Raw genomic sequence first — 56,535 nt, 5'->3', positions numbered from 1 at the left:
CGGGGACGTGCCTCCGGGAGGAGGCGTTGTCCGGCCGCAGGGGAAGATGTCCGGGTGCTCCAGCAACTCTTCAGCCCGTCCGTCCAGCACACGCTCGACCTGATCGGCATCTTCGTCTTCGCGATCTCCGGCGCCCTGCTGGCCGTGCGCAAGAACTTCGACGTGTTCGGCATGGCCGTCCTCGCCGAGGTCACCGCGCTGGGCGGGGGGCTGTTCCGCGACCTGGTCATCGGGGCCGTACCGCCGGCCGCCTTCACGGACCTGGGGTACTTCCTCACCCCGCTGCTCGCCACCCTCCTCGTCTTCTTCCTGCACCCCGAGGTGGAGCGCATCCAGACCGCGGTGAACGTCTTCGACGCGGCCGGCCTCGGACTGTTCTGCGTCGCCGGCACGATCAAGGCGTACGAGTACGGGCTGGGCCTGACCGCGTCCGCCGGTCTGGGGCTGACCACCGCCGTGGGCGGTGGTGTGCTGCGCGACGTCCTCGCCAACGAGGTCCCCTCCCTGCTGCGCTGGGACCGCGACCTGTACGCGGTCCCGGCGATCGTCGGCTCCGCCCTGGCCGCCCTGTGCATCCGCTACGACGCCCTGAACCCCGTCACCAGCGGTGTCGCGGTGATCACCGCCTTCGTACTGCGCCTGCTCGCGATGCGGTACCACTGGCGAGCTCCGCGGGCGTGGCACCGGCGGTCGACGGTGAGCGAGGAGGAGCAGCCCGTCCTGCCGTGACCCGCCCGATGCCCATCTGCTGGGCCGGCCAGCGGAACACCGGGACCATCTGCGGCCGCCACAGCGCCATGTTGTGACCGCCCGCGCTCTTCGGGATGTACACGACGTGCACGGTCGTCGGGGCCTTCGCGGCCTGCCGCATGGCCACGGCGTCCTCGTGGCCGTCGTGCGGCCGACCGGAGAGGTACAGCGCGATCCGCGGCGGGACGGACGCCCTGCGCAGCATCAGGAGCGGATTGTTCTCGGAGCGCAGGGCGGGGCTCTGCGCGGTGAGCGAGTCGCGTTCGCCGCTCGGGTCGTTGTAGCCGGACATGCTGACGGCGGCCCGGTAGCGGTCGGGATGGGTGTGCCGGTAGGCCGGTTCGCCGTACTGCGCGGCAGTCAGACGTAGACCTCGGCGTTCACCCCCGACACCCGGCCCGCGAGCTTGGGGGAAGAATTGCCCGTGTCTCACCAAGGCGTGGCCCGGGACGGCGCGGCAGGTGTATGACCCAGGTCGCCAGTAGAAAGCTACCGCTTAGTAGTAAGATCTTGTACTGTTCAGCCATGCCAGAAGCAGCCACCGCCCCGGCCGCCCGGGCCACGATCGGCGACAGCGAGTTCGACCGCGACACCGCGCTCACCCGCCGCGCGCCGGGCGTCTACGACATCGACCTCTCCGCCGGCTGGACGATCATCAGCGCCGTCAACGGCGGCTACCTGCTGGCCGTCCTGGGCCGCGCCCTCGCGGACGCCCTGCCGCATGCCGACCCCTTCACGATCTCGGCGCACTACCTGACCGCGTCCCAGCCCGGCCCCGCGGTCGTCCGCACGGACGTCGTCCGCACCGGCCGCACCCTGTCGACCGGCCAGGCCTCCCTCTTCCAGTACGACGACGAGGGCCGCGAGGTCGAACGCATCCGGGTCCTCGCCTCCTACGGCGACCTGGACACCCTGCCCGACGACGTCCGCACCACGGCCCGGCCGCCCGCGATCCCGCCGCTGGAGCACTGCTTCGGCCCGGAGGACGGGCCCGCCCCCGTCGACGGCAGCTCGGCGATCACCGAGCGCCTGATGCTCAAGCTCGACCCGTCCACCCTCGGCTGGGCCCTCGGGCAGCCGTCCGGCAAGGGTGAGATGCGGGCCTGGTTCGGGCTCAAGGACGGGCGCGATCACGACCCGCTCTCCTTGCTGCTCGCGGTCGACGCCCTGCCGCCCACCGCCTTCGAGCTCGGCCTGAAGGGCTGGGTGCCGACCGTCGAGCTGACCGTGCACGTCCGGTGCCGCCCGGCGCCGGGCCCGCTGCGGGTGTCGATCACCACGCGCAACCTCGCCGGCGGCTTCCTCGAGGAGGACGCCGAGGTGTGGGACAGCGCGGACCGGCTGGTCGCGCAGTCCCGGCAGCTGGCGCGGGTCCGGCTGGGCTGAACTCCGCCTCGCCGACGGGAGGAGGACGCCGAGGTGTGGGGCAGCGCGGGCCGGCTGGTCGCGCAGTCCCGGCAGCTGGCGCGGGTCCGGCTGGGCTGAACTCCGCCTCGCCGACGGGAGGAGGATCGCCGAGGTGTGGGGCAGCGCGGACCGGCTGGTCGCGCAGTCCCGGCAGCTGGCGCGGGTCCGGCTGGCTGAACTCCGCCTCGCCGACAGGCAGATCACAGGGTGCTCCCAAGACAGGCCCAGACGGCGTTGGTTGAGTTCGCCGCCTCGGAACTCCCTTCCTCCTGTCTGGAGCTGTCTCTCATGAAGCGTGCGCGTCTCGTTCCCGCCGTGACCCTGCTGGTGCTGTCCCCTCTGGCTCTGGCGGCCTGCGGGTCTGGTGGCTCCTCGTCGTCCTCGAACAGCGGGGGCGGGTCGGGGCGACAGGCCTGCGTGGCGCCGTCGGGGGCGGCTTCGGGGGCTCCCTCCGGGGCGCCTGCCGGCGCCCCCTCGGGTGCCCCGTCGGGTGCCGCCTCCGCGGGCGCCAGGCCCTCGGGTACGCCGTCCGGGGCCCCTTCGGGGATGCCCGGCGGCGCGTCGGGAGGCGGCCAGGGCGGCCCCGGTGGGGGCCCCGGCGGCGGCTGCGGCGGCCCGGGTGGCGGCGGACAGGCCGCGGACGGGCAGGGCGAGAGTCCGCAGCCTCAGCAGTCGCAGAAGGCGGAAAAGGAGCAGTAGGCGCTCCGAGGCGGCACGGACGGGCCGGCCCGGGCCCACCCGGGCCGCGGCGGGGGCGACGCGTCCGGCGAACGGGCGCGCCGCCCCCGTGTGTCGTACGGGGTGTCAGTCCAGCCAGTGATGGCGGCCGAGGCCGATCAGCCGCATCTGGCGGGTCGCCAGCTGTGCGACCTGCCGGGTCCGGTCCGGGCGCTCCTCCTCCGGCCCTTCAAGGGCCTCCAGGAACAACGACGCCGTGCTCAGCATCTGGTCGACGTAGAGATGCGCGAGCATCAGCAGGTCGTCCTCACTCCAGCCCTCAGAGACCGGGTCCTTGGCCAGCTCGTCCTTGACCTCCTGGGCGAACCGGGCCAATTGGCTCCTTATCGCCTCCCGAACCGGCTGAACTCCGCCATGTCGTTCACGAGCGATGAAACGGACATGGGCCGGGTACCCGTCGACGTGACGGGCGATCAAGTCGATGGTGCGCACGACGCGTTCCTCGCGGTCGCCTGTCGTGGACACCGTCGTCCGAATCATCGGGTGCAGGCTGCCCAGCGCCTCCTCGACCAGGGCCACGCCCAGATCCGCGATGGAGCGGAAGTGGCGGTAGAAGGCGGTCGGGGCGACACCGACGGCGCGGGTGACCTCGCGCAGTCCCAGGCTGCTCAGGCTCTGTTCCTCCAGCAGTCCGAGGGCCGCGTCGAGGAGTGCCTGCCGGGTCTTCTGCTTCTGGGCCTGCCGGATGCCGAGGGTGTGACTCATACCATGCAGTTAACAACTGTTCTCTGGAATTGGAAAGTCATGGAAGGCGTTAGACTGGGAAGTCAGTGAACAAGTGTAACCACAAGCGTTCACCGAAACCCTGGGGGTTGTTTCCCGTGCTGTTCATCGTCGCCGCACTCCTGCTGCTGGGCGTCGTCCTGGGCACCGTGGCCCACGCACCGCTCACCTTCTCCGTCGCAGTCGGCGCCGTCATCGCCGTCTGGCTCGGCATCTTCGCGCTCCGCGAGCGCGGCCGCCGGCGCCACACGCAGGCCCACTGACACCGCCCACCACCCCTGCGATCCGACTTCGGGAGTCGTTCATCATGCAGCTCACCGCTCCGGCCTCGCGCCGCACCGGTATCCGCGACACCGACGGCATGGCCGTCGCGTCCTTCATCCTCGGCCTGCTCGGCCTGCTCGTGCTCAACCTCTTCCTCGGCCCCATCGCCATCGTGCTGGCGAGTGTCGCCCTGTGGCGCGGCACCGAGCGCCGCGGCCGCGCGTTGCTGGGTCTGGGCCTGGGCGTGGCCGACCTGCTGGTCCTCGCGGCCTTCATGGAGTTCGACAGCACGATCTCGTGGAGCTTCTGAGCCGCCGTCGGACAGCCGTCCGCCGGTACGCCGCGGCCGGGCCCGGGGACGACGGGCCGTCGCCGCGCCGGAAAGCGGTTCACGTTCGGCCAGCCTTGCTCTGAGGGCGGTCGAAGGGGAGCCGTAGAATCGGGCTCACCATGGCTTACCTCGACCACGCCGCGACCACCCCGATGCTCCCGGAGGCGGCAGAGGCGCTCACCGCCCAGCTGGGTGCCACCGGCAACGCGTCCTCCCTCCACGCGTCCGGCAGGCAGGCCCGCCGCACCGTCGAGGAGGCCCGCGAGACCCTCGCCGAAGCCCTCGGCGCCCGCCCCAGCGAGGTCGTCTTCACCTCGGGCGGCACGGAGGCCGACAACCTCGCCGTCAAGGGCCTCTACTGGTCACGCCGTGACGCCGACCCGGCGCGCACCCGCGTCCTCGCCAGCCCGGTCGAGCACCACGCGGTCCTCGACGCCGTGCACTGGCTCGGCGAACACGAAGGCGCCACCGTCGAGTACCTGCCGGTCGACCCCCACGGCCGCGTCCACCCCGACGCCCTGCGCGAGGCGATCGCCCGCAACCCCGAGGACGTGGCCCTCGCCACCGTCATGTGGGCGAACAACGAGATCGGGACGATCCTGCCCGTCCGGGAACTCGCCGACGCGGCAGCCGAGTTCGGGGTCCCGCTGCACTCGGACGCCGTCCAGGCCTTCGGCCAGATCCCCGTCGACTTCGCCGCTTCCGGCCTCGCCGCGATGACGGTCTCGGGCCACAAGATCGGCGGCCCGTACGGCATCGGCGCGCTGATCCTCGGCCGCGAACACACCCCCGTACCCGTTCTGCACGGCGGCGGTCAGGAGCGGCATGTGCGCTCCGGCACCCTCGACGTGCCCGCCGTCGCCTCCTTCGCCGTCGCCGGACGGCTCGCCGCCGAGCAGCGCGAGTGGTTCGCCCGCGAGATCGGCGCCCTGCGCGACAGCCTCGTCACCGCGGTCCGCTCGGCCGTGCCGGACGCGATCCTCGGCGGCGACCCGGACCCGCAGGGCCGCCTCCCGGCCAACGCGCACTTCACCTTCCCCGGCTGCGAGGGCGACTCCCTGCTGCTCCTGCTCGACGCCCAGGGCATCGAGTGCTCCACCGGATCCGCCTGCACCGCCGGCGTCGCCCAGCCCAGCCACGTGCTGCTCGCCACCGGCACCGACCCCGACCTGGCCCGCGGCACCCTGCGCTTCTCCCTCGGCCACACCTCCACCGAGGCCGACGTCGAGGCCCTGGCGAAGGCCATCGGCCCGGCGGTGGAACGGGCGAGGGCGGCGGGACTGACCTAGGACCTGTCGTTCGGATCAGGCCACAGGAGACTCACGGTACTGGTCGATGCAGGTGAGCGGGGTCTGGTGCGAGCGGCTGCAAGGCGAGGGAGGGCGTCGAGACGATGGGGCCTCTCCCGCGTGAGCGCGGCCGAGCGTGGGGGAGTCGGCAACCGACGACAACGCGGCAGATGCGCGTGCCGCGCGTCTGTGGCGTGATCCGAACGACAGGTCCCAGGACCCGGTGCCGGCAAGCCCCGGAGCTCAGGCCGGGCTCGTACGCGCCCGGCGGATCAGGCGCATGTACTTCTCCCAGTCCCAGTGCCGCCCCGGGTCCGTGTGGTCCGTGCCCGGGACCTCCACGTGGCCGATGATGTGCTCGCGGTCGACGGGTATGTCGTAGCGGGCGCAGATCCGGGCCGTGAGCCGGGCCGAGGCCTCGTACATCTCGTCCGTGAAGTCCTGCGGGCGGTCCACGAAACCCTCGTGCTCGATGCCGACACTGCGTTCGTTGTAGTCCCGGTTGCCCGCGTGGTACGCCACGTCCAGCTCGCGGATCATCTGCGCCACATGCCCGTCCTGCCGGACGATGTAGTGCGCGGCCGCCCTGTGCCCCGGGTCCTGGAAGGCCTTCACCGCGCTGTCGAAGCTGCCCTGCGTGACATGGACCACCACCATGTCTATGCCGTAGTCGTCGGGCCGGTCCGCACGGCGCCAGTTGGCGTCCGACGCCGCCACCCACCGCGCCCCCGCGTAGTCGACCTCGCCCTCCTTGCGCGGCTTCTCGACGCCCGGAGTCCGCCACCACAGGCGCGCCAACTCGTCCCGGGCGAGCACGGCGGAGCCCGCCGCGGCCACCGTGCCGCCGATCAGCAGCGCGCGGCGGCCGACCTTCCGGTCGCCGTCCCTCGAAGCCTTCCGCTGTCCCATGTGATCGTCAACGGATACCCGGCGGTCCTGGTTCCCGCGCCCCCGTACCCTGGAGGGGTTATGACTGAGACCCCGCAGCGCCCCCGTCCCCTCCGCGTCCTGGCCGCCATGTCCGGCGGAGTCGACTCCGCCGTCGCCGCCGCCCGCGCGGCCGAAGCGGGCCACGACGTGACCGGCGTCCACCTCGCGCTCTCCGCCAACCCCCAATCCTTCCGGACCGGCGCGCGGGGCTGCTGCACCATCGAGGATTCACGCGACGCCCGCCGCGCCGCGGACGTCATCGGCATCCCGTTCTACGTGTGGGACCTCGCCGACCGCTTCCGCGAGGACGTCGTCGAGGACTTCGTCGCCGAGTACGAGGCCGGGCGCACTCCCAACCCCTGCCTGCGCTGCAACGAGAAGATCAAGTTCGCCGCCCTCCTCGACAAGGCGCTCGCGCTGGGCTTCGACGCGGTCTGCACCGGCCACTACGCGCAGGTGATCGTGCGCGAGGACGGCACCCGCGAGCTGCACCGCGCCTCCGACGTGGCCAAGGACCAGTCCTACGTCCTCGGGGTGCTGGACGACCGGCAGCTCGCCCACGCGATGTTCCCGCTCGGCGACACCGTCACCACCAAGGACGAGATCCGCGCGGAGGCCGAGCGCAGGGGCCTGGCCGTGGCCAAGAAGCCCGACTCGCACGACATCTGCTTCATCGCCGACGGCGACACCCAGGGCTTCCTCGCGAACCGGCTCGGCCGCTCCGAGGGCGACATCGTCGACGAGTCCGGCACCAAGGTCGGCACGCACGAGGGCGCGTACGGCTTCACCATCGGCCAGCGCAAGGGCCTGCGCATCGGCACCCCGGCCCCCGACGGCAAACCGCGCTACGTTCTGGACATCTCGCCGGTCGACAACACGGTGACCGTCGGTCCGGCGTCCGCCCTGGACGTCAGCGCCCTCACCGCCGTCAGGCCCCGCTGGTGCGGCGCCGCCCCCGCCGGTCCCGGCACCTACACGGCCCAGCTGCGCGCCCACGGCGGCGAGACCGAGGTGACCGCCGAAGTCGTGGACGGCTCCCTGACGGTCACCTTCACCGAGCCCGTCCGCGGCGTCGCTCCAGGCCAGGCGATCGTGCTGTACGACGGCACGCGCGTGGTGGGCTCGGCGACCATCGCGTCGACGACCCGGGTGACGGCGGGCGTGGCCTGATCCGGCTCGCGGGGCCCGGGGGCGTGCTCCACGCGCGCGTGCCCCCGTGCCGCCCGTCTCAGTCCCGGCTGAAGAACTCCGTGAGCACCGGCGTCAGGACGTTCGGCTCGACCATGTGTGTCTGCCCCTGGAGCGTGCGGTAGGTGCCCTCGGGCACGGAGTCCGCGATCGCCCGGGCCGCCTCGCGCAGCCACTCGGGGCTCGCGTCGCCCGCCACCGCCAGGACGGGGACGCGGACCGAGCCCAGCCGCGAGCGGGGGACCGTGCCGTCGCCCATCACGGCGTCGTCGTAGGCGAGGCTCGGGGCCATCGCCTCCATCCCGGGCCACATGGGGGACCGGCGGGCGCCCTGGATCATGCCCTCGGCGAGACCCGTCAGCCGCAGGAACAGTTCGACCGCGTCCCCGCGCCGCCCCTCGCCGAGCGCCTCCGTCAGCCGCCCGGTGTACTCGGCGCGCTCCCTTGCGCCCTCCTCCGACATGGCGAACGGCGTCTCGTAGACGGCCACGCGCCGCACCGGCAGCCCGCTCGCCGCCGCCTCCAGTGCCAGGGCCCCGCCCGAGGAGATGCCGTACAGCAGCGCCTCGCCGCCCACCGCCTCGATCACCGCGGCCAGGTCCTCGATCTCACGCTCCACGGCGTAGGGCGCGGTGTCACCGCTGGCGCCGCGGCCCCGCCGGTCGTACACCACCGCCTGGAAACGCTCCGAGAGCGACACCGCCAGCGGCGCCAGAGTGCCGCCCGTCGACATCGCGCCGCTCACCAGGACGACCGCGGGGCCCCGTCCGGTGCTCTCGTAGGCGATGCGGGTGCCGTCGCGCGAAAGGATCTTCTTGTCCATGCTCATGCAGACTGCCGCACGGCGCGGTGTTCATCGGTGAAGCGGGCGGCGCGTCAGCCGATCAGAACACTTCCACTTCGTAGAAGCACAGGTGGTCCTTGATCTCGGCGACGTCCGGCTTGGGGTCCGGATACGCCCAGACGAGGTCCGCCGCGTCCGGCAGCGACCAGTAGGAAGCGGTGCCCTTGAACGGGCAGTACGTCTGTGTGCCGGACGGTGTCAGCAGGTCCAGGCGCACGTCCTCGGCCGGGATGTAGTAGCGCTCGGGGCAGCCCGTCTCGCGCAGCACCAGCGACCGGTCGCTCTCGGCCAGCACCCGCCCGTCGTGCACCACGCGCACGTGCCTGCCGCTGCGCTCGACGGTGATGCGATGCCCTCTGGGTCCTCTGGTCACGATCGCCCCTCCTCGGGTAGCCGGTTCCACCGGTACAGCGCAGGCTGAAGCGGAGTTCTTCCCTCGCCGCAGGAGGCCCCCATGCGTGCCACGCAACCGGCCGGAAACCGCTCCCGCCTGCTCCACCAGGTCCGGTACGCCGTGCGCCACCCGGAGCGCGTACCCGCGCACGCCCGGCGCGCGGTGCGGGACGCCTGGCTGCGGCTGCGTCACCCCGACCACATCGCGTACTACCGGGCCGTCATGGCCTCGGACGCGGCCCGCAGCACCGAGGCGGCGGTGGGGCACAACCCCTCGCGCGAACAGTGGGCGCGGATCGGCCGCATGCAGTTCGACTACCTGGTGGGCCACGGCCTCCGGCCGCACCACCGGATGCTGGAGATCGGCTGCGGCAACCTGCGCGCCGGGCGGCTGTTCATCGACCACCTCGACACCGGGCACTACTACGGCATCGACATCTCGCCGCACATCCTGCTCGCCGCCCAGGAGACCCTCGTGGCCGAGAAGCTCCAGCCCAAACTGCCCTACCTGGCGCTCGCCGGCGACCTCACCTTCGCCTTCCTGCCGGACGCCCACTTCGACGTCGTGCACGCGCACAGCGTCTTCTCGCACTCGCCGCTGCACGTCATCGAGGAGTGCTTCGCCCACGTCGGCCGGATCCTCGCACCCGGCGGGTTCTTCGACTTCACCTTCGACCGCACCGAGGGCGAGGAGCACCAAGTCCTGCACGAGGACTTCTACTACCGCACCCGCACCCTCACCGACCTCGCCGCGAAGCACGGCCTGGACGCCCGGTTCATGGACGACTGGGAGCGTCTGCCGCACCGGCAGTCCAAAATGCGGGTCACCGCCACGGGGGACCGGGCCCGTACGGTGGGTTCATGAACATCTGTGTCTTCCTGTCCGCCGCCGACCTCGACGAGCGCTACACCCGCCCGGCGCGGGAGTTCGCCACGCTGCTGGGCAAGGGCGGCCACACGCTCGTCTGGGGCGGCTCCGACGTCGGCCTCATGAAGGTGGTCGCCGACGGGGTGCAGGAGGCGGGCGGCCGGCTGGCCGGCGTCTCCGTGCAGTTCCTCGCGGCCAAGGCCCGCCCGGGCGTCGACGAGATGGTCGTCGCCAAGGACCTCGCCGAGCGCAAGAAGCTGCTCCTGGAGAGGGCCGACGCCGTGGTGATCATGGTCGGTGGCACGGGCACGCTCGACGAGGCGACCGAGATCCTGGAGCTGAAGAAGCACGGGCACACCGACAAGCCGGTGGTCCTGCTCAACACCGCGGGCTTCTACGACGGCCTGAAGGAGCAGTTCCGCCGCATGGACGCCGAGGGCTTCCTGCCCCGGCCGCTGACCGACCTGGTGTTCTTCGCCGAGGAGCCGGTCGGGGCGCTGGCGTACCTGGAGGAGAGCCGGGGCATCGAGTGACCCGGCTCTGATGCGAGCATGGCGGGCATGGCTACTCATGTGATCACCGGAGCCGGCTCCGGCATCGGCGCGGCCGTGGCCCGCCGCCTGCACGCGCGCGGGGACGAGCTCGTGCTGCACGCGCGCGACGCGGGCCGCGCCAAGGAGCTGGCGGCCGAGTTCCCCGGGGCGGGGACCCTGGTCGGAGACCTCGACGACCCGGACCGGCTCTCCTGGGCCTTCTCCCACCAGTCACTGCCGGACCGCGTGGACTCGCTGCTGCACATCGCCGGCGTCGTCGACCTCGGCCCGGTCGGCGAGCTCACCCCGAAGACCTGGCGCCACCAGCTCAACGTCAACCTGATCGCCCCCGCCGAGCTGACCCGCCACTTCCTGCCCCAACTGCGCGCCGCCCGCGGCCATGTCCTCTTCGTCAACTCCGGCGCCGGTCTCAACGCCCACGCCGGCTGGTCCGCGTACGCCGCCTCCAAGCACGGCCTGAAGGCCCTCGCCGACTCCCTGCGCCACGAGGAACACGGCAACGGGATCCGCGTCACCTCGGTCTACCCCGGCCGCACGGCCAGCCCCATGCAGGCCAAGGTCCACCAGCAGGAGGGCAAGGAGTACGACGCCTCGAGGTGGATCGACCCGGAGTCGGTCGCCACGACGATCGTCATGGCCCTGGACCTGCCGCGCGACGCGGAGGTCAACGATCTGACGGTGCGCCCGGGAGGCTGACCCAGGTGCAGGCGCTGCGTAGGCTTCTCCGGTGAGTGAAAACAGCCAGTTCAGGTTCGGCGCCGCCACCGGTGTGGGTTCCATGCCGGGCGGCGACGCCCGTGAGGCCGCCAAGACCGTCACCGGCACCTTCGAGGACTTCCCCTTCCTGCCCGAACTGCCCGCGCGGGGGCCCGGCGCGGACATGATCGGACGGACCGCCGGCCTGCTCGTCGAGCTGTACGCGCGCGTGGAGCCCAGCGGATGGCGGCTGGGGGACCGGCCGGGGCGCGACACCAAACGGGCTCGCTCCTGGCTCGGCGAGGACCTCGACGCTCTGGAGGAGTTCACGCAGGAGTACGAGGGGCCGCTGAAGGTGCAGGCCGTCGGCCCCTGGACCCTCGCGGCCGGTCTGGAGCTGCGCAACGGGGAGGCCGTCCTCTCCGACGCCGGTGCCTGCCGCGACCTCGCCGCCTCCCTCGCCGAGGGGCTGCGACTGCATCTCGACGAGGTGCGGCGGCGGATCCCGGGCGCGCAGCTCGTCCTCCAGCTCGACGAGCCGTCCCTCACCGCCGTCCTGCGCGGACAGGTGAGGACCGCCAGCGGCTACCGCACCCACCGGGCCGTCGACCGGCAGCTCGTCGAGCAGACGCTGCGCGACCTCGTCGGGGTGCACGGGCCGGGGCCGGTCGTGGTCCACTCCTGCGCCCCGGACGTGCCGTTCGCCCTGCTCCGTCGCGCCGGAGCGGCCGCCGTCTCCTTCGACTTCTCCCTGCTCACCGAGCGTGACGACGACGCGATCGGGGAGGCCGTGGAGGCCGGGACCCGGCTCTTCACCGGTGTCGTCCCGGGCACCGACGGTCCGTTGTCAGACCCTGCCGGTAGCGTCATGGGTGTCAGGACGCTGTGGCGCAGGCTGGGGCTGTCACCGGGGCTTCTCGCGGAGGCGGTCACGGTCACCCCGGCGTGCGGACTCGCGGGGGCCTCCCCGGGGTACGCGCGCACGGCTCTCGCGCACTGCGCCCGGGCGGCGAGATCCCTCGCGGACAACCCAGAGTAACGGGAGGACGACACGGTGGCCGGCGACAAGCAAGCGGAGACGACGACGGTGCCCGCCGAGGCACGGGAGAAGCACGCGCGCCTCGCGGAGCAGATCGAGGAGCACCGCTTCCGCTACTACGTGAAGGACGCTCCCGTCGTCAGCGACGCGGAGTTCGACCAGCTGCTGCGTTCCCTGGAGGCACTGGAGGAGGAGCACCCCGAGCTGCGCACGCCGGACTCGCCGACCCAGAAGGTCTCCGGGTCCTACGAGACGGAGTTCACGGCGGTCGAGCACCGCCAGCGCATGCTCTCCCTCGACAACACGTTCAACGACGAGGAGATGGCCGCCTGGACGGAGCGCATCGCCAGGGAACTGGGCGAGCAGGAGTACCACTTCCTGTGCGAGCTGAAGGTCGACGGCCTCGCCGTGAACCTCACCTACGAGCACGGCCGCCTCACCCGCGCGGCCACCCGCGGTGACGGCCGCACCGGCGAGGACATCACCCCGAACGTGCGGACGATCGCGGAGATCCCCGACCGCCTCAAGGGCGACGCCGTCCCCGACCTGGTGGAGATCCGCGGCGAGGTCTACTTCCCGATGGAGAAGTTCCAGGAGCTCAACGCCCGCCTGGTCGAGGCCGGCGACAAGCCCTTCGCCAACCCGCGCAACGCGGCGGCCGGTTCACTGCGCCAGAAGGACCCGCGCGTCACCGCCACCCGGCCCCTGCACATGGTGGTACACGGCATCGGCGCCCTGGAGGGCTTCACCGGCCTGACCCGCCTCTCCCAGGCCTACGACCTGCTGGAAACCTGGGGTCTGCCCACCTCCCGGCACAACAAGGTGGTCGACGGACTGGAGGGCATCCGCGAGTTCATCGCCTACTTCGGCGAGAACCGCCACTCGGTCGAGCACGAGATCGACGGCGTGGTCGTCAAGCTCGACCAGATCCCCCTCCAGGGCCGCCTCGGCTCCACCTCGCGCGCCCCCCGCTGGGCGATCGCGTACAAGTACGCGCCGGAGGAGGTCAACACCAAGCTCGTCAACATCCGCGTGGGCGTGGGCCGCACCGGCCGCGTCACCCCCTACGCCCAGGTCGAACCGGTCACGGTCGCGGGCTCCGAGGTGGAGTTCGCCACGCTGCACAACCAGGACGTGGTCAAGGCCAAGGGCGTCCTCATCGGGGACACGGTCGTGCTGCGCAAGGCCGGTGACGTCATCCCGGAGATCCTCGGCCCCGTCGCCGACCTGCGCGACGGCAGCGAACGCGAGTTCGTGATGCCGAGCGAGTGCCCCGAGTGCGGCACGGCGCTGCGGCCCATGAAGGAGGGCGACGTCGACCTGCGCTGCCCCAACGCCCGCACCTGCCCGGCCCAGTTGCGCGAGCGCCTGTTCTACCTCGCCGGCCGCAAGGCTCTGGACATCGAGCACTTCGGCTACGTCGCCGCGGCCGCCCTCACCGCCCCGCTGGAGCCGGAGACCCCGCCCCTGGTCGACGAGGGCGACCTCTTCGACCTCACCATCGAGCAGCTGCTGCCCATCAAGGCGTACGTCCTCGATCCGGACAGCGGCCTGCCCAAGCGCGACCCGAAGACCGGCGAGGAGAAGATCGCCACGATCTTCGCGAACCAGCAGGGCGAGCCCCGCAAGAACGCCGTCGCCATGCTGGAGAACATCGCGGCGGCCAAGGAGCGCCCCTTGGCCCGCGTCATCACCAGCCTGTCGATCCGTCATGTCGGGCCCGTCGCCGCCGAGGCACTGGCCCGCGAGTTCCGCTCGATCGAGCGCATCGACCAGGCCACGGAGGAGGAGCTGGCGGTCACCGAGGGCGTCGGCCCGACCATCGCCGCCTCCCTCAAGCAGTGGTTCGCCGAGGACTGGCACCGCGACATCATCCGCAAGTGGAAGGCCGCAGGCGTCCGCATGGAGGCCGAGAGCACCGGCGAGGACGAGGGGCCGCGCCCGCTCGAAGGCCTCACCGTCGTCGTCACCGGCACGCTCGAACACTTCACGCGGGACGGCGCCAAGGAGGCGCTGCAGAGCCGCGGAGCGAAGGTGACCGGCTCGGTCTCGAAGAAGACGTCGTTCGTCGTGGTCGGTGACAGCCCCGGATCGAAGTACGACAAGGCGATGCAGCTGAAGGTTCCGGTTCTGAACGAAGTCGGGTTCGGCGTCCTGCTGGAGCAGGGACCGGACGCGGCGGCCGAAGTCGCCCTTTCGGCCGAGGAGTAGCGGTTGAAGGCCACCCGTTCGGCGCATACCAGATGCATACGGGTGGCCGGGGCGCATTCGGGCAACCGTCCGCGACCGCTGCCCCTGGAAGCCTTCAGCGGCCTACTGTTGAGATGTGCGCCTGCCGTGCCCAGATGCGGTCGGGGCATCTTCGTGCTCGGGCAGGGCGCGGGGAAGGGTTTTCGGGCGCGGGCCGTTGAGGGTTGTCGGGCACCGGGCCGCGGGGCGTGGGCACCGCCGGCTGTGAGAGGGACGGGAATGAAACCGACCGAGAGCGCCGTGCCGGGCTCACGGCTGCACTTGCGCCGCATGGCGGTCGCATGGCGTGCGGTCCGTGATGCCGTGCGGCCGGCGGGGCGTCCGGGCGCGGAGGTGCGCGCCGTCGGACAGTACACCCCGGACGGGCGCGGCGGTGGAGGGCGCGCCGCGGACGGCCCCGGGGCACAACCGACCATCGAACACACCACCGGGCCGGCCGGCGCGCATCCGGACGAGGACGGCGAACGGCACCAGTCCTGGCCCGCGTTGCCCGCGGCCGTCGTCGCGGCGGCCGGGTTCGTCCTGGGCGCGGGTTTCTACCGCGCCTTCACCGACGGCCACGCGCTCTTCCCGGCGGGCACGGCCGGCTGGTCGCTGGCCGTGCTGACCGGCATCATCGTCGGTCACCTCGTCATGCTGGGCCGCTCCCGCTGGTGGGGCGGCACCGGCTCGGGCGCCGCCCTCACCCTCGCCGTGCTGCTGCTCTACGGCTGGGTTCCGGCCGGCATGGTCAGCCTCACGGTCGTCGTGCTGGTCGGCACGGCCCGCCGCAACCGCTGGCGCCAGGGCGTGCTGCACGGAGCTGTCGACCTCCTCGGCATCGGCGCCGGCGCGCTCGTGCTGGCCGTCTTCGGCACCGTGCCCTCCGTCGAGTCCCCGGCGGAGCCCGCAGCCTGGACACTCGCGACCGCGCCCCAGGTGGTCCTCGTCGCCGTCGCCTACCTGATGGTCACCCGCGTCCTGCTCTGGTACCTGCACGCCCCGCGTCCCGGCTTGCCCACCGTCGCCCGCACCGCCCTGGTCAGACAAGGCCTGGTCGCGGTCGCGCTGCTGGGGATCGCGCCGCTGGTCTGCGTGGTCGCCGTGGCCAAGCCCATCCTGCTGCCGCTGTTCTCCATCCCCCTGATCGCCCTGGACTCCACCCTGTGGATAGCCCGGGCCCGGGCGGAGGAGCAGCTGCGCGACCCGCTGACCGGGCTGCCCAACCGTCAGTGGTTGCTGGAGCGCATCTGGACCGCGCTGGACGACGCGGAGCGGATCGACGCCCGAGCCGCCCTGATGCTGATCGACCTCGACCGGTTCCGGTCGGTCAACGACACGCTCGGTCATCTCGCCGGTGACCGGCTGCTGCTGCAGATCGCCGACCGGCTGCGGGTGGCACTGCCGCGCGGGGCGGAGGCCGCCCGGCTCGGCGGGGACGAGTTCGCCGTCTTACTGCCCGTCGCCGACTCCACGACCTCCGCGACCCGCATCGCCCGCAACCTCGTGGCCGCCCTCAGCTCCCCCCTCGACCTCGACGGCCTCACGCTCGTCCTGGAGGCCAGCGCCGGGGTAGCCGTCTTCCCCGACCACGCCCTGGACGCCGAAGGGCTGCTGCGACGGGCGGACGTGGCGATGTACCAGGCGAAGCGGGACCGCACCGGCGTCGAGGTCTACGAGTCCAAGCGCGACTCCAACACCCCCGACCGCCTCGGTCTGCTGGGCGATCTGCGCCGCGCCCTCGACGCGCACGAGGTACATCTGCACTATCAGCCCAAGGTCCGCTTCGACGGGCAGGTCGCGGGCCTGGAGGCGCTGGTCCGCTGGGTGCATCCCGAGCGGGGCAAGGTGCCGCCGGACGAGTTCATAGCGATCGCCGAGTCCTCGGGTCTGATGCCCCACCTCACCGAGTACGTGCTGGAGACCGCGCTCGGCCAGGTGGCCCGCTGGCGGGACCAGGGTCTGTTCGTCCCGGTCGCGGTGAACGTCTCCCCGCGTGATGTGCACACCCCCGGCTTCGCCGGCTCCGTCGCCGCCCGGCTGGCCCGGCACGGCGTCCCTGCGGGAGCGCTCCAACTGGAGATCACGGAGCACGTGCTCCTGGAGGACCCGCAGCGTGCCGCCGACACCCTCAACCAGCTGACCGCGCACGGCGTGAAGATGTCGCTCGACGACTTCGGCACGGGCTACTCCTCGCTCGTGCACCTGCGCCGGCTGCCGGTGAGCGAGCTGAAGATCGACCGTTCGTTCGTGGCCCGGCTGGCGGTCGACGCCGAGGACGCGGAGATCGTGCGCTGCACGGTCGACCTCGCCCACTCCCTCGGCCTGCTCGTCGTCGCCGAGGGCGTCGAGGACGACGAGACCTGGGAGCGCCTGCGCGACCTCGGCTGCGACGCCGTCCAGGGCTGGCTGGTCGCTGCGGCGATGCCCCCGGAGGAGACCACGGCGTGGCTGCGGGCGCGGGGCCCCCGGGGGTGGCAGCGGCCGCGCGCCGCACTGCCCGCGGCGACGGCCGACGAATGACGAACAGGGACGAATAGGGCCGTACTCCCGCTGTTCCGCTCGCCCGCTGCGCCACTGCTGGGGTCACACGGACGGCGGGCCCGCCGGAGCACGGCCGCCGACCTGCCGGCCCGGTTCCCCTCGGGCGAGGGCTCAGCTCGTGCCGGGCGGCACGAAGTGGCCGATCAGCGGCGCCGGCCGTTGCTCGTGTGCCTCCTCCGGCAGCCGCCCGCTGCGCATCAGGGTCACCAGCCCGTGCAGCCCGGCCCAGTACGTCTCCGTCAGCGTCCCGGCACTCGTACCGCTCGCGACACGTGATCGTGCCGCGCCACGGCGGTACGAAGGCGGTGGCCTTCGGGATCCACTTCGACCACCACGGACGTCGTCCTGATCAGCGCCGTACTGCTCTTCGCGGTCTGAGTGCGCCCCGAGCACGCGGGCACGGCCAGGGTGAGGGCGGCGGTCTCGCAGCGGATGCGGACGGTCAGCAGCTCCCCCGGGACGCCAAACCGTTTCACGGGCACGGCCCCGCGCCCCATAGGATTGGGCCAAACCACATTCACTCACCCCAGAGGATCGCTGCATGCCTGGCATCACGCGCGAGGAGGTCGCCCACCTCGCCCGGCTGGCGCGTCTGGAGCTGAAGCCCGAAGAGCTCGAGCACTTCGCGGGACAGCTGGACGACATCATCGGCGCGGTCGCACGCGTCAGTGAGGTCGCCGACCAAGACGTACCGCCGACCTCGCACCCGCTCCCGCTGACGAACGTCATGCGCAAGGACGAGGTCCGTCCGTCGCTCACCCCCGAGCAGGCGCTCTCCGGCGCCCCGGCCCAGGAGCAGCAGCGTTTCAAGGTGCCGCAGATCCTGGGGGAGGACTAACAGCCATGACGGACATCATCAAGCTCACGGCCGCCGAGACCGCCGCGAAGATCGCCTCCGGCGAGCTCACCGCGGTGCAGGTCACCGAGGCCCACCTCGCCCGCATCGAGGCCGTCGACGAGAAGGTGCACGCCTTCCTGCACGTCGACCGAGAGGGCGCCCTGGCCCAGGCCCGCGCCGTCGACGAGAAGCGCGAACGCGGTGAGAAGCTCGGCCCGCTGGCCGGCGTCCCCCTCGCGCTGAAGGACATCTTCACCACCGAGGGCATCCCGACCACCGTCGGCTCCAAGATCCTCGAGGGCTGGATCCCGCCGTACGACGCGACCGTCACCCAGCGCCTGAAGGCCGCCGACGTCGTGATCCTCGGCAAGACCAACATGGACGAGTTCGCCATGGGGTCCTCCACCGAGAACAGCGCGTACGGCCCGACCGGCAACCCCTGGGACCTGACCAAGATCCCCGGCGGCTCCGGAGGCGGCTCGTCCGCCGCGCTGGCCTCCTTCCAGGCGCCGCTGGCCATCGGTACCGACACCGGCGGCTCCATCCGCCAGCCGGCCGCCGTCACCGGCACGGTCGGTGTGAAGCCGACGTACGGCGCGGTCTCCCGCTACGGCATGGTCGCCTTCTCCTCCTCCCTCGACCAGGGCGGCCCCTGTGCCCGCACGGTCCTGGACGCGGCCCTGCTGCACGAGGTCATCGCCGGGCACGACCCGCTCGACTCGACCTCCATCGACGAGCCCGTCCCGGCGGTCGTCGAGGCCGCCCGCAACGGCAGCGTCGAAGGCATGCGCGTCGGCGTCGTCAAGCAGTTCCGCGGCGAGGGCTACCAGGCCGGCGTCATCCAGCGGTTCGACGAGTCCGTCGCGCTGCTCAAGGAACTGGGCGCCGAGATCGTCGAGCTGGACTGCCCGTCCTTCGACCTGGCGCTGTCGGCGTACTACCTGATCGCCCCCTCGGAGTGCTCCTCCAACCTCGCCCGCTTCGACGGCCTGCGCTACGGCCTGCGGACCGGCGACGACGGCACGCACTCCGCCGAGGAGGTCACCTCCCTCACCCGCGAGGCGGGCTTCGGCCCCGAGGTCAAGCGCCGCATCATGCTCGGCACGTACGCCCTGTCGAGCGGCTACTACGACGCCTACTACGGCAGCGCCCAGAAGGTCCGCACGCTCATCAAGCGGGACTTCGACACGGCGTTCGAGCAGGTCGACGTGATCGTCTCCCCGACCACCCCGACCACCGCCTTCGCGATCGGCGAGCGCGCCGACGACCCGATGGCGATGTACCTCGCCGACCTGTGCACCATCCCGACCAACCTGGCGGGCAACGCGGCCATGTCGCTGCCGTGCGGCCTCGCCCCGGAGGACAACCTCCCGGTCGGCCTGCAGATCATCGCCCCCGTCATGAAGGACGACCGCCTGTACAAGGTGGGTGCCGCCGTCGAGGCCGCCTTCGTGGAAAAGTGGGGCCACCCGCTGATCGAGGAGGCTCCGTCGCTGTGAGCGCACTGTCCAAGGCCAAGGGCTTCAAGAAGTCCAAGTCCGGGCTGTACATCTCGATGGCCACGTCGGCGTTCGGCGCCGTCGGGGTCTACAAGCAGATCAAGAAGGCCCGCGGAGACAACGACACGCTGCGGCTGCTCGACGCCGTCGTGACCGGAGCCGCGGTCGTCACCAACCTGGCCATTCTCTATCGCGAGCTCAAGCAGCTGGGCGACGACGACGTTCTGCTGGGCTGAGAGGGAAGTACTCACCGTGACCACCACGACCGACCTGGTGTCGTACGAGGACGCACTCGCGTCGTACGACCCCGTCATGGGCCTCGAGGTCCATGTCGAACTCGGCACCAAGACCAAGATGTTCTGCGGCTGTTCGACCGCCCTCGGCCAGGACGCCAACACGCAGACCTGCCCGGTCTGCCTCGGCCTGCCCGGCGCGCTCCCGGTCGTCAACGCGACCGGCGTCGAATCCGCGATCAAGATCGGCCTCGCTCTCAACTGCGAGATCGCCGAGTGGTGCCGCTTCGCCCGGAAGAACTACTTCTATCCGGACATGCCGAAGAACTTCCAGACCTCCCAGTACGACGAGCCGATCGCCTTCAACGGCTACCTCGACGTGCAGCTGGAGGACGGCGAGACCTTCCGCGTGGAGATCGAGCGCGCCCACATGGAGGAGGACACCGGCAAGTCGACGCACGTCGGCGGTGCCACCGGCCGCATCCACGGCGCCTCGCACTCGCTGCTGGACTACAACCGCGCCGGCATCCCGCTCATCGAGATCGTCACCAAGCCGATCGAGGGCGCCGGCGAGCGTGCCCCCGAGGTCGCCCGGGCCTACGTCCGTGAGCTGCGCGAGCTCATCAAGGCGCTCGGCGTCTCCGAGGCCCGGATGGAGATGGGCCAGATGCGCTGCGACGTGAACCTGTCGCTGCGCCCGCACGGCACCGAGAAGTTCGGCACCCGCTCGGAGACGAAGAACGTCAACTCGCTGCGGTCCGTCGAGCGCGCGGCCCGCTTCGAGATCCAGCGGCACGCGGCCGTGCTGTCGTCCGGCGGCACGATCATCCAGGAGACCCGCCACTTCCACGAGGACACGGGGTCCACGACCTCGGGCCGGGTGAAGGAGGAGGCCGAGGACTACCGGTACTTCCCGGAGCCCGACCTCGTCCCGGTGGCCCCGTCCCGTGAGTGGGTCGAGGAGATCCGGGCCTCCCTGCCCGAGCTGCCGCTGGTCCGCCGCAACCGGCTCCGCGAGGAGTGGGGCGTCTCGGCCGTCGACATGCAGGCCATCCTCAACGCCGGTGCGCTGGAGCCCATCGTCGCCACGATCGAGGCCGGGGCCGACGCCGCCTCCGCCCGCAAGTGGTGGATGGGCGAGCTGGCCCGCAGCGCCAACGAGTCGGGCAAGGCGCTCGACGAGCTGGCGATCACGCCGGCGCAGGTCGCCCGGGTCACCGAGCTCGTCGCGAAGGGCGACCTGAACGACAAGCTGGCCCGGCAGGTCATCGAGGGCGTCCTCGCGGGCGAGGGCACCCCGGACGAGGTCGTCGACAAGCGCGGTCTGAAGGTCGTCTCCGACGAGGGCGCCCTGACCGCCGCCGTCGAAGAGGCCATCGCCGGCAACCCGGGCGTCGCGGACAAGATCCGTGGCGGCAAGGTGGCTGCGGCCGGTGCCCTGGTCGGCGCGGTCATGAAGGCCACGCGCGGACAGGCCGACGCGGCGCGCGTCAAGGAGCTCATCCTGGAGAAGCTGGGCGTCAGCGAGGGCTGAGCACCGCGGACCCGACAGAGGGGGATGCACCGTACCCGGTGCATCCCCCTCGTCATTCACTCAACGGCTGCGTCCCACCACCCGGACGAAGCCCAGCGTCTCGCCGCGGTCGAGGCGCAGCATCTCGGCGCACCGTCCGGCCATCCGGACGTGCCACTCGTCGGTGTGTTCCTCGGCCACGACCTCGCACCAGCGCAGCCAGTCGCGCCAGCCGTCCTGAAGCCAGTCGGCCGTCTCGACCTCCACGGCACCGCTGCGCGTCCAGTGGCGCCGCCACCAGGCCGCCGTGTGGAAGCACCAGAACCCGGGCTCCCAGTACGGCTTGAGGTGCTCCGGGGGCTCGGCGCCGTCGATCTCCTCCCGCAGCGCCGGCATCACGACTCCGATCCGCCCGCCCGGCTTCAGCAGCCGGGTCAGAGTGGGCAGGTAGAGGTCGTCGGTGCCGAAGTACTGGTACGCGTCGATGCTCACGATCGCGTCGAAGGTGCCCTCGCCGAACGGCAGGTCGTGCGCCTCGGCGAACACGGGCAGGACGCGGTCGGCGACGCCCGCCTCGGCGATGCGCCCGGCGTTCTCGTCGGGCTTGATCCACAGGTCGGCGGCGACGACCTGGGCGCCGTACTCCCTGGCGAGGAAGACCGACGTCATGGCACGGCCGCAGCCCAGGTCGAGCACGCGGGAGCCGGGGCTCAGGGTGTCGAGCCCGAGGGCGGGGGCCAGCCACTCCAGCAGCCACAGCGCGTGCGGGCCCATCTGGTTGTCGATGGTCCAGCGGGCGTCGTAGCCGTTGCTGCGGGGGTAGCGGGGGTGGCTCACACGGTCAGTGAGGGGGGCGTTCGAGGTCCGGGAAGTGATGTCCGGCATCGGTGAACGGGCTCCTTGAGTCCTTGAGGAAGAACGGGGATGCGGAGGAGCTCGGTCGGACCGTCAAACAACGCACCTGCTTCGGCCGGGCGGCGAGCGGCCGCGGGCGTTTCCTCGGACCGGCCGACGCTAACAGCCCGCCCGTCGGCCCCGCATCCGGGTTTCCCGCCCGGCGCGCTACCGTCTCGGCCATGAGTGGACGTCCTGATTCCGACACCGATCCCGAGAGCGCGGACTCGGAGGCGGCCGCCGGGCAGGACGGGACCGACGACCCGGCCGAGGCCGAGGAGGCCGCGCGCCGGGCCCGCTGGACGGCGGCGGGCACCGGCGTCGCACTGACCCTGGCCGGTCTCGCCGCGGCGCTGCTCCGCCTCACCCGCTCCGCTCCGGCGCTCGTCCCGGCCGCCTACGCCGGCGGGGCCGCCGTATGTGCCGCCGCCGCCGTGCTGGGCTCCCGCGGCCGCACCCGGCGCGCCCTGTGGTTGCTGATCGCGGGCGTGATGGCGATGGCGCTGGGGGATCAGTTCGACTGAGCCCGGCCGCTGTGAATAACCCCACGAAACCGACAAATGATCTCGTCGGTTTGTCAGAGTGGCAGCGCATTGCTCATGCGTTCTTTGCTGGCCGTTCAGTTCATCTACGACTGTTCCCGGTCAAAGATCCACACAAGGCAACCCCGGGAGCACGTTTCGTGGCAGCCCTCGCACGCTGGTGTGTCCAGCGCCGTCTGCTCAGCGTCCTGCTGTGGCTCCTCGCGTTCGCGGGGGTCGCCGCGGGCGCCGCGGTCGCCGGCACCACGTACTCGAACGACTACCAGGTCCCCGGCACCGAGTCGGGCCGCGCCACCGAACTGCTGCACGAGGGCTTCCCGCGGCTCGGTGGCGACAGCGACACCGTCGTCTGGCACGCCACGTCCGGCAGCGTCCGCGCCGCCGACGTCGAGCAGACGATGACCCGCACCCTGGACCGGATCGAGAACCTCCCCGGCGTGGCCTCGGTCACCAGCCCCTACGACGGGCCGGGCACGGGCCGCATCAGCGAGGACGGCCGCACGGCGTACGCCTCGGTCACCTTCGACGACCAGGCCGAGGACATCGCCAAGGGCGAGGCACAGGCCGTCGTCGACACCGCGAAGAGCGCCGAGACCGACGGGCTCCGGGTGGAGCTGGGCGGCAGCGCCGTCGCGCTCACCGAGTCCTCCGGCGGGCACGTCGCCGAGATCGTCGGCGTGATCGTCGCCGCGGTGGTGCTGTTCCTCGCCTTCGGCTCGCTCGCCGCGTCCCTGCTGCCCATCGCCACCGCCCTGGTCGGCGTCGGCACCGCCTACGCCGGGATCGTGCTGCTCGGGCACGCCATGACCGTCGCCGACTTCGCCCCCATGCTGGGCATGCTCGTCGGGCTCGGCGTGGGCATCGACTACGCGCTGTTCATCGTCACCCGGCACCGGCGCGGGCTGAAACGCGGGCTGTCCGTCACCGAGGCCGCCACGAACGCCGTCGCGACCACGGGACGGGCGGTCGTCTTCGCGGGTGCCACCGTTTGCATCGCCCTGCTGGGCATGCTGATCCTCCGGCTGAGCTTCCTCAACGGCGTCGCCGTCGCGGCCAGCCTCACCGTGATCCTCACCGTCGCCGCCTCCGTGACCCTGCTGCCCGCACTCCTGTCCTTCATAGGCATGCGCGCGCTCAGCCGCCGTGAGCGCCGCCGCCTCGCGGAGCACGGCCCCGAACCCGAGGTGCCCACCGGCTTCGCGGCCCGCTGGTCGGCCTTCGTGGAACGCCACCCCAAGGTGCTCGGCGCGGTCGCCCTGGTCGTCATGGCCGTTCTCGCGCTGCCCACCTTCTCCCTGCACCTGGGCACCTCCGACCAGGGCAACGGCCCGAAGACGGCGACCACCCGCCAGGCCTACGACCTTCTCGCCGACGGCTTCGGCCCCGGCGTGAACGGCCCGCTCACCCTCGTCACGAAGGTCGGCGGCGCCGACGACAAGCTCGCCCTGGACAATCTCGACGGCACCCTGCGCGCCACCGACGGCGTCGCCTCGGTGACCCCGGTGACGTTCGACTCCGGCGGCCGGACCGCGTACCTGACCGTCGTACCGGAGTCCTCCCCGCAGTCGGAGCAGACCAGCGACCTCGTCGACCGGCTGCGCGGCGAGGTGCTGCCGCGCGCCGAGTCGGGTACGGCACTCGATGTCCAGGTGGGCGGCATGACGGCCGGTTACGACGACTTCGCCGACGTCATCGTCTCCAAGCTGCCCGTCTTCGTCGGGGTCGTCATCGGCCTGGGCTGCCTGCTGCTCCTGCTCGCCTTCCGGTCGATCGGCATCCCGCTGAAGGCCGCCGCGATGAACGTCGCCGCCGTGGCCTCCGCCTTCGGGGTGGTGGTCGCGATCTTCCAGTGGGGCTGGGGCAGCGAACTGCTCGGCCTGGGCAGCGCGGGGCCTATCGAGCCCTTCCTGCCCGTGATCATGGTGTCGGTGCTCTTCGGCCTCTCCATGGACTACCAGGTCTTCCTGGTCAGCCGGATGTACGAGGAGTGGCTGGAGACCGGTGACAACCGGCGGGCCGTGCGCGTCGGCCTCGCCGAGACCAGCCGGGTGATCAACTCGGCAGCGGTCATCATGATCTCCGTCTTCCTGGCCTTCGTGCTCAGCGGCGACCGGGTGATCGCCATGTTCGGCATCGCCCTGGCCGCAGCCGTCGCCCTGGACGCCTTCGTCCTGCGCACGCTCCTCGTCCCGGCCCTGATGCACCTGCTCGGCGGCGCCAACTGGTGGCTGCCCCGCTGGCTGGACAAGCGCATGCCGCGCCTCAGCATCGAGCCGCCCGAGAGCCGCGCCGCCCATGAGAGGCTGGCCGCCGCGACGGACGCCGAGGTGGCGGACGTCCTGGCGGAGGAGGAGCGGCAGCGGGATGTACGCGATATCCCTGGGTGACGACGCCGAGCTGAAGCCCCTGGAGCCCTGGCACGCCGGGGAGTTCCTGGCGCACCTGGAGCGGGGACGGGAGTTCATCGGGCAGTACATCCCGTTCGGGACGACCGAGACGGACCTGCCCTCGGCCCGCGCGAAGCTCCAGCGCTACGCGGACATGCGCGCCGCCGACACGGGCTCCCTGCACGGCATGTGGCTGGAGGGGACCCTGGTGGGCGGGGTGCTGTTCCTGAACTTCGACGCGTCGACCGGCAACTGCGAGGTCGGCTGCTGGCTGGAGCCCGCCGCGACGGGCAGGGGTCTGGTCACGCGCGCGATGCGGGTCCTCATCGACTGGGCCGTCGAGGAACGCGGCATCCACCGCGTCGAGTGGGTCGCCGCCTCCCTCAATCGGCCGAGCCTGAACGTGGCGCGCCGACTCGGTATGACCCGCGACGGTGTGCGACGCGAGGCCCACCCCTATGGTGGCGTACGGCACGATCTCGAAGTCTGGTCCGTGCTGGCGCCCGAGTGGCGCGCCGCACGCGCGCGTGCGGTTCACAACGATCATTAAGAGACTTCTCAGACAGCGACCCTACGGTGCGAGACATGGCAACGAAGACAGTGGACGAGACCGAGGCCACCAAGGCCACGACCGATGAGAAGGCGGTGGACACCACCGGGTCCGACGAGGTGCCCCAGACCGAGGTCCCGGCCGCGGCCGACGACGTGCCGGCCAAGGAGGAGAACCCCTCCGGCGTCGGCCAGGGCGCCGCCGCCGTGGTCTCGGCCGCGCTGGGCGTCGTCTCGCTCACCGGCAGCTGGATCGGCACCGTCGCCTCCGCGCGCCAGAACCTCGTCGGCCAGCTGGAGACCGCGCAGAACGCGGGCGTGGCCCAGCAGATCCAGGCGGTCTACGGCGACGCCTGGCAGACCACCGCCCTGTGGGGCGGCCTGTTCGCGCTGATCGCGCTGGTCGTCGGCGTCGTGACGCTGGCCCGGCCCGCGTTCGGCACGCCGGGCAGGGTCCAGGCCCCCTGGATCAAGTCCGTCGCCTGGGCGGGAGTCGCGCTCGGCGTCATCGGCCTGTTCCTGGCCGTCCTCAAGTACACCGGCATCCTGCTCGGACTGCCGTCCGCGAGCTGAGCGCCCGAGAGCCGAGAGCCCGCAGGCCCTGAGGGGTCTTAGGCGGTTCCGTGAGCACCTTACGGAGTCCCTGAGGCCCCTCAGCCGCGTCTAAGGCACCGAGCGCCGCCGAAGATGCGGAACTCTCCCGATGTGGCGGCCCCGCCTGGGAGACGAGAGTGAGGTCATCGCGGAAAACCTTCCGTGACCCGCCTCTCCTCGAAGGACACACCATGTACGAGTACGAGCTCCAGCAGATACGCACCTCCGACCTCATCCGCCGGGCCGACCACGCACGTCTGGTCCGCGAGGCCGCCCGGGCCCGCCGCGCGGCCCGCCAGGAAGGAGGCGGGGACTCCGCCGAGCACGAGAGCCATAGCCGCCGTTTCCGCCGGCTCCGGTCTGCCCGGGCGGCGTGAACGCCGGGGCGGGACCGGCCGCCGCGGTGGCCGTCCGGGGAGCAGCGGTCGTCGTTCGCAGAGGAACGGCGGCCGCTGCTCCGGCCGTTCGGCGGAAAACCGGTCCCACGCCGTCGGACCCGCATGCGATGCTCGGACCTGTGGAGACCCAGTCCGTCAGCCCCGTGTTCGTCGGCCGTGCCGAGGAACTGGGCACGCTGTACGACGCCCTCGCACGCGCCTGCGAGGGCGAGCCGCAGGCGCTGCTCATCGGCGGGGAGGCCGGGGTCGGCAAGACCCGCCTCGTCGAGGAGTTCGCCGCCGCCGCCCGCCACCGCGGGGCGGTGGTCGCACTCGGCGGGTGCGTGGAGATCGGCGCCGACGGGCTGCCCTTCGCCCCCTTCTCCACCGCGCTGCGCGCCCTGCGCCGCGAACTCCCCGGCGAGCTGGCCGCCGCTTCCGCCGGCCAGGAGGAGGAGCTGGCCCGTCTGCTGCCCGAACTGGGCGAGTCGCGGGCCGGGCGGCACGACGAGGACGGCATGGCCCGCCTCTTCGAACTCACCGCACGCCTGCTGGAGCGCGTCGCCGCCGAGCACACCGTCGTCCTCGCCCTGGAGGACCTGCACTGGGCCGACGCCTCCACCCGCCATCTGCTCTCCTACCTCGTCCGCACCCTGCGCACCGGCCGCCTCCTCGTCCTCGCCACCTACCGCTCCGACGACATCCACCGCCGCCACCCGCTCAGGCCCCTGCTCGCCGAACTCGACCGGCTCCGCACGATCCGCCGCCTCGAACTCGCCCGCTTCAATCGCGACGAGGTGGGCCGCCAGGTCGCCGGCATCCTCGCCCACGAACCCCGGCCGGACCAGGTCGACGCGATCTTCCAGCGCTCCGACGGCAACGCCTTCTTCGTCGAGGAACTCGCCGTCGCCGACCACGAGGGCTGCCGGACGGGCCTGACCGACTCCCTGCGCGATCTGCTGCTCGTCCGTGTCGAGGGGCTGCCGGAATCCGCCCAGCAGGTCGCCCGGATCGTCGCCGAGGGCGGCTCCACCGTCGAGTACCGGCTGCTGGCCGCCGTCGCCCGGCTCGCCGAGGACGATCTCATCGAGGCACTGCGGGCCGCCGTGAACGCGAGCATCCTCGCCCCCGCCCCCGGCGGCGACGGCTACCGCTTCCGCCACTCCCTGGTCCGCGAGGCCGTCAGCGACGACCTGCTCCCCGGCGAACGCTCCCGCCTCAACCGCCGCTACGCCGAAGCCCTGGAGACCGACCCGTCCCTCGTCCCCGCCGACCAGCGGGCGACCCGCCTGGCCAGCTACTGGTACCACGCCCACGACGCCGCCAAGGCCCTGCCCGTCGTCCTCGAAGCCTCCGTCGAGGCCCGCCGCCGCCACGCCTACTCCGAGCAACTCCGGCTGCTGGAGAGGGCGATGGAACTGTGGGACTCCGCTCCCGAGGCCGTACGCGCCACCCTGCGCCCCGTCGACTACACCGAGGTCTATCCCCCCTGCGGCTGCGACCCCGCCACCACCGCGCTGCGCTACCTGGACCTGCTGGCCGAGGCGGCCGTGGCGGGACGGCTCTGCGGAGAACGCGAACGCGCCCTGAAGATCACCAAGCGCGCACTGCGCCTGCTGGAGGAAGAGGACGATCCTCGCCCAAGCTCTCAACTGCGTTCGAGCAGGGGAGACCCCCAGCGCGCCGCCTGGTTCTGGATCCAGCGCTCCCGGCTGGTCCAGCGGCTCGCCCGGGGCGACGGCTGGCAGGAGATCGCCACCGCGCGGGAGCTGGTCCGCGGCCTGCCGCCGTCCGAGGTGCACGCCGAGGTGCTGGCCACCGCCGCCCACTGGTCGATGCTCCGTGAACCCGGCCCGGAGGCACTGACGGCCGCCGAGCGGGCCGTCGAGTACGCGCGCATGGTGGGCGCCGACGAGATCGAGTCCAACGCCCGCCTCACCCTCGGCGGTCTCATGGTCGAGGCCGGGCAGATCGAAGCCGGGCTGGCCCACATGTACGAGGTCCGGGACGAAGTGGTGGCCCGTGGTCTCGCGGTCGTCGTGGGCCGCAGCCATGTGAACCTGCCCTCCACACTGGAGGGCATCGGGCGCTCCGAGGAGGCCGTGACCATCCTGCGCGAGGGCCTGCGGCTCACCTCCAGGATGGGACTGACCGAGTCCGAGGGCTGGGTCCGGGGCAACCTCGCCGAGTCGCTCATCTCCCTCGGCCGCTGGGACGAGGCCGCCGAGGCGGCCGTCAGCGCCCAGCGGCTGGGGCAGACGGCCGGGCCGTACGGGTCGGGTGCCGGCAGCCTGGCGTTCCTCGCCCTGGCCCGCGGTCAGGTGTCCGAGGCCGCCCGCCACCTCGCCGAGGCCCGCGCCTCCTACGGCCCGCACGACCCGATGCCGCAGTACGACCTGCCGATCTCCTGCCTCACCATTGCCGTCGCCGCCGCCGAGGGCCGCCTGGCCGACGCCCGGACCGAACTGGCCCGCACGCTCACCTCCGGCTTCCCGCTCGGCACCCAGCGCTACGCCTGGCCGCTGCTGCTCCAGGCGGCCACCGCCGAGGCCGACGCCCGGGCACTGCCCGCCGCCCGCGACGGCCGCGAGCAGGTCCTGGACGCCATCTTCTCCGCCGTCAAGCGCCTCACCACCCACGCCCCCGTCTGGCTCGCCCACGACCGGTGGGTCCGCGCCGAACTCCATCGCGCCGAGGGCCGGAGCACCCCGGCGACCTGGTCGGACGTGGTCACCGCCTTCGAACCCCTGGGCCGGCCCTACGACCTTGCCCGCGTCCGGTACCGCCTGGCCGAGTCCCTGCTGAAGGGCGGTGGCGAGGACGAGCGCGACCGTGCCACGGAACTGCTGCGGCTCGCCCACACCGTCGCCCGCCACCTCGGCGCCCGGCCGCTCGAGGACGCCGCCACCGCGCTCGCCCGGCGCGCCCGCCTCCCGCTCACGCCCGCCACGGAGCCCGGCCCCGCGCCGGCCGACCCCGCCGAGGCCCTCGGCCTCACCACCCGGGAACGGGACGTCCTGCGTCTGGTCGCCGCGGGCCACACCAACCGCCGCATAGCGGAGGAGCTGTTCATCTCACCCAAGACCGCGAGCGTGCACGTCTCGAACATCCTGGCAAAGCTCGGCGTCTCCGGGCGGGGCGAGGCGGCGGCGGTGGCGCACCGGATGGGGCTCTTCCCGGCCGAGATGGTCATGCCCGGTCCCACGGGGTGAGGCATACGCTGTGAGGGACGTCGCGGAACCCGCGGCCCAGGGAGGCACCGTTGTTCAACGCGTTCGAGGAACTGTTCTCGCCCGGGCGCAAGCACACCCGCGACGAGCAGAACCGCCTGGAACTGACCCGTGAGGACGTCGGGGACGGCGATCCCGGACGCGGACCGATAGATCTCTCGTCCGGGAAGGTCGTCGTACGCCCGCCTCAGGAGCACGAGGACGACGAGGACGGCGAGGGGGAGTAGCCCCCACGGTTCCCGGGGCTAGCGCACCCGCAGTTCCAGGATCCGGTCGTCGCCGTCCTTCGGGCTGCCCCGGCCGTCCGTGTTGCTGGTGACGAGCCAGAGCCGGTCGCCGCCCGCCGCGACGACCGTGCGCAGCCGCCCGTACTCGCCCTCCAGGAACGCCTGCGGCTCCGCCGAGGCCGCCGTGCCGTTCAGCGGGATGCGCCACAGCCGCTTGCCGCGCAGGCCGGCCATCCAGATCGACCCCTCGGCGTGGGCGATGCCGCTGGGGGAGGCCTCCGCCGTTGTCCACTGGTCGACCGGGTTGCGGTACCGCTCGTCGTCGGACCGGCCCTCGGCCTCCGGCCAGCCGTAGTTGTCGCCCGGCTTGATCGCGTTCAGCTCGTCCCAGGTGTCCTGCCCGAACTCCGAGGCGAACAGCCGCTGCTTGCCGTCCCAGGCCAGGCCCTGCACATTGCGGTGGCCGTAGGAGTACACCGGCGAGTCCGGGAACGGATTGCCCGGCGCCGGCTCGCCCTCCGGGGTCAGACGCAGGATCTTGCCGCCCACGGAGTCCTTGTCCTGGGACAGGCCCGTGTCGCCGCTCTCGCCGGTACCCACGTACAGCATCTTGTCCGGGCCGAACGCGATACGCCCGCCGTTGTGGATGAAGCCCTTGGGGATGCCCTTGAAGACCGTGTCGGGAGCGCCGAGCTGTTCGCCGGAGGGCTTCTGCCCGTCGTAGATCATGCGGACGATGCGGTTGTCGGACGCCGAGGTGAAGTACGCGTAGACCATGCGGTCCGAGGCGTAGTCGGGGGACAGGGCGATGCCGAGCAGGCCGCCCTCGCCGGCCGCCGAGACCCCCGGCACCTCGCCCAGTTCGGTCTTCTTGCCGGTCTTCTCGTCGACCCGGACGATCGTCCCGTCGTCCCGGGAGGCGACGAGGAGGCCGCCGCCCGGCAGCGGAGCGAGACCCCAGGGGGAGTTCAGGCCCTCGGCGACGGTGCGCACCACCTTCACCGAGCCCTGGGCGGGAGGTGTCTCCTCGGCGGCCTGCCGCGGCGGTGCGGACGACCCCGGCGCCGTACGGCTCGGGGAGGCGCTGTCGTCCTTGCCGGACGGGCCTCCTTCGTCGGAGGAGCAACCGGCCGTCAGCAGGAGCGCGGCGGCGGCCAGCACGGCCGGGACGGCTCGACGTTGCACGATCATGGTCCCTTCGACGGGGCGGGTCCTTCTCCCTGTCATACACCGCTCGAGGCTCGAGGGTTCCCGATCGCGGAATGCCGTGGCGGGAACACGGGGTTTGCCCGAAACGCGCCGGGGTGCAGGCCCGTTCTCAGTCCCACGAGCCCTGGGCCGGCGGCAGCGCGGCTATCTCCCTGAGATCGTCCGGGGTCAGGCGCACGTCCGTCGCCGCCGTGTTCTCCGTGACCCAGCGCTCCTGCTTCGTGCCGGGGACCGGGACCACGTGCGGGCCCTGGGCCAGCACCCACGCGAGGGCGACCTGGGCGGGCGTGACGCCCGTGCCGTGCCGGCGGGCCACGCGGCGCAGGCCCGCGACGAACGGCTGGTTCGCGGCCATCATCTCGGCCGTGAAACGGGGGTGCCGGGCGCGCGGGTCGTCCGCCTCGAAGCCCGCGCCGGGGCGCAGCCTGCCGGTCAGGAAGCCGTTGCCCAGCGGCATCGCGGCGAGGAGACCGACGCCCCGCGTCCGGCACCACGGCAGCAGGGCCTCCAGCGCCTCCGGTGACCACACCGACAGCTCCGCCTCCACCGCGCTCACCGGGAAGACCTGCTGCACGCGCTCCAGCTGCCGGATCGTTCCGTCGTGCAGCCGGGCCCCGGCACGGCGACCGGCCCGCGCGCCCACCGCACACAGGCCCAACGCCCGTACCTTCCCGGCCTGGACGAGCTCCGCCATGGCGCCCCAGGTCTCCTCGACCGGCACCTCGGGGTCGGCCCGGTGCAGCTGGTAGAGGTCGATGACGTCCGTCTGCAGCCGCCGCAGCGACGCGTCGCAGGCCCGCTTCACATACCCGGGGCGGCCGTTGGCGACGATGTGCTGGTCGCCCACGAGCAGCCCGACCTTCGTCGACACGAACGCGTCGGACCGTCGCTCCTTCAACACCCGCCCCAGCAGCAGCTCGTTGGTGAAGGGGCCGTACATGTCGGCCGTGTCCAGCAGGGACGCGCCCAGGTCGAGCGCCCGGTGCACCGCCCTGAGCGACTCGTCGCCGCGCCGCCGCGAGGCGCTGTAGGCCCAGCTCATCGGCATGCACCCGAGTCCGACGGCCCCCACCGCGAGCGCCGCCGCGCCGATCGTCCTGCGCTCCACCTGGTCGTGACCCTCCCTGTTCGAGCCACCCCAACCTAACCTCTGCCGTCACACCCTCCTGACATAGCCTCCAGAGCATGACTGCTGACGTGTGGCTGCCCATCCCGCCGGACGAGATCGACGGACTCCCCGAGGGCCCGGACTACCGTTTCTGGAACGGCGAGGAGGAGTTCCCCGCGGACCCGGCCGACTGCGCCTTCTACGTCGTCCCCTACATGAGGCCCAGCCCGCTGTGCGTACGTCCCATGGGGCGGATGAGCAACATCCGGGTCGTGCAGACCCTCTCCGCCGGGATCGACCACGTGGAGCCGGGGCTCGCGCAGCTGCCCGCGGGTGTGCGGCTGTGCAATGCGCGGGGGGTGCACGAGGCCAGCACCGGCGAGCTCACCCTCGCGCTGATCCTGGCCTCGCTGCGCGGGATTCCCGACTTCGTCCGCGCGCAGGACCGGGGGGAGTGGCTCGGCGGGTTCCGGCCCGCGCTCGCCGACAAGAACGTCCTCATCGTGGGATACGGCTCGATCGGCGAGGCCATCGAGGACCGGCTCGTTCCGTTCGAGGTGGCGCGGGTGGCGCGCGTCGCGCGCTCCGAGCGCACCACGGCGCGCGGTCCGGTGCATCCGCTCACCGACCTTCCCGCGCTGCTGCCGGAAGCGGACGTCGTGATCCTTTCCACCCCGCTCACCGAAGCCACCCGAGGCCTGGCCGGCGCCGACTTCCTGTCCCGGATGAAGGACGGCGCGCTCCTCGTCAACGTCGCCCGCGGCCCCGTCGTCGACACCAAGGCCCTGCTGGCCGAGCTGGAGACCGGCCGCATCACCGCAGCCCTCGACGTCACCGACCCGGAGCCGCTGGCGCGCGAACATCCGCTGTGGCGTGCGCCGGGGGTACTCATCAGCCCCCATGTCGGCGGCCCCACCTCCGCGTTCCTTCCGCGCGCCAAGCGGCTCCTGGTGGACCAGTTGAACCGCTATGTGAACCGGGAGCCGCTCCGCAACGTGATCCTCACGACGGGTGCATCAACCGACTGAGAGACCTTCGAGTACCGTCCGCAACCCCTCGGGTGCGGTGGGTACTCATATACCTATTGATCGTCACGGAGCGTAGAGAACCTATGTCCCTGAGTGACGAGACTGGTGTATCGTCCCGACAGGGGCTGCGCCGGGGACCGTTCGGCGCCGGGGACGGACACTTCAGACTGTGAGGGGGGCGACAGGCGATGCACGGCCTTTGGGCGAGCGATCCGACGGGGCGGGGCGGCCGGCGGCGACCCTGGCGGACGGCCGCGTGCAGACGCGGTCAGCACGCCGATCACGTCGGCCACCACACCCACCACAGCGAACACCACAGCGACCACCACGCCGATCACGGTCACCATCACCGCACGTCCGGCAGGAGCAGAAGGCATGCCCAGCCGGTCCACCGGGGCCCGCGGGACCCGGGAGCGACGCTCACCGGGAGGGCCCGGTGAGCGCGCCCCCCACCCCCACGCTGGACGGAGCGCTGCGGGCACAGCCTCCCTCCACGGGCGCGCTGCTGCCTCGCACGCCGGTCACCGGCCACCGGCCGGGCCTGGCCCTCCAACTCGTCCTCGCCCTGGCCTGCGCGGGATACGCCGTCGGTGCCGCGTTCGGCTGGGGTTCCTACGAAGTGGCCCTGTTCATGGGCGACTTCGGGCTGAGCGCCGCGGCCGCCACCGCCGCCGTCTCGTGCTTCCTCTACGCCCGCAGCCGCCGCACCCGCTTTCGATCCGCCTGGCTGCTGTTCGGCCTCTCCTCGACCATGGCGTCCCTGGGCAACCTCGTCTGGGGGTGGTACGAGGTGGTCCTGGGACTGCCCGTGCCCAGTCCCAGCTACGCCGACCTGTTCTTCCTCTGCTTCGCGCCGCCAGCGATCGTCGGGCTGCTCGTGCTCGCCAAGCGGCCGGTGACCAAGGCCGGCTGGGTCTGCCTCGGGCTGGACGCCTGGCTCATCGGCGGCTCGCTGCTGACACTGGCCTGGAGCCTCGCCCTCGCCCAGGCCGCGAAATCGGAAGGGCCCGGCGTGGCGCACATCGCGCTGTCGCTGGCGTACCCGCTGCTCGACATCGCCCTGGTGAGCATGGTCCTCGCCCTGCACTTCAGGCGGTCCGCGGTGAACCGCTCCGCGGTGAACACCGCCATCGGCGCCCTCGCCCTGACCGTGATGTGCGACGCCCTGTTCACCTCACCGCTCATGCACCACGACTACCGCTCAGGCCAGCTGCTCGACGCGGGCTGGTTCGCCGGCTCGCTGCTCCTGGCGTACGCCCCATGGGCCGGGACCCGCACGGAGGGCGACCGGCACGGCTCCGACCGGCACCGCGCCGCCGGGCACACCCGCGTGGTGCACGAGCACGTGCCGGGGCAGCGTGGCGGCGCCCACCACCAGGCGCCCCCGCCCGGCGCCGAGCACAGCCGGTATCCGGCCGCCCGGCCCATCGCCGGCTCCCTCGCCGCGCTCACGCCGTATCTCGCGGCCGCCGTGTGCACCCTGGGGATCCTCTACAACGTCCTCAACGGCCGCAGCGTCGACCGCGTGGTCCTGCTGACCGGAGGCACCGTGGTGCTCGCGCTCGTCGTGCGCCAGGGCATCATGCTGCTCGACAACATCACCCTCACCCAGGAACTGGCGCAGAAGGAGAACCACTTCCGCTCCCTCGTGCAGGGCTCCAGCGACGTCATCATGATCGCCGCACCCAGCGGCGTCCTGAGGTACGTCTCCCCGGCCGCCGCCGGTGTGTACGGCCGCTCGGCGGAGGAGCTGGTGGGTACGGAACTGGCCAACCTCATCCACCCCGAGGACCTGGGCTGCGTCGTCCACGAGGTGCGCAGGTTCCTCGCCGCCGACCCGGTCGAGGAGCCCACCACTCGCATCGAGTGCCGCTTCCGCTCGGGCGGTGGGGGCACCTCCCGCTCGAGCGAAGCCGAGGGTGGGGGAGGCTGGCTGAACGTCGAGTCGACCGTCAACCGTCATCACGGCGGCCTCATCTTCAACAGCCGCGACGTGACCGAAAGGGTGCGCCTGCAGGCCCAGTTGCAGCACAACGCCGAGCACGACCCCCTCACGGACCTGCCCAACCGCGCCCTGTTCACCAAGCGCGTCCAGCACGCCCTCTCGGGCCGCCGCGCCACCGACCGGGGCGTGGCCCTGCGGAACACGGCCGTGCTGTTCATCGACCTGGACGGCTTCAAGGCCGTCAACGACACGATCGGGCACCAGGCCGGGGACGAGCTGCTGGTCCAGGCCGCCCGCAGGCTCCAGGACTCCGTCCGGCGCGGCGACACCGCGTCCCGGCTCGGCGGAGACGAGTTCGCGGCCCTGATCGCCGGGGACAACACCCGCGACCGGGACGCCCGCGAGCGGCACATACTGGAGCTCGCCGACCGCCTCAGGGCGACGCTGTCCCAGCCCTACCTCATCGACGGCAACGATGTCCGTGTCAACGCCTCCATCGGCGTCGCCTTCGCCGAATCCGGCCTCGGTGCCGGCGAACTGCTGCGCAACGCCGACCTGGCCATGTACCGAGCCAAGGCCGGCGGCAAGGGCCGCGTCGAGCTGTACAAGCCGCAGATGCAGCAGGACGTCGTCCGCAAGGCCGAGCTCGCCACCCGACTGCGCGCCGCGCTGCACGACGGGGAGTTCGCCCTGCTCCACCAGCCGGTGGTGTCCCTGGAGAACGGCCGGATCACGTCGGTGTCCGCACAGGCGCGCTGGCGCTCCTCACAGGGGGTGCTCTTCACCCCTGCGGAGTTCCTGCGCGTGGCCGAGGACGGCGACAGGACCGCCGAGCTGGGCCGGTGGATGATCGAGGAGGCCGTCGAGCAGGCCGCCGAGCGGCACGCGGCCGGGCTGTCCGTGCCGGTCGTCGTGCGGATGAGCGCGCGCCGGCTGCTGGACCGGTCGATGCCGCTCGGCTCGATCGAGGCGCTGCTCACGCGGCACGGGCTGCCGCCGGGGTCGCTGATCATCGAGCTGTCGGACGCCGACCCGAGGGTCTCCCTGGACGAGCTGGAGCGGCGTCTGGGCGCCCTGCGGCGGGTCGGCGTACGGATCGCGCTCGACGGCTTCGGCAGCGGCTACGCGGCGATCACGGCCCTTCGGCGGCTGCCCGTCGATGTGCTGAAGCTCGACCGCGGTCTGGTCGAGGGCGTCGTCGAGTCCGCGCGTCTGCACAAGATCACCAGCGGGCTGCTGCGCATCGCGGGAGACCTCGGGCTGAAGTCCGTGGCGGAGGGGGTGGATCTGCCCGAGCAGGTCATCGCCCTGCGCGAGATGGGCTGCACGCACGGGCAGGGCATGGCGTTCTCCGGGCCGCTCGACGAGTACCGGCTGCGCCGGGCGCTCGCCGCAGGCCACTGTCCGGTGCCGAGCGGTCAGGCCGAACCGGCGTTCGCGGGCGGCGCCCCGCGGGTGTACGGCTCGGGCATGTCCGCCGTCATCGGAGGCGGCACGGCACTGCGCTCACATAATGAGACTCCCGTCCCACCCACTTGACAGTGAGTGCGTGCCGGGGGGAGGGTCAGTGCCATGCGCACCCGAATTCTCGTACTTGGAAAGCGCGTCGGCTGACGCTGAGCTTCGACCGCTCAGCGACCCCACCCGGCGCGCTCCCCTCGCTTGCCTTATGGCACGAGGGGTTTTTTGTTGCACAGGCGCCTTTCGTGCAACAGCCGAAGACCGCACAAACCTCGCATAAACCCTCAGCATCTGAGAAGAGAATGCCGATGACCGAGCAGGCCACCGGGGCCCACCACCCGCAGCCCCGGCCCCGATCCGGAGGACACTCCGCCCCCGAGCAGGTGACGGGCGCGCAGTCCCTCATCCGCTCTCTCGAGGAGGTCGGCGCCGACACGGTATTCGGCATTCCCGGCGGTGCGATCCTCCCGGCCTACGACCCGCTGATGGACTCGACCCGGGTGCGCCACGTCCTGGTCCGCCATGAGCAGGGCGCCGGTCACGCCGCCACCGGCTACGCGCAGGCCACCGGCAAGGTCGGTGTCTGCATGGCCACCTCCGGCCCGGGCGCCACCAACCTGGTCACCCCGATCGCCGACGCGCACATGGACTCCGTGCCGCTGGTCGCGATCACCGGCCAGGTGGCGTCCAAGGCGATCGGCACGGACGCCTTCCAGGAGGCGGACATCGTCGGCATCACCATGCCGATCACCAAGCACAACTTCCTCGTCACCAAGGCCGAGGACATTCCGCGGATCATCGCCCAGGCGTTCCACATCGCCTCCACCGGCCGCCCCGGCCCGGTCCTGGTCGACATCGCCAAGGACGCCCTCCAGGCGAAGACCACCTTCTCCTGGCCGCCCGCCATGGACCTGCCCGGCTACCGTCCGGTGACCAAGCCGCACGCCAAGCAGATCCGCGAGGCCGCCAAGCTGATCACCCAGGCCCGCCGGCCCGTGCTGTACGTCGGCGGCGGCGTGCTCAAGGCCAAGGCCACCGCCGAGCTGAAGGTCCTCGCCGAGCTCACCGGCGCCCCCGTCACCACCACGCTGATGGCGCTCGGGGCGTTCCCCGACAAGCACCCCCAGCACCTGGGCATGCCCGGCATGCACGGCTCGGTCGCCGCCGTCACCGGACTGCAGAAGGCCGACCTGATCGTCGCCCTCGGCGCCCGCTTCGACGACCGCGTCACCGGCAAGCTGGACAGCTTCGCCCCGTTCGCCAAGATCGTCCACGCGGACATCGACCCGGCCGAGATCGGCAAGAACCGCGCCGCCGACGTGCCGATCGTCGGTGACGCCCGCGAGGTCATCGCCGACCTGATCCAGGCCGTCCAGAAGGAGCACGGCGAGGGCCACCAGGGCGACTACAGCATGTGGTGGAACGACCTGAACCGCTGGCGCGACACCTACCCGCTCGGCTACGACCAGCCCGGCGACGGCTCGCTCTCCCCGCAGCAGGTCATCGAGCGCATCGGGCAGCTCGCCCCCGAGGGAACGATCTTCGCAGCGGGCGTCGGCCAGCACCAGATGTGGTCCGCCCACTTCATCGAGTACGACAAGCCGGGCACCTGGCTCAACTCCGGCGGCGCCGGAACCATGGGCTACGCCGTCCCGGCCGCCATGGGCGCCAAGGCGGGAGCGCCCGAGCGGGCCGTCTGGGCGATCGACGGCGACGGCTGCTTCCAGATGACCAACCAGGAACTCACCACCTGTGCCCTGAACAACATCCCGATCAAGGTCGCCGTCATCAACAACGGCGCCCTCGGGATGGTCCGCCAGTGGCAGACCCTCTTCTACAACCAGCGGTACTCCAACACCGTGCTGCACTCCGGCCCGGACGACGTCAACCCCGAGGCCCGCGGCACCCGCGTCCCCGACTTCGTGAAGCTGTCGGAGGCCATGGGCTGCTACGCCATCCGCTGCGAGTCCCCGGACGACCTCGACAAGGTCATCGAAGAGGCGAACTCCGTCAACGACCGCCCCGTCGTCGTCGACTTCATCGTCCACGAGGACGCGATGGTGTGGCCGATGGTCGCCGCCGGCACCTCCAACGACGAGATCATGGCCGCCCGGGACGTCCGCCCCGACTTCGGCGACAACGAAGACGACTGAGAGCCACCCAGGACTTTCAAGCAGAGGAAGCAGATCATGTCCAAGCACACGCTCTCCGTCCTGGTGGAGAACACCCCCGGCATCCTCGCCCGGATCGCCGCCCTGTTCTCCCGCCGCGGCTTCAACATCGACTCGCTCGCGGTGGGCGTCACCGAGCACCCCGACATCTCCCGCATCACCATCGTCGTCGGCGTGGAGGACCTGCCGCTGGAGCAGGTCACCAAGCAGCTCAACAAGCTCGTCAACGTACTGAAGATCGTCGAGCTGGAGCCGTCGCAGGCGGTGCAGCGCGAACTCGTCCTGGTGAAGGTGCGCGCCGACAACGAGACGCGCTCCCAGATCGTCGAGATCGTCCAGCTGTTCCGCGCCAAGACCGTCGACGTCTCCCCGGAGGCCGTCACCATCGAGGCCACCGGGTCCGGCGAGAAGCTGACCGCGATGCTCAAGATGCTGGAGCCGTACGGCATCAAGGAGCTCGTCCAGTCCGGCACGATCGCGATCGGCCGCGGGGCCCGTTCGATCACGGACCGGTCGCTGCGCGCCCTGGACCGGTCGGCGTAAGACCCGGAACGGGCGGTCGGCGCGCCGTCGGCCGCCCGTATTCCGAGACCCTGAGACTTCCCTTTCGCCCCCCGTCATACGGTGGGACGCAACACCTGCACTCCCGAGGAGAGAACCCAAAGTGGCCGAGCTGTTCTACGACGCCGACGCCGACCTGTCCATCATCCAGGGCCGCAAGGTCGCGGTCATCGGGTACGGCAGCCAGGGCCACGCCCACGCGCTGTCGCTCCGTGACTCGGGTGTCGACGTCCGCGTCGGTCTGCACGAGGGCTCCAAGTCCAAGGCCAAGGCCGAGGAGCAGGGCCTGCGCGTGGTGAGCCCGTCGGAGGCCGCCGCCGAGGCCGACGTCATCATGATCCTCGTCCCGGACCCGATCCAGGCCGAGGTCTACGAGAAGCACATCAAGGACAACCTGAAGGACGGCGACGCGCTGTTCTTCGGCCACGGCCTGAACATCCGCTACGGCTTCATCAAGCCCCCGGCCGGCGTGGACGTCTGCATGGTCGCCCCGAAGGGCCCGGGCCACCTGGTCCGCCGCCAGTACGAGGAGGGCCGCGGCGTTCCCTGCATCGCCGCCGTCGAGCAGGACGCCACGGGCAACGGCTTCGCGCTGGCGCTGTCGTACGCGAAGGGCATCGGCGGCACCCGCGCCGGTGTCATCAAGACCACCTTCACCGAGGAGACCGAGACCGACCTGTTCGGTGAGCAGGCCGTTCTCTGCGGTGGCACCGCGGCGCTGGTCAAGGCGGGCTTCGAGACCCTGACCGAGGCCGGCTACCAGCCGGAGATCGCCTACTTCGAGTGCCTGCACGAGCTGAAGCTGATCGTGGACCTCATGTACGAGGGCGGCCTGGAGAAGATGCGCTGGTCGATCTCCGAGACCGCCGAGTGGGGCGACTACGTCACCGGCCCGCGGATCATCACCGACGCCACCAAGGCCGAGATGAAGAAGGTCCTCGCCGAGATCCAGGACGGCACCTTCGCGCAGCAGTGGATGGACGAGTACCACGGCGGCCTGAAGAAGTACAACGAGTACAAGAAGCAGGACTCCGAGCACCTGCTGGAGACCACCGGCAAGGAGCTGCGCAAGCTCATGAGCTGGGTCGACGAGGAGGCGTAAGCCGCCCGCCCGAGGGGCCGGAGCGAACCCGCTCCGGCCCCTTCGGCGAACCCCGGGTAACGTCGGTGGTACGGCGTTGTCCATCCCGTCCGGCCACGGACGGGTGATCCTTCCGCAGCGGCACAAGACGACGCCCCATGCGCCACTAGACTGCTGCACACATACGCGTCAGGCCCACAGCGTCGTGCGTCTCCAACGCGGCAAGCACCCCTCCACCGCCTGCGGCCGTCGGGACGGCCGTCCGCAGCACTGGACTTGTGAGGACTCACGTGAGCTCGAAACCCGTCGTACTCATCGCTGAAGAGCTGTCGCCCGCCACCGTCGACGCCCTGGGCCCGGACTTCGAGATCCGGCACTGCAACGGCGCGGACCGCGCCGAGCTGCTCCCGGCCATCGCCGATGTGGACGCGATCCTGGTCCGCTCGGCCACCAAGGTCGACGCCGAGGCGATCGCCGCCGCGAACAAGCTGAAGGTCGTCGCACGAGCCGGCGTCGGCCTGGACAACGTGGACGTCTCCGCCGCCACCAAGGCCGGCGTGATGGTCGTCAACGCCCCGACCTCCAACATCGTGACCGCCGCCGAGCTGGCCTGCGGTCTGCTCGTCGCCACCGCCCGCCACATCCCGCAGGCCAACGCCGCGCTGAAGAACGGCGAGTGGAAGCGCAGCAAGTACACGGGTGTGGAGCTGGCCGAGAAGACCCTCGGTGTCGTCGGCCTCGGGCGCATCGGCGCGCTCGTCGCCCAGCGCATGTCCGGGTTCGGCATGAAGGTCGTCGCCTACGACCCCTACATCCAGCCCGCCCGCGCCGCGCAGATGGGCGTGAAGGTGCTGTCGCTGGACGAGCTGCTCGAGGTCTCCGACTTCATCACCGTGCACCTCCCCAAGACCCCCGAGACCGTCGGCCTGATCGGCGACGAGGCGCTGCGCAAGGTCAAGCCGAGCGTGCGGATCGTCAACGCCGCGCGCGGCGGGATCGTCGACGAGGAGGCGCTGTACTCCGCCCTCAAGGAGGGCCGGGTCGCCGGTGCCGGTCTCGACGTGTACGCGAAGGAGCCCTGCACGGACTCCCCGCTGTTCGAGTTCGACCAGGTCGTCTGCACCCCGCACCTCGGTGCCTCCACCGACGAGGCGCAGGAGAAGGCCGGTATCGCCGTCGCCCGCTCGGTGCGCCTCGCCCTCGCCGGTGAGCTCGTGCCGGACGCGGTGAACGTGCAGGGCGGTGTCATCGCCGAGGACGTCAAGCCCGGTCTGCCGCTCGCCGAGCGCCTGGGCCGGATCTTCACCGCGCTCGCCGGTGAGGTCGCGGTCCGCCTCGACGTCGAGGTCTACGGCGAGATCACCCAGCACGACGTGAAGGTGCTGGAGCTGTCCGCGCTCAAGGGTGTCTTCGAGGACGTCGTCGACGAGACGGTCTCCTACGTCAACGCGCCGCTGTTCGCGCAGGAGCGCGGCGTCGAGGTGCGTCTCACCACCAGCTCCGAGGCGACCGAGCACCGCAACGTCGTCACGGTGCGCGGCACCCTCGCCGACGGCGAGGAGGTGTCGGTGTCCGGCACGCTGGCCGGCCCCAAGCACCTCCAGAAGATCGTCGCGGTCGGTGACTACGACGTGGACCTCGCGCTCGCCGACCACATGCTGGTCCTGAAGTACGAGGACCGCCCCGGCATCGTCGGCACGGTCGGCCGCATCCTCGGTGAGGCGGGCCTGAACATCGCCGGCATGCAGGTGTCGCGTGCGGTGGCCGGCGGCGAGGCGCTGGCGGTACTGACCGTGGACGACACGGTGACCGCGAACGTACTGGCCGAGGTGGCCGCGGAGATCGGGGCGACCTCGGCCCGCTCGGTGAACCTGGCCTGACCTTCCCGGGGCTGCGTCCCCGGACGCCCGTTCGTATGAACGGGCTCCTTCCTCAGACGCCGGACGGGCTGAGCTGATCAGCCTGTCCGGCGTTTTTCCGTACCCCCACCCGCCGCAGGGTCAGCACCGCCGCTGCCGCCGCGCACGTCAGCAGCACCGCGCCCGTGATGGCCGCCGTGTGCATGCCGCTGGTGAAGGCCTCGCGCGCCGCCGTCGCCGGGGCGTCCCCCGCGCGCCCCGGGAGCCGGTCGGCCACGGCCAGGGCGCCGCCCAGGGTCTCGCGAGCCGCGGCGGGTGCCGAGTCCGGCATCTCGTGCCGGAAGACGGCCGTGCCGATGGAGCCGAGGAACGCCATGCTCAGCGCGCCGCCGAACTCCGTGCCCGTCTCCAGCAGGGACGACGCGGCGCCCGCCTTCTCCACGGGAGCGGCGCTCAGGGCCAGGTCCGCCACCTGCGACATGACGGCCACGATGCCGCAGGCCAGGACGGCGCACGCGGCCAGCAGCAGCCAGAGGGAATCGGTACCGGCCAGGGCCAGCATCACGTAGCCGCATGCGGCGACCGTGAAGCCTGCGCCGACGACGTGCGCGCGGGGAACGCCCCGCTGCACGAGCCGTGCGGAGAGCGGGGCCGCGAGCCCGATGGGCACCGACGGCAGCAGGCTCCACAGCGCCGCCTCGAGGGGGCCCTTGTCCAGGACCGACTGGATGTACTGGGTGGTGAAGTAGGCCGAGCCCATCATGCCGAAGGCGGCGGCGAGGTTGAGGACGACGGCCGGGCTGAAGCCGCGGGCCCGGAACAGGGCCGGGGAGATCAGGGGGGAGGCCGCCGTGCGCTGGCGGTGGACGAACAGCGCGGCGAAGAGCAGGCCGACGGTCACCGACATCACGTACCGCACGTTCCAGCCCTCGGCCGCGAGTTCCTTCAGGCCGTAGATGACGGGGAGCACCGCCGCCATCGACAGGGGAACGCTCAGCAGGTCGAAGCGGCCGGGGTTCGGTGTGCGCGACTCGGGCAGCAGGACGGGGCCGAGGGCCAGGAGCAGCAGCATCGCGGGCAGGTTGACCAGGAAGACCGAGCCCCACCAGAAGTGCTCGACGAGCACCCCGCTCATCACCGAGCCGAGCGCGATGCCGGCCGTCATCACCCCCGACCACACACCGATCGCCTTGGTCCGCTGCGCGGGGTCGGTGAACATCGTGCGCACGAGCGCCATCGTGGACGGCATCAGCGTCGCGCCGCCGATGCCGAGGACCGCGCGGGCGGCGATCAGGGTCTCGGCACTGTTCGCGTAGGCCGCGACCAGCGAGGCCGTGCCGAAGGCGGCGGCGCCGGTCAGCAGGAGCCTGCGGCGCCCGATGCGGTCGCCGAGCGAGCCCATCGTCATCAGCAGGCCGGCCAGCACGAAGCCGTAGATGTCGAAGATCCACAACTGCTGGGTGGCGCTCGGCTCCAGGTCGGCGCTGATCGCGGGTATCGCGAAATAGAGGACGGAGACGTCCATCGAGACCAGCAGCAGCGGGAGCATCAGCACGCCGAGGGCCGTCCATTCGCGGCGGCCGGCGAGGACGGGAGGGGGCGGTTTCGTCGTCATGGGCAGGACTGTACGAACGTATTAAACGCTTGTCTAGTACGGCTGTTTAATACGCTCGTCTGGATCTCGGGATAGGGTGGCGGGCCATGGGACACCGTGAGGATCTGCTGGAGGGCGCCAAGCGCTGCCTGCTGGCGAAGGGCTTCCTGCGCACGACCGCGCGCGACATCGTCAAGGAGTCGGGGACCAACCTGGCCTCGATCGGCTACCACTACGGCTCCAAGGACGCGCTGCTGGCACAGGCGTACGTCGAGATGGTGGAGGGCATGTCCGACGCCTTCGAGGGCGGCGGTGAGCTGCGCGGGGAGCCGGGGTCGCTGGAGCGTTTCACCGATGTCTGGGCGAACATCATCCAGACCATGCGGGAGCCCGGTTCGATGTGGCGGCTCAGCATGGAGATCGTGGCCATGGGGGAGCAGCTGCCGGAGGTGCGGGAGCATCTCGCGCGGGCCCAGCGTGAGGGCGCACGCGGCATCCTGCCCCTCTTCCTCGGCGGGCACGAGGCCGACGTGACGGACGAGCAGGTGGACACCCTCGGGTACTTCTACCTGACCCTGATGATGGGCCTGATGGCGCAGTGGACCTTCGACCCGGAGAACGCTCCGGAGGCCGAGCAGCTCGCGGCGGGGCTCCGCCGGGTGATCGAGGCGGCCGAGAGGAAGTGACGCCTCACCACGGTGCGCCGACCACCGAGTCGATGGCGGACGCGGTGTCGGGTGCGGTCCGGGTGGGGGTGAGTGCCGTCCCGGTCCACGGGCGGCCCGCCGACACCCACACACTGCGGGCGCCGATTCCGGCCGCGCCGGCGATGTCGGCGTGCGGGGAGTCGCCGATCACCCAGGCGCCGTCCAGCGTGGCGCCGACGGCGGCGGCAGCGGCGTGGAAGATCTCCGGCGCGGGCTTCTTGTGGCCGACGCACTCGGAGACGGCCCAGCCGTGGGTCAGCGCGTCGAGGCCGGTGGCGCGGATCTTCCTCTCCTGCTGGGAGGTACGGCCGTTGGTGACGATGGCGAGAGTCCAGCCGGCGGCGGTGGCCTTCTCGAGTGCGGTGCGGACGGGTGCGGACAGTACGACACGGTCGGCCGCGCCCCGGTCGAGCAGATCGCGGACGGCGTCCCGGGGGACGCGGTCGCCGTACCGCCCGTGCATGGCCCGGGCCACCTCCGGGCGGGGCGTGTACCCACTGGCGTCGACGCTCATGAGCCAGTCGATGTCGTCCTCGGGCAGCCCGTGCTCGGCCAGGAAGTCCACCAGGGTGGCGCGGTAGGCGGCGTCCCGGTCGATCAGGGTGTTGTCGAGGTCGAGCAGCAGCAGAGGCATGAACGGGCCGTCCTCACAGTCGGTGTGCCTTGAGGGCCATGTGCAGCAGCAGACGGTCCTCACCGTCGTCCAGGTCGAGGCCGGTGAGCTTCTCGATCCGGGACAGGCGGTAGTACAGGGTCTGGCGGTGGATGCCCAGCTCGGCGGCGGCCCGGGCGGCCTGGCCGGCGCAGTCGAGGTAGACCTCGGCGGTCCGGGCGAGTTCGTGATGGACCGGGGTGAGCAGCGTGCGGGCGACGGGGTCGTGAGCGACCTCGGGAGGCAGGGCCGTGAGCAGCCGGAACGGCCCGATCGAAGCCCACTGCGCGACCGGCCCGAAGCGTGCCTCGGCCAGCGCCGCCCGGGCGGCCGCCGACGCCTCCCGCCAGGCGGTCGCCGACTCGGCGAGGCCGGAGCGGGGGGTGGCGATACCGGCGGCTGGCGAGCCCGGGCCACCGCTCGGCCCACCCGTCCCGCCCTCCGTGCCGCTCTTGCCGCGCGCTCTCTCCATCAGCCGCCCCGCCGCCGTGGTCGCCGGAGTCAGGACGTCCGGGGAGCGCAGGCGGACCAGCACCGCCAGACACTGGCCCGTCGCCCCCCACGGCAGGGTGCACAGTGCCGTCGCACCCGGGACCGCGCGGACCGACGGAGCGTCGTCCGGGTCGGCCGAAGGCCAGGGGGCGACGCACATCAGCGCGTGGAGGCCGTCGGCGCGGGGGCCGAGGGCCGTGCGGAGTTCGGCGACGGCCATGTCGCTCTGCCAGCCGGGTTCGGCGGTGAGGACGGCCCGGAGTTCGCGGCTGAGGTCGGCGCCGTGCTGCGCCTCGTCCGCGAGCAGGGCGCCGATGCGGGCCGTGACCCGCATGGCGGCGGAGAGCTGGCGCTCGCTCGGGCCGGGGTCGTCGTCCAGGAGCCAGACATAGCCGTGCACCACGCCCCGGTGGCGGACGGGGAGACAGATCCGGCCCCGGTAGACCCCGGCCTCCGGTGTCGGGGGGATACGGACCGGTGCCGTCGCCCGGGTGATGCCGAAGCCCTCGAACCAGGCCCGGACGGCCGCCGTCGAACGGCGGGTGAGGATCGAGCGGGTGCGCACCGGGTCCAGGGCCGACGGATCGAGGTCGCCCTCACTGTCGTAGGCCCCGAAGGCGATCAGCTCGAAATCCCGGTTCTCCAGGGTCGCGGGCGCGCCGAGCAGCTCCGAGATCTCGTCGACCAGCTCCTCGTAGTCGCCCCTGTGTTCCGACGTCACCCGGGCATTGTCGCGCACTTCCCGGACCCCTTCATACATCTGTCTGAGATCTGCGGCACGGATGCGTGACAGCTGTCGATGGCCCACGATCGGAGGGATCCTTAGGTTTCACGGTGGTTCTCCGTGCCGTACCCGAAGCGTCGTCCGCGAGGGGTCCGGCCTTCACGTTGCTGGTGCTTGGAGGTGCCCCGTGCTGGGTCCCGTGATTCTCGCCGCGTCTCGCAGCGACCGGATGCGACGCCTGATCTCGGCGGCCCCGGTGACCAAGCAGGTCGTCGACCGCTTCATCCCGGGCGAGGACGTCGACGACATCGTCCCCGTCGTCCGGAGTCTGACCGAGCAGGGGCTGGAGCTGACGATGGACGTCGTCGGCGAGGACATCACCAACCCCGCGCAGGCCGCCGCCGCCCGGGACGCCTACCTGGAGCTCGTCGACCGCCTCAAGCCGCTGGAGCTCGGCACCCGCGCCGAGATGTCGGTGAAGCTGTCGATGTTCGGGCAGGCCCTCCCGTCGCCCACCACCACCCTGTTCGAAGGGCCCTCCGGGCCCGCCCCCACATTCCAGTACGGCCACGAGCTGGCCCTGAAGAACGTCCGCCCGGTCGTCGAGGCCGCCGCCGAGATCGGCACCACGGTCACGCTCGACGCGGAGGACCACACCACCCTCGACTCGATGTTCGCCATCCACGAGGAGCTGCGGAAGGACTTCCCGCAGACCGGCTGCGTCATCCAGGCCTACCTGTTCCGCACCGAGGCCGACGCCCGCCGCCTCGCGGAGAGCGGCAGCCGGGTCCGCCTGGTCAAGGGCGCCTACAAGGAGCCCGCCTCGGTCGCCCACCAGGACAAACACGCGATCGACCGGGCATACGTCCGCATTCTGCGGACGCTGATGCGGGGGGAGGGGTACCCGATGATCGGGTCCCACGACCCGCGACTGATCGCGATCGGCCAGGAACTCGCCCACCGGGCCGGGCGAAAGCCCGACGAGTACGAGTTCCAGATGCTCTACGGCATCCGCACCGACGAACACCTGCGGCTGGCCGCCGAGGGGCACCGGATGCGCGTCTACACCGCGTACGGCACCGACTGGTACGGCTACTTCATGCGCCGACTCGCGGAGAAGCCGGCCAACCTGCGCTTCTTCGCCCGTTCGATGCTCACCAAGGGCTGACAGCCCGGCAAGGGCCGAGAGCCCGTCAAGGGCCGAGACCGAAACACCGCTCAGTAAGGAGTTACGGAAAACATGGACGCTGTGACCCAGGTCCCCACCCCCGTCAACGAGCCGGTGCACGGCTACGCCCCCGGCTCGGCCGAGCGGGCCCGGCTGGAGGCCAAGCTGAAGGAGCTGGCCGACAACCCGATCGACCTGCCCTGCACCATCGGCGGGGAGAAGCGGATGGGCGGTGGCGAGGCCTTCCAGGTCGTCCAGCCGCACAACCACAAGGCCGTGCTCGGCACGTACCGCAACGCCACGCAGCAGGACGCCCAGGACGCCATCGACGCGGCCCTGGCCGCCGCCCCCGCCTGGCGTGCGCTGTCCTTCGACGACCGCGCGGCGATCATCCTGCGCGCCGCCGAGCTGCTGTCCGGCCCCTGGCGCGAGACGCTCGCCGCCTCCACCATGCTCGGCCAGTCCAAGACCGCCCAGCAGGCCGAGATCGACACGCCCTGCGAGCTGATCGACTTCTGGCGGTTCAACGTCTCCTACGCCCGCAAGCTGCTCGCCGAGCAGCCCCCGGCGAACTCGCCCGGCGTGTGGAACCGTCTGGACCACCGCCCGCTGGAGGGCTTCGTCTACGCGATCACGCCCTTCAACTTCACCGCCATCGCGGGCAACCTCCCGACGGCCCCCGCCCTGATGGGCAACGTCGTCGTCTGGAAGCCGTCCCCGACGCAGACCCACGCCGCCGTACTGCTGATGCAGCTGCTGGAGGAGGCCGGTCTGCCCAAGGGCGTCATCAACCTCGTCACCGGTGACGGCATCGAGGTCTCCAAGGTCGCCCTGGAGCACCGCGACCTCGCCGGCATCCACTTCACCGGTTCGACCCCCACCTTCCAGTACCTGTGGAAGACGGTCGGCAACAACATCGAGAAGTACCGCACCTACCCGCGCCTGGTCGGCGAGACCGGCGGCAAGGACTTCCTCGTCGCCCACCCGTCGGCCGACCCGGCGATCCTGAAGACGGCGTTCACCCGCGGCGCCTTCGAGTTCCAGGGCCAGAAGTGCAGCGCCACCTCCCGGGCGTACATCCCCGCCTCGATCTGGAACTCCGGTTTCAAGGAGGAGCTGGCCGCCGAGGTCGACGGCATCAAGATGGGTGACGTCACCGACCTGTCGAACTTCATCGGCGCCGTCATCGACGAGCGTGCCTTCGCCAAGAACAAGGCCGCCATCGACCGCGCCAAGGAGGACCCCTCCTGCACGATCGTCGCGGGCGGCACCTACGACGACTCCGAGGGCTGGTTCGTCCGCCCGACCGTCATCGAGTGCACCGACCCGGAGAACGAGGTCTTCCGCACCGAGTACTTCGGCCCGATCATCGCCGTGCACGTCTACGAGGACGACAAGTACGACGAGATGCTGACCCAGATGGAGTCCGTCTCCGACTACGCCCTGACCGGCTCGGTCATCGCGAACGACCGGGCGGCGGCGGCCTACACGGCCGACAAGCTCCGCTACGCGGCCGGCAACTTCTACATCAACGACAAGTCGACCGGTGCTGTCGTCGGCCAGCAGCCCTTCGGCGGCGGCCGCGCCTCCGGCACCAACGACAAGGCCGGCGCCCCGCAGAACCTGATGCGCTGGACCCTGACCCGCGCCATCAAGGAGACCCTGGTCCCGCCGACGGACTACACCTACCCGCACATGGGCTGACACTCCCCGGGCGAACCGACGGGCCAGGTCGAAAAGACCTGGCCCGTCGGCATGTCCGGAGAAAGACTGGGCCGATGACCATCCGAGTGCGCACCGCCCACACCGCCGATCTCACCCCCGCCGGACTCGACGCCGTACGAGGCCTCCTGGACGCCGCGTTCGAGGGGGACTTCGGTGACGAGGACTGGGATCACGGTCTCGGCGGCGTGCATGCCCTCGTGCACGACGAATCCGGGCTCGCCGCGCACGGGGCGGTCGTGATGCGCAGGGTGCGGCACGGCGGGCGGTGGCTGCGGGCCGGGTACGTCGAGAACGTCGCCGTGCGTGCCGACGCCCGTCGCGGTGGCCTCGGCGGGCGGGTCATGGCGGAACTGGAGCGCGTCGTCGACCGCGCCTACGACCTCGGCGCCCTGTCCGCGAGCGACGACGGGGCCCGGCTCTACACCTCCCGCGGCTGGGAGCAGTGGGCCGGCCGGGTGCATGCCCTCAGCCCGCGGGACGGCATCGTCCGGCTGCCGGAGGAGGAGGGCAGCACGTACGTCCGGGCCGCCCTGGCCGGGTCCCTCGACCCCGCGCACGAGCTGGTCTTCGACTGGCGCGACGGCGACGTGCTCTAGAAATCACCGCAGGTCGGCATGGTGTGACCCAGTCCACCGTCTCAGATAGTAGGAAGTCCGAGTAATTGTGGAGACAGACGCTCCGCGCTCCCTTAGCTTTGTAGGAGCCGAACGTCTCGCTCGACCAAGCGAATGGCGGTCGTGAGCCGGGCCCCGTGCAGGCAATCCCTGCGGCACCGCTCCCCGCCCCTTCCGGCGTCTCGTAACCCTCCCTGTGCACTCCGTGCTGTCGAAGGAGTCGATTTCCCATGGCCGAGACGACCGTCCGCCGCCGAGTCCGTCACGTTTCCCGTACCACCGAGTCCGACCGGAAGAACGCCGCCGCCGCGCTCCAGCGCGCCCTCGACCGCAGGGACAACGGCGGCTCCAGCGGCCACTGAGCCGCAGTATCACCGCAGGCCGGGAGCCGCCCGCGAGGTGCGGTGCGGGGTCTCACGCCCCGCGCCGCACATCGAAGTGGTCGATCCGCTCACCGTTCGACGCCAGCGCCGACACCTTGAGCCTCGGCCTGGTGCCGCTCTCCGCCTCCACCGAGAGGAACGAGAAACCGCGGTAGCGCACCCGTGACCACGCTGCCGACTCCGCCTTCGTGCCCTGGGACCTGGTCCACCGGAAGGTGGCGACCGGTTCGTGCTCGGCGGTGTTGCCCTCGTAGCTCTCCTTCACGCCGTCGGGGAAGCCGTACAGCTCCTTGCCGCCGCCGCCCGCGGTGACGTACACGATCCCGTCCCGCCTCGGGTCCGTCGTCCCGCCGACCGGCACCGGCCTGCCCACCTCACCGCCCCGGATCGCGTCGGTGCGTTCGTAGACGTGGTTGTGCCCGTTGATCACCAGGTCCACCTCGTGCCGGGCGAACAACGGCAGCCACTCGGCGCGCACCCCGCCGTCGGAGGCGTGCGTGGACGTCGAGTAGGCGCAGTGGTGGAAGAAGACGACGATGAAGTCGACGTCCTTGGACGACCGCAGCTCGCCGAGCTTGCCGTCCAGCCACTTCGTCTGCCGCCCCTCCGTGTGGCCGAAGTTGGCGGGGATCTCGTACGACACGTCGTTCGCGTCCAGCGCGACCACGCCCACGTTGCCGTAGGTGAAGGCGTACACGCCCGGTGCCGTGCGCGCGTCGAAGCCGCTGTCCGGCAGGGAGAAGCGGGCGAGTTGGCCGCCGTAGCCGTCCGGTGAGTACCAGGCCTCCATGTCGTGGTTGCCGGTCGTCACCATCCACGGCACCGACCTGGCCACCGGCTCGGTCTGCTTGAGGAACCGGTCCCACTGGCTCGCGTCGAAGACGTCCGACTCCTTGCCCTTGCCGGTCGGATCGGCGTAGCAGATGTCGCCGGCGTGCAGATGGAAGGCGGGCTCGCGGCGCAGCAGCGTACGGTCGTTGAGGGCCGCCTCGTCACCGACGCCCTGGTCGCCGAACGCGGTGAACACGAAACGCCCGGGCGGGCTCGCCGGTGCCGTGCGGAAGGACGTGACGGTCGACCGGTGCCGTGGGGAGGCCGGGTCGAAGCCCTCGTGGCCGACGCCGTAGTAGTACGTCGTGCCCGGGCGCAGTCCGTCCAGCGCGGCGTGCAGGTAGTACTGCTCGACCGCCGCCCGTACGCCCTTCAGTTCCGGGGTGTGCAGGTCGCGCAGCTCCGCCTCGATCCTGCGGCCGAGGTCGTCGGGGCGCAGGCCGACCCGGACGTACGGCTTCTTCACCGCGAGCGGCACCTGCCAGGAGATCCGCATCTGCGTCTTCGGATCGGCGCCGAAGGCCAGATGACGGCCGAAGGGCGTGATCAAGGAGCCGGGGGCCTTCGACGTGGCGGGCGACGGGCTCCCGGTCGGCGTGGCGCCGCCCTGCCCGGAACGGGAGCCGGAGCCGCAGCCGGTCAGCAGCCCGCTCGCCACCGCGCCCGCGGTCACCAGGGTGCGCCGCCGCGACAGCCGCGTCCTCAGGTACTCGTGCTGCTCCGCCATGCTCATCCGGCGCGCGAGCTCGGGCGGGATGCCGAAGTGGGGGATCTCCATGTCCGGAGAATTTCCCAGCAAAGACCGACGACCGCACCACATACGGGTGAACGGCACCCGACGGAAGCGTGCCGCCCCCGAGCGGGCGCCTTCCGGGGCGTCCGCATCACGGACACCGTGTGTCATTCCATGGGACGAGGAGTAGGGTGCCCGCATGTCTCGCAGCATCAATCTCGCAGTGATCCCCGGTGACGGCATCGGCCAGGAGGTCGTGGCCGAAGGTCTGAAGGTCCTCTCCGCCGTCCTTCCGCAGGATGTGAAGCTGGAGACCGAGGAGTACGACTTCGGCGCCCGGCGCTACCACGCCACCGGTGAGACCCTCACCGACGCCGACCTCGACGCCCTGAAGCGGCACGACGCCATCCTGCTCGGCGCGATCGGTGACCCGACCGTGCCCTCCGGCGTCCTGGAGCGCGGCTTCCTGCTCAAGCTCCGCTTCGCCTTCGACCACCACGTCAACCTGCGTCCCTCGAAGCTCCTGCCGGGTGTCGCCACCCCGCTCGCGGGCGAGCCGCAGATCGACTTCGTCGTGGTCCGCGAGGGCACCGAGGGCCCCTACACCGGCAACGGCGGCACGATCCGCAAGGGCACCGAGCACGAGGTCGCCACGGAGGTCTCCGTGAACACGGCCTTCGGTGTCGAGCGCGTGGTCCGCGACGCCTTCGCCCGAGCCCAGGCCCGCCCCCGCAAGAAGCTCGCGCTGATCCACAAGAACAACGTGCTGACCTTCGCCGGTCACCTGTGGACGAACGTCTTCAACAAGGTGGCCGAGGAGTTCCCCGAGGTCACCACCGAGTACATGCACGTGGACGCGGCGACGATCTACCTCGTCACGCAGCCCGAGCGCTTCGACGTGATCGTCACGGACAACCTCTTCGGCGACATCGTCACCGACCTGGCCGCGGCCGTCTCCGGCGGCATCGGCGTCGCGGCCTCCGGCAACATCAACCCCTCCGGGGAGTTCCCGTCGATGTTCGAGCCCGTGCACGGCTCGGCCCCGGACATCGCCGGCCAGGGCAAGGCCGACCCGACCGCCACCGTGCTGTCCGTCGCCCTGCTGCTGCGCCACCTCGGCTACGAGGCCGAGGCCGCCCGTATCGACGAGGCGGTCGCCGCCGACCTCGGCGAGCGCACCGGCAAGCCCGCCCGCTCCACCTCGGAGATCGGCGACGCGCTCGCCGTACGCGTAGCCGGCTGACCCGCCGCTGCTTTCCGCAGGCCGCCGGGTCGCATCAGCGCCCGGCGGCTTCCGCATGTTCCCGCCGGGTGCCACCATCGACCACCGGGCCGCAGTCACCCCGTTCCTTCCGCCGCCGCCCCCGGGCGATAATCGAACGCGAGGCCGCGCAATGAGGGAATGCTCGGACGTCCTAGCACTGGTCACCATCAGAGCAGTACCGAGCGCGGCCCGTCACTACAACCGGTGAAGGACATCAACCCATGACGACGCCCACGATCGAGCTCAAGCCCTCCGCCAACCCGCTCTCCGCCGCCGAGCGCGAGCAGATCCTGGCCAACCCCGGGTTCGGCCGCCACTTCACCGACCACATGGTGACGATCAAGTGGACGGAAGGCCGCGGCTGGCACGACGGCCAGCTCGTGCCGTACGCGCCGATCTCCCTCGACCCCGCCACCACGGTCCTGCACTACGCACAGGAGATCTTCGAGGGGCTGAAGGCCTACCGGCAGCCCGACGGGTCCGTCGCCACCTTCCGCCCCGAGAAGAACGCCGAGCGGTTCCAGCGCTCCGCCCGCCGGCTCGCGATGCCCGAGCTGCCGGTCGAGACGTTCATCGAGGCGTGCGACGTCCTGGTGCAGCAGGACAAGGCATGGGTGCCGGCGCACGGCGGCGAGGAGTCCCTCTACCTGCGCCCCTTCATGATCGCCACTGAGGTCGGGCTGGGTGTGAAGCCCGCCAACGAGTACCTCTTCCTGGTGATCGCCTCCCCGGCCGGGGCGTACTTCCCCGGGGGTGTGAAGCCGGTGTCCATCTGGGTCTCCGAGGACCGCGTCCGCGCCGTCCCCGGAGGCATGGGCGACGCGAAGACGGGCGGCAACTACGCGGCGTCCCTGCTCGCGCAGGCCGAGGCCGCGACGAAGGGCTGCGACCAGGTCTGCTACCTCGACGCCGTGGAGCACACGTGGGTCGAGGAGCTGGGCGGCATGAACCTGTACTTCGTGTACGGCGACAAGATCGTCACGCCGTCCCTCACCGGGTCGATCCTGGAGGGCGTCACGCGCGACTCCCTGCTCGCCGTCGCCCGTGACCTCGGGTACGAGGCCGAGGAGGGCCGGGTCTCGGTCGACCAGTGGCAGCGGGACTCGGAGAACGGGTCGCTGACCGAGGTCTTCGCCTGCGGTACGGCCGCGGTGATCACTCCGGTCGGTACGGTGAAGCGTGCCGGGGCGGAGTGGAAGCAGAGCGGGGGAGAGCCGGGCGAAGTCACGCTCCGGCTCCGTCAGGCGCTGCTCGACATCCAGCGGGGTACGGCGTCGGACCAGCACGGCTGGATGCACCGCCTGGGCTGACCGGCCCTGGCCCCGGGGGCTCCGCCCCCGGACTCCCGCCCATGCCCACCCACCACCGGGGAACCGGTCGGGCAGGAAGCCGGGCTCGTAGCTGCCGAACCGGTCGCCCGGGAAGCCGGATTCGTAGCCGTGCCGAATCGGTCGGTCGAGTAGCGGGACGCGAACCGGCCGGCCGAGAAGAACGCGTCGCCTCACCGGCCCCGGCTTCCCCTCGCGCGGAACCCGGGGCCGACAGCGCGTACGCCACCCCGGCAGCAGGAAACGAGACCGGTGCCGGCGGGGAGCTCCTCACCCGACCTCGTCGCCGGCGACACGTACGACACCTCGCACCTCTACGTCCGTCACCCGAGGTGACCGACCGCATCCTGAGACGGCGGTGAGCGGAGCGCGGGGGGTGTGCCAGACTTCCCCCGTGCTCTCGTTCGCCATGATTATTGGCAGCAGGCGCGCCGGTCCGCAGTGACCACCACGTACGACCAGGTACGGGTGGACACCGTCGTCCTAGACCCGCGCGCAGACCTCTCGCACCCGCGAGAGGTTTTTCGCATTTCTGGCCCACCCGCAGCCGGAGGCGAGAGCGCGAGGGAGTATGTGAGGGCGGTGGAGCCGGTCATTCCGGTACGACCGAGATCCCATTCCCAGGAGCCTTGAGATCATGACCGAAACCAGCGAGCTCGACGATTCGTTCCACGTCTTCGACACCACCCTGCGCGACGGCGCCCAGCGGGAGGGCATCAACCTCACCGTCGCGGACAAGCTGGCCATCGCACGGCACCTGGACGACTTCGGGGTGGGCTTCATCGAGGGCGGCTGGCCGGGCGCCAACCCCCGGGACACCGAGTTCTTCGCCCGTGCCCAGCAGGAGATCGACTTCCGGCACGCCCAGCTCGTCGCGTTCGGCTCCACCCGCCGCGCCGGCACCACCGCCGACCAGGACCCGCAGGTCAGGGCGCTCCTGGAGTCCGGCGCACCGGTGATCACACTCGTCGCCAAGTCGCACGACCGCCATGTCGAGCTCGCCCTGCGCACCACCCTGGACGAGAACCTGGCGATGGTCCGCGACACCGTGTCCTTCCTCAAGGAGCAGGGCCGCCGGGTCTTCATCGACTGCGAGCACTTCTTCGACGGCTACCGCGCCAACCCCGAGTACGCCAAGGCGGTCGTCCGTACCGCGTCGGAGGCCGGCGCGGACGTCGTCGTGCTGTGCGACACCAACGGCGGCATGCTCCCGGCCCAGATCCAGGCCGTCGTCGCCACGGTCCTCGCCGACACCGGCGCCCGGCTCGGCATCCACGCCCAGGACGACACGGGCTGCGCGGTCGCCAACACCCTGGCCGCCGTAGACGCCGGTGCGACGCACGTGCAGTGCACGGCCAACGGCTACGGCGAGCGCGTCGGCAACGCCAATCTCTTCCCGGTCGTGGCGGCCCTGGAACTGAAGTACGGCAAGAAGGTCCTGCCCGAGGGCCGTCTGCGTGAGATGACCCGCATCTCGCACGCCATCGCCGAGGTCGTCAACCTCACCCCCTCCACGCACCAGCCCTACGTCGGCCTCTCCGCCTTCGCCCACAAGGCCGGACTGCACGCCTCGGCGATCAAGGTCGACCCGGACCTGTACCAGCACATCGACCCCGAGCTGGTCGGCAACACCATGCGGATGCTGGTCTCCGACATGGCCGGGCGGGCGTCCATCGAGCTCAAGGGCAAGGAGCTGGGCGTCGACCTCGGCGGCGACCGCGAGCTGGTCGGCCGGGTGGTCGAGCGGGTGAAGGAGCGCGAGCTCAAGGGCTACACCTACGAGGCCGCCGACGCGAGCTTCGAACTCCTGCTGCGCGCCGAGGTCCAGGGCAGGCCGCTTCGCTACTTCGAGGTCGAGTCCTGGCGGGCCATCGTCGAGGACCGGCCCGACGGCTCCCACGCCAACGAGGCCACGGTCAAGCTGTGGGCCAAAGGCGAGCGCATCGTCGCCACCGCGGAGGGCAACGGCCCGGTCAACGCCCTCGACCGGTCCCTGCGCGTGGGCTTGGAGAAGATCTACCCGCAGCTCGCCAAGCTGGAGCTGGTGGACTACAAGGTCCGCATCCTGGAGGGCAAGCACGGCACCAACTCCACGACCCGCGTGCTGATCTCCACGTCCGACGGCGCGGGCGAGTGGTCGACGGTCGGCGTCGCCGAGAACGTCATCGCCGCGAGCTGGCAGGCCCTGGAGGACGCGTACACCTACGGGCTGCTGCGCGCGGGGGTC

Annotated in this window: 49 protein-coding genes and 2 pseudogenes; 37 read left to right on the top strand and 14 right to left on the bottom strand. The window is 71.5% G+C overall.

Translation table 11 applies throughout. The annotated features are described in order from the left end of the window. The first annotated feature begins 54 nt into the window (after positions 1–54). Entirely contained in the window at positions 55–729 is a 675-nt protein-coding gene (locus ACZ7EG_RS30165) for a trimeric intracellular cation channel family protein (RefSeq protein WP_471085598.1), read from the top strand. On the opposite strand, the pseudogene ACZ7EG_RS30160 reads toward ACZ7EG_RS30165, so the two are convergent. Beyond that, positions 620–1,072, bottom strand: a pseudogene (locus ACZ7EG_RS30160) (alpha/beta hydrolase); the annotation flags it as partial. The gene ACZ7EG_RS30165 and the pseudogene ACZ7EG_RS30160 overlap by 110 nt on opposite strands. A 203-nt stretch (positions 1,073–1,275) precedes the next feature. On the opposite strand from ACZ7EG_RS30160, the gene ACZ7EG_RS30155 reads away from it, so the two are divergent. Then, on the top strand, positions 1,276–2,136 hold the full coding sequence (locus ACZ7EG_RS30155; protein ID WP_352096807.1) for a thioesterase family protein: 861 nt from the start codon (positions 1,276–1,278) through the stop codon (positions 2,134–2,136). An 825-nt stretch (positions 2,137–2,961) separates the two neighbouring features. Here ACZ7EG_RS30155 and ACZ7EG_RS30150 read toward each other — a convergent pair. After that, positions 2,962–3,600, bottom strand: a complete 639-nt coding sequence (locus ACZ7EG_RS30150) for a TetR family transcriptional regulator (RefSeq protein ID WP_471085594.1) — start codon at positions 3,598–3,600, stop codon at positions 2,962–2,964. Between the two features lie 116 nt (positions 3,601–3,716). Between ACZ7EG_RS30150 and ACZ7EG_RS30145 the strand changes: the two genes are divergently transcribed. The 3 genes from ACZ7EG_RS30145 (at position 3,717) to ACZ7EG_RS30135 (ending at position 5,502) form a co-directional block, all read left to right on the top strand. Continuing rightward, complete coding sequence (locus ACZ7EG_RS30145) at positions 3,717–3,881, top strand: hypothetical protein (RefSeq protein ID WP_031103608.1); 165 nt, start codon at positions 3,717–3,719, stop codon at positions 3,879–3,881. Between the two features lie 44 nt (positions 3,882–3,925). Beyond that, the gene (locus ACZ7EG_RS30140; RefSeq protein ID WP_031103607.1) at positions 3,926–4,192 is read left to right on the top strand and encodes a hypothetical protein; all 267 of its coding nucleotides are present in this window, start codon (positions 3,926–3,928) and stop codon (positions 4,190–4,192) included. A 140-nt stretch (positions 4,193–4,332) separates the two neighbouring features. Further along, positions 4,333–5,502, top strand: a complete 1,170-nt coding sequence (locus ACZ7EG_RS30135; protein ID WP_471085591.1) for a cysteine desulfurase family protein — start codon at positions 4,333–4,335, stop codon at positions 5,500–5,502. Positions 5,503–5,745: 243 nt separating this feature from the next. Here ACZ7EG_RS30135 and ACZ7EG_RS30130 read toward each other — a convergent pair whose 3' ends face one another. Then, positions 5,746–6,411: an N-acetylmuramoyl-L-alanine amidase gene (locus ACZ7EG_RS30130; protein ID WP_471085588.1), complete on the bottom strand. Its 666-nt coding sequence runs from the start codon at positions 6,409–6,411 to the stop codon at positions 5,746–5,748. 60 nt (positions 6,412–6,471) lie between these two features. Here ACZ7EG_RS30130 and mnmA point away from each other — a divergent pair, with 60 nt between their 5' ends. Continuing rightward, positions 6,472–7,602 carry a tRNA 2-thiouridine(34) synthase MnmA gene (gene mnmA, locus ACZ7EG_RS30125; RefSeq protein ID WP_471085585.1) on the top strand — a complete coding sequence of 377 codons (1,131 nt, stop codon included), beginning with the start codon at positions 6,472–6,474 and terminating at the stop codon, positions 7,600–7,602. A gap of 58 nt (positions 7,603–7,660) precedes the next feature. Here mnmA and ACZ7EG_RS30120 read toward each other — a convergent pair whose 3' ends face one another. Next, positions 7,661–8,443 (bottom strand): alpha/beta fold hydrolase, encoded by a 783-nt coding sequence (locus ACZ7EG_RS30120; protein WP_471085582.1) that lies wholly within the window; start codon positions 8,441–8,443, stop codon positions 7,661–7,663. Between the two features lie 61 nt (positions 8,444–8,504). Then, positions 8,505–8,837 carry a DUF427 domain-containing protein gene (locus ACZ7EG_RS30115; protein ID WP_471085576.1) on the bottom strand — a complete coding sequence of 111 codons (333 nt, stop codon included), beginning with the start codon at positions 8,835–8,837 and terminating at the stop codon, positions 8,505–8,507. A gap of 81 nt (positions 8,838–8,918) precedes the next feature. On the opposite strand from ACZ7EG_RS30115, the gene ACZ7EG_RS30110 reads away from it, so the two are divergent. The 6 genes from ACZ7EG_RS30110 to ACZ7EG_RS30085 all read left to right on the top strand — a co-directional run bounded on the left by ACZ7EG_RS30110 (position 8,919) and on the right by ACZ7EG_RS30085 (position 16,766). Next, on the top strand, positions 8,919–9,722 hold the full coding sequence (locus ACZ7EG_RS30110; protein WP_471085573.1) for a class I SAM-dependent methyltransferase: 804 nt from the start codon (positions 8,919–8,921) through the stop codon (positions 9,720–9,722). Further along, positions 9,719–10,258 carry an LOG family protein gene (locus ACZ7EG_RS30105; RefSeq protein WP_033313276.1) on the top strand — a complete coding sequence of 180 codons (540 nt, stop codon included), beginning with the start codon at positions 9,719–9,721 and terminating at the stop codon, positions 10,256–10,258. Before ACZ7EG_RS30110 ends, ACZ7EG_RS30105 begins: the two co-directional genes overlap by 4 nt. 18 nt (positions 10,259–10,276) lie before the next feature. Beyond that, the gene (locus tag ACZ7EG_RS30100; RefSeq protein ID WP_471085570.1) at positions 10,277–10,975 is read left to right on the top strand and encodes an SDR family oxidoreductase; all 699 of its coding nucleotides are present in this window, start codon (positions 10,277–10,279) and stop codon (positions 10,973–10,975) included. A 31-nt stretch (positions 10,976–11,006) separates the two neighbouring features. Next, on the top strand, positions 11,007–12,014 hold the full coding sequence (locus tag ACZ7EG_RS30095; RefSeq protein ID WP_471085567.1) for a methionine synthase: 1,008 nt from the start codon (positions 11,007–11,009) through the stop codon (positions 12,012–12,014). 15 nt (positions 12,015–12,029) lie between these two features. After that, the gene (ligA, locus tag ACZ7EG_RS30090) at positions 12,030–14,225 is read left to right on the top strand and encodes an NAD-dependent DNA ligase LigA (RefSeq protein ID WP_471085564.1); all 2,196 of its coding nucleotides are present in this window, start codon (positions 12,030–12,032) and stop codon (positions 14,223–14,225) included. Positions 14,226–14,483: 258 nt separating this feature from the next. After that, the gene (locus tag ACZ7EG_RS30085; RefSeq protein WP_471085561.1) at positions 14,484–16,766 is read left to right on the top strand and encodes a putative bifunctional diguanylate cyclase/phosphodiesterase; all 2,283 of its coding nucleotides are present in this window, start codon (positions 14,484–14,486) and stop codon (positions 16,764–16,766) included. 132 nt (positions 16,767–16,898) lie between these two features. Here ACZ7EG_RS30085 and ACZ7EG_RS30080 read toward each other — a convergent pair. Together ACZ7EG_RS30080 and ACZ7EG_RS30075 are read right to left on the bottom strand one after the other, a co-directional pair. Further along, positions 16,899–17,033 (bottom strand): annotated as a pseudogene (locus ACZ7EG_RS30080) (TetR family transcriptional regulator); the annotation flags it as partial. After that, the gene (locus tag ACZ7EG_RS30075) at positions 17,027–17,263 is read right to left on the bottom strand and encodes a hypothetical protein (protein WP_471085738.1); all 237 of its coding nucleotides are present in this window, start codon (positions 17,261–17,263) and stop codon (positions 17,027–17,029) included. The gene ACZ7EG_RS30075 and the pseudogene ACZ7EG_RS30080, both read right to left, overlap by 7 nt. A 65-nt stretch (positions 17,264–17,328) precedes the next feature. Between ACZ7EG_RS30075 and gatC the strand changes: the two genes are divergently transcribed. Genes gatC through gatB form a run of 4 tightly spaced genes read left to right on the top strand, consistent with a single transcriptional unit; the run spans position 17,329 to position 20,891 of the window. Further along, a complete protein-coding gene (gene gatC, locus ACZ7EG_RS30070; protein WP_030851400.1) occupies positions 17,329–17,625 on the top strand; it encodes an Asp-tRNA(Asn)/Glu-tRNA(Gln) amidotransferase subunit GatC in 297 nt (98 codons plus the stop codon). 5 nt (positions 17,626–17,630) lie between these two features. Next, positions 17,631–19,124: an Asp-tRNA(Asn)/Glu-tRNA(Gln) amidotransferase subunit GatA gene (gatA, locus tag ACZ7EG_RS30065; protein WP_471085558.1), complete on the top strand. Its 1,494-nt coding sequence runs from the start codon at positions 17,631–17,633 to the stop codon at positions 19,122–19,124. Next, the gene (locus ACZ7EG_RS30060; RefSeq protein ID WP_030851407.1) at positions 19,121–19,360 is read left to right on the top strand and encodes a hypothetical protein; all 240 of its coding nucleotides are present in this window, start codon (positions 19,121–19,123) and stop codon (positions 19,358–19,360) included. Before gatA ends, ACZ7EG_RS30060 begins: the two co-directional genes overlap by 4 nt. Positions 19,361–19,376: 16 nt before the next feature. Further along, positions 19,377–20,891 carry an Asp-tRNA(Asn)/Glu-tRNA(Gln) amidotransferase subunit GatB gene (gatB, locus tag ACZ7EG_RS30055; protein WP_471085555.1) on the top strand — a complete coding sequence of 505 codons (1,515 nt, stop codon included), beginning with the start codon at positions 19,377–19,379 and terminating at the stop codon, positions 20,889–20,891. A 60-nt stretch (positions 20,892–20,951) separates the two neighbouring features. Here the strand turns inward: gatB and ACZ7EG_RS30050 are convergent, their stop codons facing one another. After that, the gene (locus ACZ7EG_RS30050) at positions 20,952–21,755 is read right to left on the bottom strand and encodes an SAM-dependent methyltransferase (RefSeq protein ID WP_471085552.1); all 804 of its coding nucleotides are present in this window, start codon (positions 21,753–21,755) and stop codon (positions 20,952–20,954) included. A 191-nt stretch (positions 21,756–21,946) separates the two neighbouring features. On the opposite strand from ACZ7EG_RS30050, the gene ACZ7EG_RS30045 reads away from it, so the two are divergent. The 7 genes from ACZ7EG_RS30045 (at position 21,947) to ACZ7EG_RS30015 (ending at position 29,670) form a co-directional block, all read left to right on the top strand. Next, positions 21,947–22,288, top strand: a complete 342-nt coding sequence (locus ACZ7EG_RS30045; RefSeq protein ID WP_471085550.1) for a hypothetical protein — start codon at positions 21,947–21,949, stop codon at positions 22,286–22,288. 158 nt (positions 22,289–22,446) lie between these two features. Then, on the top strand, positions 22,447–24,693 hold the full coding sequence (locus ACZ7EG_RS30040) for an MMPL family transporter (RefSeq protein ID WP_471085548.1): 2,247 nt from the start codon (positions 22,447–22,449) through the stop codon (positions 24,691–24,693). After that, positions 24,671–25,243 carry a GNAT family N-acetyltransferase gene (locus tag ACZ7EG_RS30035; RefSeq protein ID WP_471085545.1) on the top strand — a complete coding sequence of 191 codons (573 nt, stop codon included), beginning with the start codon at positions 24,671–24,673 and terminating at the stop codon, positions 25,241–25,243. The genes ACZ7EG_RS30040 and ACZ7EG_RS30035 overlap by 23 nt, the downstream gene beginning before the upstream one ends. Before the next feature lie 35 nt (positions 25,244–25,278). Then, the gene (locus tag ACZ7EG_RS30030) at positions 25,279–25,815 is read left to right on the top strand and encodes a hypothetical protein (protein ID WP_471085542.1); all 537 of its coding nucleotides are present in this window, start codon (positions 25,279–25,281) and stop codon (positions 25,813–25,815) included. A gap of 212 nt (positions 25,816–26,027) precedes the next feature. After that, complete coding sequence (locus tag ACZ7EG_RS30025) at positions 26,028–26,213, top strand: hypothetical protein (RefSeq protein WP_471085539.1); 186 nt, start codon at positions 26,028–26,030, stop codon at positions 26,211–26,213. Positions 26,214–26,341: 128 nt separating this feature from the next. Further along, positions 26,342–29,425, top strand: coding sequence for a helix-turn-helix transcriptional regulator (locus ACZ7EG_RS30020; protein WP_471085536.1), 3,084 nt, complete (start codon positions 26,342–26,344; stop codon positions 29,423–29,425). 50 nt (positions 29,426–29,475) lie between these two features. Beyond that, the gene (locus ACZ7EG_RS30015) at positions 29,476–29,670 is read left to right on the top strand and encodes a DUF6191 domain-containing protein (protein WP_471085533.1); all 195 of its coding nucleotides are present in this window, start codon (positions 29,476–29,478) and stop codon (positions 29,668–29,670) included. Between the two features lie 18 nt (positions 29,671–29,688). On the opposite strand, the gene ACZ7EG_RS30010 is transcribed toward ACZ7EG_RS30015, so the two are convergent. Next, complete coding sequence (locus ACZ7EG_RS30010; RefSeq protein ID WP_471085530.1) at positions 29,689–30,861, bottom strand: PQQ-dependent sugar dehydrogenase; 1,173 nt, start codon at positions 30,859–30,861, stop codon at positions 29,689–29,691. Positions 30,862–30,988: 127 nt separating this feature from the next. Next, entirely contained in the window at positions 30,989–31,987 is a 999-nt protein-coding gene (locus ACZ7EG_RS30005) for an aldo/keto reductase (RefSeq protein WP_471085527.1), read from the bottom strand. Between the two features lie 77 nt (positions 31,988–32,064). On the opposite strand from ACZ7EG_RS30005, the gene ACZ7EG_RS30000 reads away from it, so the two are divergent. The 6 genes from ACZ7EG_RS30000 (at position 32,065) to serA (ending at position 42,114) form a co-directional block, all read left to right on the top strand. After that, positions 32,065–33,015 carry a 2-hydroxyacid dehydrogenase gene (locus ACZ7EG_RS30000; protein ID WP_471085524.1) on the top strand — a complete coding sequence of 317 codons (951 nt, stop codon included), beginning with the start codon at positions 32,065–32,067 and terminating at the stop codon, positions 33,013–33,015. Positions 33,016–33,451: 436 nt separating this feature from the next. Next, positions 33,452–36,499: a putative bifunctional diguanylate cyclase/phosphodiesterase gene (locus ACZ7EG_RS29995; protein WP_471085521.1), complete on the top strand. Its 3,048-nt coding sequence runs from the start codon at positions 33,452–33,454 to the stop codon at positions 36,497–36,499. A 230-nt stretch (positions 36,500–36,729) separates the two neighbouring features. Further along, a complete protein-coding gene (locus ACZ7EG_RS29990) occupies positions 36,730–38,574 on the top strand; it encodes an acetolactate synthase large subunit (protein WP_471085518.1) in 1,845 nt (614 codons plus the stop codon). Between the two features lie 36 nt (positions 38,575–38,610). Then, positions 38,611–39,135, top strand: a complete 525-nt coding sequence (ilvN, locus tag ACZ7EG_RS29985) for an acetolactate synthase small subunit (RefSeq protein WP_003993148.1) — start codon at positions 38,611–38,613, stop codon at positions 39,133–39,135. Positions 39,136–39,256: 121 nt separating this feature from the next. After that, positions 39,257–40,255 (top strand): ketol-acid reductoisomerase, encoded by a 999-nt coding sequence (gene ilvC / locus ACZ7EG_RS29980; RefSeq protein WP_030851456.1) that lies wholly within the window; start codon positions 39,257–39,259, stop codon positions 40,253–40,255. A 269-nt stretch (positions 40,256–40,524) separates the two neighbouring features. Beyond that, complete coding sequence (gene serA / locus ACZ7EG_RS29975) at positions 40,525–42,114, top strand: phosphoglycerate dehydrogenase (RefSeq protein ID WP_053668806.1); 1,590 nt, start codon at positions 40,525–40,527, stop codon at positions 42,112–42,114. A 52-nt stretch (positions 42,115–42,166) separates the two neighbouring features. On the opposite strand, the gene ACZ7EG_RS29970 is transcribed toward serA, so the two are convergent. Continuing rightward, positions 42,167–43,708, bottom strand: coding sequence for an MFS transporter (locus ACZ7EG_RS29970; RefSeq protein WP_471085514.1), 1,542 nt, complete (start codon positions 43,706–43,708; stop codon positions 42,167–42,169). 86 nt (positions 43,709–43,794) lie between these two features. Here ACZ7EG_RS29970 and ACZ7EG_RS29965 point away from each other — a divergent pair, with 86 nt between their 5' ends. Then, on the top strand, positions 43,795–44,373 hold the full coding sequence (locus tag ACZ7EG_RS29965) for a TetR/AcrR family transcriptional regulator (RefSeq protein ID WP_471085511.1): 579 nt from the start codon (positions 43,795–43,797) through the stop codon (positions 44,371–44,373). A 4-nt stretch (positions 44,374–44,377) separates the two neighbouring features. Here the strand turns inward: ACZ7EG_RS29965 and ACZ7EG_RS29960 are convergent, their stop codons facing one another. After that, entirely contained in the window at positions 44,378–45,028 is a 651-nt protein-coding gene (locus ACZ7EG_RS29960) for an HAD family hydrolase (protein WP_471085508.1), read from the bottom strand. Between the two features lie 13 nt (positions 45,029–45,041). Then, on the bottom strand, positions 45,042–46,298 hold the full coding sequence (locus ACZ7EG_RS29955) for a PucR family transcriptional regulator (protein WP_471085505.1): 1,257 nt from the start codon (positions 46,296–46,298) through the stop codon (positions 45,042–45,044). 151 nt (positions 46,299–46,449) lie between these two features. Here ACZ7EG_RS29955 and ACZ7EG_RS29950 point away from each other — a divergent pair, with 151 nt between their 5' ends. The 4 genes from ACZ7EG_RS29950 to ACZ7EG_RS29935 all read left to right on the top strand — a co-directional run bounded on the left by ACZ7EG_RS29950 (position 46,450) and on the right by ACZ7EG_RS29935 (position 50,131). Continuing rightward, positions 46,450–47,430 (top strand): proline dehydrogenase family protein, encoded by a 981-nt coding sequence (locus ACZ7EG_RS29950; protein WP_471085502.1) that lies wholly within the window; start codon positions 46,450–46,452, stop codon positions 47,428–47,430. Positions 47,431–47,502: 72 nt separating this feature from the next. After that, complete coding sequence (gene pruA, locus ACZ7EG_RS29945) at positions 47,503–49,134, top strand: L-glutamate gamma-semialdehyde dehydrogenase (RefSeq protein WP_471085499.1); 1,632 nt, start codon at positions 47,503–47,505, stop codon at positions 49,132–49,134. A 74-nt stretch (positions 49,135–49,208) separates the two neighbouring features. Continuing rightward, positions 49,209–49,751 (top strand): GNAT family N-acetyltransferase, encoded by a 543-nt coding sequence (locus ACZ7EG_RS29940; RefSeq protein ID WP_471085496.1) that lies wholly within the window; start codon positions 49,209–49,211, stop codon positions 49,749–49,751. A gap of 248 nt (positions 49,752–49,999) precedes the next feature. Continuing rightward, complete coding sequence (locus ACZ7EG_RS29935; protein ID WP_104781486.1) at positions 50,000–50,131, top strand: hypothetical protein; 132 nt, start codon at positions 50,000–50,002, stop codon at positions 50,129–50,131. A gap of 52 nt (positions 50,132–50,183) precedes the next feature. Here ACZ7EG_RS29935 and ACZ7EG_RS29930 read toward each other — a convergent pair whose 3' ends face one another. Beyond that, positions 50,184–51,761 (bottom strand): purple acid phosphatase family protein, encoded by a 1,578-nt coding sequence (locus ACZ7EG_RS29930; RefSeq protein ID WP_471085492.1) that lies wholly within the window; start codon positions 51,759–51,761, stop codon positions 50,184–50,186. 154 nt (positions 51,762–51,915) lie between these two features. Here ACZ7EG_RS29930 and ACZ7EG_RS29925 point away from each other — a divergent pair, with 154 nt between their 5' ends. The 3 genes from ACZ7EG_RS29925 to cimA form a co-directional block, all read left to right on the top strand. After that, complete coding sequence (locus ACZ7EG_RS29925) at positions 51,916–52,959, top strand: 3-isopropylmalate dehydrogenase (RefSeq protein ID WP_471085489.1); 1,044 nt, start codon at positions 51,916–51,918, stop codon at positions 52,957–52,959. 242 nt (positions 52,960–53,201) lie between these two features. After that, a complete protein-coding gene (locus ACZ7EG_RS29920; RefSeq protein ID WP_471085486.1) occupies positions 53,202–54,290 on the top strand; it encodes a branched-chain amino acid aminotransferase in 1,089 nt (362 codons plus the stop codon). Positions 54,291–54,945: 655 nt separating this feature from the next. Beyond that, a partial coding sequence (cimA, locus tag ACZ7EG_RS29915; protein ID WP_471085483.1) for a citramalate synthase occupies positions 54,946–56,535 on the top strand: 1,590 nt, incomplete at its 3' end.

The organism is Streptomyces sp. NPDC037100, from assembly GCF_055606225.1.
This window is presented reverse-complemented; position numbering and strand designations above follow the sequence as displayed.

Bases quoted from the DNA above. Each gene is read 5' to 3' on its own strand.
- ACZ7EG_RS30050 (WP_471085552.1), bottom strand. From the start codon at position 21,755: ATGCCGGACATCACTTCCCGGACCTCGAACGCCCCCCTCACTGACCGT.
- ACZ7EG_RS30130 (WP_471085588.1), bottom strand. From the start codon at position 6,411: ATGGGACAGCGGAAGGCTTCGAGGGACGGCGACCGGAAGGTCGGCCGC.
- ilvN (WP_003993148.1), top strand. From the start codon at position 38,611: ATGTCCAAGCACACGCTCTCCGTCCTGGTGGAGAACACCCCCGGCATC.
- ACZ7EG_RS29920 (WP_471085486.1), top strand. From the start codon at position 53,202: ATGACGACGCCCACGATCGAGCTCAAGCCCTCCGCCAACCCGCTCTCC.
- mnmA (WP_471085585.1), top strand. From the start codon at position 6,472: ATGACTGAGACCCCGCAGCGCCCCCGTCCCCTCCGCGTCCTGGCCGCC.
- ACZ7EG_RS29940 (WP_471085496.1), top strand. From the start codon at position 49,209: ATGACCATCCGAGTGCGCACCGCCCACACCGCCGATCTCACCCCCGCC.
- ACZ7EG_RS30105 (WP_033313276.1), top strand. From the start codon at position 9,719: ATGAACATCTGTGTCTTCCTGTCCGCCGCCGACCTCGACGAGCGCTAC.
- gatA (WP_471085558.1), top strand. From the start codon at position 17,631: ATGACGGACATCATCAAGCTCACGGCCGCCGAGACCGCCGCGAAGATC.
- gatC (WP_030851400.1), top strand. From the start codon at position 17,329: ATGCCTGGCATCACGCGCGAGGAGGTCGCCCACCTCGCCCGGCTGGCG.
- ACZ7EG_RS30025 (WP_471085539.1), top strand. From the start codon at position 26,028: ATGTACGAGTACGAGCTCCAGCAGATACGCACCTCCGACCTCATCCGC.
- ACZ7EG_RS30035 (WP_471085545.1), top strand. From the start codon at position 24,671: ATGTACGCGATATCCCTGGGTGACGACGCCGAGCTGAAGCCCCTGGAG.
- pruA (WP_471085499.1), top strand. From the start codon at position 47,503: ATGGACGCTGTGACCCAGGTCCCCACCCCCGTCAACGAGCCGGTGCAC.
- ACZ7EG_RS29930 (WP_471085492.1), bottom strand. From the start codon at position 51,761: ATGGAGATCCCCCACTTCGGCATCCCGCCCGAGCTCGCGCGCCGGATG.
- ACZ7EG_RS29925 (WP_471085489.1), top strand. From the start codon at position 51,916: ATGTCTCGCAGCATCAATCTCGCAGTGATCCCCGGTGACGGCATCGGC.
- ACZ7EG_RS30155 (WP_352096807.1), top strand. From the start codon at position 1,276: ATGCCAGAAGCAGCCACCGCCCCGGCCGCCCGGGCCACGATCGGCGAC.
- ACZ7EG_RS30000 (WP_471085524.1), top strand. From the start codon at position 32,065: ATGACTGCTGACGTGTGGCTGCCCATCCCGCCGGACGAGATCGACGGA.
- ACZ7EG_RS30140 (WP_031103607.1), top strand. From the start codon at position 3,926: ATGCAGCTCACCGCTCCGGCCTCGCGCCGCACCGGTATCCGCGACACC.
- ACZ7EG_RS29935 (WP_104781486.1), top strand. From the start codon at position 50,000: ATGGCCGAGACGACCGTCCGCCGCCGAGTCCGTCACGTTTCCCGTACC.
- ACZ7EG_RS29970 (WP_471085514.1), bottom strand. From the start codon at position 43,708: ATGACGACGAAACCGCCCCCTCCCGTCCTCGCCGGCCGCCGCGAATGG.
- ACZ7EG_RS30030 (WP_471085542.1), top strand. From the start codon at position 25,279: ATGGCAACGAAGACAGTGGACGAGACCGAGGCCACCAAGGCCACGACC.
- ACZ7EG_RS29990 (WP_471085518.1), top strand. From the start codon at position 36,730: ATGACCGAGCAGGCCACCGGGGCCCACCACCCGCAGCCCCGGCCCCGA.
- ACZ7EG_RS30085 (WP_471085561.1), top strand. From the start codon at position 14,484: ATGAAACCGACCGAGAGCGCCGTGCCGGGCTCACGGCTGCACTTGCGC.
- ACZ7EG_RS30010 (WP_471085530.1), bottom strand. From the start codon at position 30,861: ATGATCGTGCAACGTCGAGCCGTCCCGGCCGTGCTGGCCGCCGCCGCG.
- ACZ7EG_RS30135 (WP_471085591.1), top strand. From the start codon at position 4,333: ATGGCTTACCTCGACCACGCCGCGACCACCCCGATGCTCCCGGAGGCG.
- ACZ7EG_RS30150 (WP_471085594.1), bottom strand. From the start codon at position 3,600: ATGAGTCACACCCTCGGCATCCGGCAGGCCCAGAAGCAGAAGACCCGG.
- ACZ7EG_RS30110 (WP_471085573.1), top strand. From the start codon at position 8,919: ATGCGTGCCACGCAACCGGCCGGAAACCGCTCCCGCCTGCTCCACCAG.
- ACZ7EG_RS29965 (WP_471085511.1), top strand. From the start codon at position 43,795: ATGGGACACCGTGAGGATCTGCTGGAGGGCGCCAAGCGCTGCCTGCTG.
- ACZ7EG_RS30045 (WP_471085550.1), top strand. From the start codon at position 21,947: ATGAGTGGACGTCCTGATTCCGACACCGATCCCGAGAGCGCGGACTCG.
- ACZ7EG_RS30020 (WP_471085536.1), top strand. From the start codon at position 26,342: ATGCTCGGACCTGTGGAGACCCAGTCCGTCAGCCCCGTGTTCGTCGGC.
- ACZ7EG_RS30100 (WP_471085570.1), top strand. From the start codon at position 10,277: ATGGCGGGCATGGCTACTCATGTGATCACCGGAGCCGGCTCCGGCATC.
- ACZ7EG_RS30120 (WP_471085582.1), bottom strand. From the start codon at position 8,443: ATGGACAAGAAGATCCTTTCGCGCGACGGCACCCGCATCGCCTACGAG.
- ACZ7EG_RS29955 (WP_471085505.1), bottom strand. From the start codon at position 46,298: ATGTATGAAGGGGTCCGGGAAGTGCGCGACAATGCCCGGGTGACGTCG.
- ACZ7EG_RS29960 (WP_471085508.1), bottom strand. From the start codon at position 45,028: ATGCCTCTGCTGCTGCTCGACCTCGACAACACCCTGATCGACCGGGAC.